This window comes from Streptomyces sp. DSM 110735, from assembly GCF_016482685.1.
Taxonomy (GTDB): Bacteria; Actinomycetota; Actinomycetes; order Streptomycetales; family Streptomycetaceae; genus Streptomyces.
The window spans coordinates 286,719-342,761 of record NZ_JACYHF010000002.1; the positions used below are offsets into that span (position 1 = coordinate 286,719).

A 56,043-nucleotide genomic window follows, 5' to 3' on the forward strand; every position below is an offset into this window, starting at 1 on the left:
CTTCAAGCAGGCGACCGCCGCCGCACGGGCCGCCGTTCGCTCCGGGGAGTTCACCCCGTACGCGAACGTGCTGCTCACGGCGGGCGTCGTGTACTGAGGAGCGCGGCATGAGGCTACGACTTCAGGACGTCACCAAGTCCTTCGGCGAGAACAGCGTGCTGCGCGGTGTCACCTTCGAGGTCGGTCCGGGCGAGGTCGTGGCCCTGGCCGGGGAGAACGGGGCGGGGAAGTCCACGCTCACCCGGGTCATCTCGGGCGCGCACCAGCCGGACGCCGGGCAGGTCGTCATCGACGGCGAGCCGGTGACCTTCAAGAACCCGCAAGGAGCGATGGCCCGGGGCATCGAGGTCATCTACCAGGAGTTCCGGCAGAACCTCTTCCCGCATCTGAGCGTCGCCGAGAACATCCATGTCCTCGACCGCGAGCGGCGGTTCGGGCGGCTGCTGGTGTCGCGGAAGCGGATGGCCGAGGAGGCGCGGTCGACGCTCGCCGCGCTCGGCATGGACGGCATCGACGTGCTCGCGCCGGTCGGCACGCTGGGGGTCGCCGAGCAGCAGATGGTCGAGATCGCCAAGGCGACCTCGCACGAGCTGCGGCTGCTCATCCTCGACGAGCCGACGGCGGCGCTCGACGAGCGCGAGTCCGAGCAACTCTTCGAGCAGGTACGGCGGTTGCGGGACGAGGGCGTGTCCATCGTCTACATCAGCCACCGCCTGGACGAGATCTTCGAGCTGGCGGACCGCATCGTCGTCCTGCGGGACGGTCTGGTCGCGCTGGACACGCCGATCGCGGAGACCGGTCCGGCGCAGGTCGTCGCGGCCATGGTCGGCAACGCGGTGGACGACTTCTACCCCAAGGAGCGCAATGCCCGCGAGGAGGTCGTCCTGCGGGTCCGGGGCGGCTCGGGCACCGTCTTCCAGGGGGTCGACCTCGACGTCCGTGCCGGTGAGGTCCTCGGCATCGGCGGTGTGGTCGGCTGCGGGCGCAGCAGTCTGCTGCGCGCGCTGTTCGGTCTGGAGCCGCTCGCCTCCGGCACGGTCGAGGTCGACGGCGCCCCGGTGCGGCTGCGGAACATCCGGGACGCCATCGCCGCCCGCATCGCCTATGTCACCCCCGACCGGCAGGCGGAGGGACTGTGCCCGGACCTGTCGGTGGAGGCCAACGTCTCGCTGGCCACCCTGCGCATGCACACCGGACCGGGCGACCTCGTCCGCCGGACCCGGGAGCGGGAGGCCACCGGCGAGGTCATGTCCCGGCTGCGGGTGCGGACCGCCTCCCCGGAGTCCGCGGTGACGTCGCTGTCCGGCGGCAACCAGCAGAAGGCGCTGTTCGCCAAGTGGGTCCTCACCGGCCCACGGGTCCTGCTCATGGACGAGCCCACCCGAGGGGTCGACGTCGGGGCGAAGACCGAGATCTACCGCATCATCAACCAGCTCACCGCGGACGGCGTCGCCGTCGTCCTGGTGAGTTCCGATCTCCCCGAGCTCGTCGCCATGTCGGACCGCGCGGTCGTCATGCGCCAGGGGCGGCTGGTGGCCGAGATGGCCGGCGACCAACTGAGCGAGCAGTCCGTCCTGGAACACGCATTGGTGGGTGCCGCATGACCTCCGTCCTGAAATCCGTTGCCCGCCAACTGCGGGCGGTATGGATGCTGTTGCTGGTGGGCGTGGTTCTGAGCATCGCCTCGCCGGTGTTCCTGACCAGCACCAACCTGCTGAACGTCGGGCTGGCCACCTCGGTGGTCGCGCTGCTGGCCATCGGTCAGACGTACGTCATCGTCCTGGCGGAGATCGACCTGTCGGTCGGCGCCGTCCTCGGCTTCTCCTCGGTGGTGACCGCCCTGGTCCTGCGCGACCACGGGCTGCTGCCCGCCCTGGCGGCGGGCGTCGGCGTGGGCGCGGCTGCCGGTCTGGTCAACGGGCTGCTGGTGACCCGGACCCGGATGCCGTCCTTCATCGCGACGCTGGCGATGATGTCCATCCTGTCCGGGCTGACGCTCCAGCTCACCGACGGCAACCCGGTCGGCGTCGACGACTACGGTTTCCAGGGCATCGGGCAGGACTACCTCGCCGGGATCCCGCTTCCCGTGTGGCTGATGGTCGCCGGGTACGTCGTCTTCGGCGTGCTGCTGGCCCGTACCGGCTTCGGCCGCTTCGTCTACGCGACCGGCGACAACCTGGAGGCGGCGCGCCTGTCGGGCATCCGCACCCAGCGGGTCAAGGTGCTCGCGTTCGTGATCAGCGGACTCCTCGCCGCGCTCGGCGGTTTCATCCTCACCGCCCGGCTGTCCACGGCCGAGCCGACCGCCGGTACGGGTCTGGAGCTGGAGTCGATCGCCGCTGTGATCATCGGCGGCACCAGCCTCGCCGGTGGCCGGGGCAAGCTGCTGGGCACGCTGATCGGCGCGCTGGTCCTCGGTGTCATCGACAACGGCATGAACCTGCTGGACGTGTCGCCGTTCCTGCAGAGCGTGGTCAAGGGCGTGGTCATCCTGCTGGCGGTCTTCCTGGACCGCAACGTGGACGGGCTGCGGGCGATGGTCGCCTGGCGCAAGCCGCCGCGCCCCTCGGAGCCCGCGGCGCCGGAGACCGTCCTCGCCCCGGCCACCTCCGTGCCGACCGCGCAGCACACGCCCTGAGCACCCCCCTACGCACCCCGAGCACCTCCTGAGCACCGCTGAATCTCCCCGCACGTCCCCTGAAGGAGCCGCACCATGTCCGTCACCCGCACCGTAAGAGCGGCCGCCGCGCTCGCCGCCGTCACCGCGCTCGCCCTGACCGGCTGCAGCCGGGGCTCGGCGACCGACCCCGCCTCCGGCAAGGCGGCGTCCGGCAAGAAGACCGCCACGCTGATCATGAGCACCCTGAACAACCCGTTCTTCGTCAGCGTGGGCAACGGCGCCAAGTCCCAGGCGGCCAAGTCCGGGGTCAAGCTCAGCGTGCAGAACGCCAACAACTCCGACTCCACGGCGCTGAACCTGGCCACCACCGCCGTCTCCAAGCAGGTCGGCGCCCTGATCATCGACCCGGTCAGCAGCACGTCGGCGACCGCGTCGGTCAAGCAGGCGAACGGCGCGGGCATCCCCGTCATGGCGTTCGACCGCAAGCCGGAGGGCGGCAAGCTGTCGTCCTTCATCGGCTACGACGCGATCCAGGCGGGCCGCAACGCCGCCGACGCGCTCGCCAAGTCCCTCGGGGAGAAGGGCACGATCGTCGAGATCCAGGGTCTGCTCGGCACCAACGTCGCCCAGGACCGCAGCAAGGGCTTCGAGGAGGAGATCGCCAAGTACCCGCACATCAAGACCGTCGCCAAGCAGGCAGCCGACTTCGACCGGGCCAAGGCGCTCGACGTCATGACCAACATCCTCCAGGCGCACCCCGACATCGACGGTGTCTACGCCGCCAACGACGAGATGGCGATGGGCGCCCTGGCCGCGCTCAAGTCCCGCCACCTCGCCGGGAAGGTCAAGCTGGTCGGCAACGACGGCATAGCCGACGCGCTCGCCGCGATCCAGGCGGGCACGATGTACGCGACCAACGCGGAGTCGCCGTACGCCCTCGGGCAGAAGGTCGTCAGCCTCACCGGCCAGGTCCTCGACGGCAAGAAGGTGTCGGCCACGGAGACCCTCCAGGGCAAGCTGGTCACCAAGTCCACGGTGCGGGAGTACGCCCAGTACCTGGTGAGCATCGGCGACTCGGCGGACGTACCCGCCTCGCTGCGCAAGTAGCGCCAGGGCGTCGCACGGTGGAGGTCCGCGAGCGGGCCTCCACCGGTGCGTTCACGCCCGTACGACCTGCGCGAACATCTCCTCCATGGACCGCTGGGCGGGGCGGTAGCGCACGCCGAGACCCCGGCGGCTCTTGGTGGTGTCCACGCGGAGGTCGTAGCCGATGTTGCGCCGCAGATAGGCGCGTTCGAGTCCGGCGGCCGGTCCCAGGGCGACCGCGAGCGCCTTGGGCAGCGGGCGGCGCGGCAGTGGGTGGTCGGCGCCGTAGCGGGGCAGGAGCCGCCGGGCGAGGTCGACGACGTCCGTGGACTCGGCCGCGAGGAGGTGGCGCCCCCGCGCGTCGGGCAGGAAGGCGGCGGCCAGATGCCCGTAGGCGACGTCCCGCACGTCCACGACGGTGAGCGCGATCCGCGGGGCGCCCCTCCGCATCCGCCCGCTCGCCATCTGCCGGGCGATGGTGAAACTCTCGCTGGTCGGGGTGGAGTTGAGGGCGGGTCCGATGACCAGTCCCGGGTTGACGGTGACCAGGCGCCAGTCGTCCCGCTCCTCCGCGATCCGCCACGCCTCCCGCTCCGCCAGCGTCTTGGAGTAGCTGTAGGGCTCGCGGGTCAGGGAGGAGGTGGTGTTCCAGCTCTCCTCGGTCACGGTGCGGTCCGGGAGCGCGAGGGTGTCCTCCGCGTCCCCGAACATCGCGGCGACCGAGCTGGTCAGCACCACCCGCTCGACGCCGCCGACCCCGTTCGCGGTGCGGAGCACGTTGCGGGTGCCCTGTACGGCCGGATCGACCAGGTCCCGCTGGGGGTCCCGTACGGAGCGGACGAACGGCGAGGCGGTGTGGATCACGATCCGGCACCCGCGCATGGCGTCCGCGTAGGAGCCGTCCCTGAGCAGGTCGGACGCGAACAGGCGCAGCGTGCCGGGCGCGCCGTCGGCGGCGTGCAGCAGGTGCCGGACCTTCTGCGTGTCGCCCGGGTCGCGGACGGCGGCGTGCACGGTGACCCCCGCGTCGAGCAGGGCTTTCACGATCCAGCCGGCGACGTAGCCGGTGGCCCCGGTGACCAGGACCGGCGCGCTCGTGTCGACGGGCAGGTCACCGAGGTCGACGTGGGAGTCCATGATCTTCTCCCCGATTACTCGTTCACCAGGAGGATCTTGCCGATGTGGCCGCCCTCCTCCATGAGCCGGTGCGCCTCGGCCGCCTGGGACATCGGCAGGCGCCGGTCGACGACGAGTTGCACGGCGCCGCTCTCGATCATCGGCCAGACCTGGTCCCGGACCTCGGCGACGATCTCTGCCTTCTGCTCCTTGGACCGCGTCCGCAGGGTCGTGCCGTGCACGGAGGCGCGCTTGAAGACCAGCTCCGCCAGGTTGAGGTTCGCTTCCAGACCGTCCTGGAGTCCGATGACGACCAGGCGTCCGTCGGGGGCGAGGGAGCGCACGTTGCGTTCGAGGTAGCTGCCGCCGACGACGTCCAGGACGACGTCGTAGGGACCGTGCTCGGTGAAGTCCTGGGTGCGGTAGTCGATCGTGACGTCGGCGCCCAACTCCCGTGCGCGTGCGGCCTTCTCGGGACCGCCGACGGTGGTGACGACACGTGCGCCGAGTGCCTTGGCGATCTGGATCGCCATGGTGCCGACGCCTCCGGCGCCACCATGGACGAGGAAGGTCTCGCCCTTCTTCAGCCCTGCGGTCATGACGATGTTGGACCACACGGTCGCGACGGCCTCGGACAGCCCCGCGGCGTCGACCAGGCTGATCCCCTCGGGCACGGGCAGCAGTTGCCCCGCGGGCACGGCGACCTTCTGCGCGTAGCCGCCTCCGGTGAGCAGCGCGCAGACCTCGTCGCCCACCTGCCATCGGGTCACACCCTCGCCGAGGGCGCTGATACGGCCGGAGACCTCGAGTCCCGGGTAGGGCGAGGTGCCGGGCGGGACGGGGTAGAGACCCCAGCGCTGCATCACGTCGGCGCGGTTCAGCGCGCTGGCGACCACGTCGACGACGACCTCACCGGCGGCGGGGGTCGGGTCTTCGACGTCAGTCCACTCCAGGACCTCGGGACCGCCGGGCTCCTTGATCGACACTGCCTTCATGACGCTCCGTTCATAGGGCTGAGGGCTCCCGCGCACGCATCGGCGCGCGTCCGGAAGCTCGATGTTTACAGCGCACACATTAGATTGCAGGTGTGTGCACTGTCAACATGGACCGCCCTACCGCGACATCGCCGCCGACGCGGCGAACAGCGCCCGGACAGCCCCACGGACCTGGGCGTCGACCTTTTCAGGGGTCGAGGCGTCGAGCTTTCCGTCCAGACACAGGAAGGCCAGCCCGTGGACGACAGCCCAGACCGTGGTCGCGAGCGCGTCCGGGTCGGCGGCGCCGGGGAAGGCGCCGCGCACGATGGAGCGGACGTACTCCGATATGGCGGCGGTCGCCGCGACCCGCTCCTCACTGGTCGGGTCGCACGGCTCCGCGAACATCACCCGGAACATCGCGGGGCGGTCGAGCGCGAAACGCACATACGCGACGGCGACGGCGGCGAGGTCGTCCGGGGTCGTGGGCGCGGGGTGCGCGGCCGCCAAGTTTCCGGCGAGTTCGCGGTACCCCTCGGCGGCGACGGCGGAGACCAGCGCATCGCGGTCCGCGTAGTGGCGGTAGGGAGCCGTCGCCGACACCCCCGCCCGCCGCGCCACCGCGCGCAGCGACAGACCGGCGCTGCCGTCCTCCTCCAGCAGCCCCAGCGCGGCACGCAGACAGGCGGCGCGCAGATCGCCGTGATGGTACGAGCCGGTCGCTTGCGGCATAGGTCACACTCCTTGAAGTTTACGGCGCTTACATCCCTGACCTAATGTGAACGCTGCACACATTGTAAGCGATACAGATCGAGAGGGAAAAGGATGACCAGCGAACTGTTCTCGCCGTTGTCCCTGCGCTCCGGCCAGGTACTGCGCAACCGGATCGCCAAGGCGGCCATGGAGGAGAACATGGCCGCCGACGGCCAGTTGCCGGGCCACGAGCTGTTCGGGCTCTACCGGCGCTGGGCCGAGGGCGGCACCGGACTGCTCATCACCGGCAACGTCATGGTCCACGCCGAGGCGCTGACCGGACCCGCCGGTGTCGTGCTCGACGAGGCGGCGCCGCTGGAGCCGTTCACCGAGTGGGCGAAGGCGGGCCAGTCGGGGGGCGGGAAGATCTGGATGCAGATCAACCACCCCGGGCGCCAGATCGCCTCCGACATGCCCGGCGTCGTCTGGGGTCCGTCCGCCGTCGGCGTCGACCTCGGCAAGCACAGCAGCCGCTTCGGGCGCCCGGTCGCCATGACCGCCGAGCAGATCGGCGAGACCGTGACGCGGTACGCGGTGACCGCCCAGCGCGCCGAGGAGGCGGGCTTCGACGGGGTCGAGATCCATGCCGCGCACGGCTATCTGCTCTCGCAGTTCCTGTCGCCCCTGGTCAACAAGCGCACCGACCAGTGGGGCGGCTCGCTGGAGAACCGGGCGCGGATGCTGCTGGACATCGTCCGCGCCGTACGGGCCGCGGTCTCGCCCTCCTTCGCGGTCGCGGTCAAGCTCAACTCCGCCGACTTCCAGCGCGGCGGCTTCGACGCCGACGACGCCCGTCAGGTGATCGCGATGCTCGCCCCGCTCGGCGTCGACCTGGTCGAGCTGTCCGGCGGCAGCTACGAGTCCCCGGCGATGTCCGGGCGCCCGGCGGACGCGCGCACCCAGGCTCGCGAGGCGTACTTCCTCGACCTGGCGAAGGACCTGGTCAGGACCAGCCCGCTGCCGCTCATGCTGACCGGTGGCATCACCCGGCGCGAGACCGCCGAGCGGGTCCTCGCGAGCGGAGTCGCCGTCATCGGCATGGGCACCGCCCTCGCCGTCACGCCCGACCTGCCCGAGCGCTGGCGCACGCGCCGCGAAGCCGAACGGCAGCTCCGCCCGGTGACCTGGTCCGACAAGGCGCTCGCCTCGGCGGCGGGCATGGCCCAGGTCCGCCACCAGATGCGCCGGATCGCCCGGGGCAGCCGCCCCACGCCCGGCACCCACCCGGCGGTCGCCCTCCTCGCGGAGCGGCGCAAGCAGCGGCGGGCGCTGCGCCGTTACCGCTCCTGGCTGGAGACGGTGCGGCGCGCCGCGTAGCGCGGACCCTTCCCGCACAGCGAGGCGGCGCGACTCCAACGGAGCCGCGCCGCCTCGGTGTTGGTTCAGCGGGAGCCGATCACCTTCAGCACCTTCAGCGCGCCGGTCAGCAGTGCCGCCCACGTCTCGGGCGGGATGCTCTTCGGCGGGGTGAACCCCTGGACGCGCTGGTGGGCAACGGTCTGCGCCTCGGTGTACTTGAGGATGCCCTCCGCGCCGTGACGGCGACCGAGCCCGGAGTCGCCCATGCCGCCCATCGGCGCGTCGACACTCCCCCATGCGGCGGCGAACGCCTCGTTGACGTTGACGGTGCCCGCGTGCAGCCGGGCGGCGACGGCGCGCCCCCGAGAGGAACTACGGGACCAGACACTGGCGTTGAGACCGTACGGCGTGGCGTTGGCGCGCGCGATCGCCTCGCTGTCGTCGCGGACGGGGTAGACCGACACGACGGGCCCGAAGGTCTCGTGCTCGTACAGCGTCATGTCGGGCGTGACACCGGCGAGGATGGTCGGCTCGTAGAACAGCGGTCCCAGGTCCGGGCGTGCCCTGCCGCCCGCGAGGACCTTCGCCCCCTTGGCCACGGCGTCGTCGACGTGCTCGGTGACGGTCTTGAGCTGGGCGGGCGTGGTGAGGCTGCCGACATCGCAACCGAAGTCGTACGCGCCACCGACCTTGAGCCGCTTCGCGCGCGCGACGAACGCGTCCACGAACTGGTCGTGGACCGACTCCGCGACGTACAAGCGCTCGACGGAGACGCAGAGCTGTCCCGCCGAGGGGAAGCACGCGGCGACGGCGCCGTCGGCTGCCTTCTCGATGTCCGCGTCATCCAGCACCAACATGGCGTTCTTGCCGCCGAGTTCGAGGGAGGCGCCGATGAGCCGCTCCCCCGCGTCCCGCGCGATCTTTCGGCCGCTGGCGGTGGAACCGGTGAACATCATGTAGTCGGCGCCCGCCATCAGCGCCCCGCCGATGGAGCTGCCCCGCCCGATCACCATCTGCCAGACACCGGACGGCAGTCCGGCCTCCCGCATCAGCTCCAGCGACCACAGCGCGGTGAGCGCGGTCTGCGTATCGGGCTTCTGGACGACGGCGTTGCCGGCCATCAGCGCCGCGATGGCGTCACTGGCGGCCATGCTCAGCGGGTAGTTCCAGGGCGAGACGACCGCGACGACGCCCTTGGGGTGGCGCAGTTCGGTGGTGTGGGTGAGCAGCGGGATCGCGCCCCGGCGGCGCTTGGGCGCCAGGTAACGGGCGCCGTTGCGGGCGTAGTAGCGGGACACGATGGCGATGTCCACGACTTCGAGGAACGCGTCCCGGCGGGTCTTGCCGTTCTCCGCCTGCATGAGGTCGAGCGCCTCTTCCCGGCGGGCGAGGACGAGGTCGTGGAAGCGCAGCAGGATCTGCTTGCGGCGGCTCAACGGGGTGGCGGCCCAGGCGCGTTGGGCGATGCGGGCCCGCGCGAAGGCGTCCTTCACGTCGGCGGGCACGGAGACCGGGAGGTCGGCCAGGGGTGCACCGGTGTAGGGGGCGGTGGTGGTCACGCGTACGGCGTCGGGGGCGGCGGTGACGCGTGCCGCGAGCCGCTCGATCCGCTCCGGCGTCAGGGACGCGGGCAGGGGGGCACGGGAGGCTCGGGCGGTGGAGGCTTGGGCGGTGGAGGCTTGGGCGGTGGTCATGGCGGGCTCCTCGCTTACCGGCTGCGGACCGAGGTCGGGACCGGCATGTGCAGGGCGAGCTGCCCCTCGGTCACGACGTCGAACTGGATGGTCCGCATCGGCTTGAGGGAGCGCAGGTCGTCGGCCATCCGCCCCTCCCCCACCGTGAACTGGAGATCGCGCGGGACGAGCGAGGTGCCCGCGGAGAGCACGTTGGTCTGGCTCAGGGTCGAGTGCCACGCGCCGTTGATCGAGGTGTACGAGGTGAGCGACGCGACGCGCTTGCCGCTCGGGAAGCTGTTCTGGGCCGGGGTGGGCGCCGAGAGCGCGAGGTCGATGCCGCCCGCGTCGTTCGCCACGCGCGCGGTCGTGCGGTGGGCGTCGATGTCGACGTCCAGACCGGTCACCCACTTGGGGAAACCGTAGCCGTCGTGTCCGCGCACCTGGGCGATCTCGGTGCTGACCGGCAGGGACAGCACATAGGAGTCGAGGTGCTCGTTCTTGAGCGCGGCGACGAGGTCGAAGAAGCCGAGCTTCCCGTGCCGGGCGGGCTTCACCGCGATGCCGACGGCGGCTTCGGTGTAGAAGTCGATGTCGCACACGTCGTACCGGAAGAACATCGCGGAGACCAGACCGAGCCCGGGCGCGACCTCCAGCGGGGCCAGCTCGCGGGGCAGCCGGGAGCGGATGGCGCGGGTGGGCGCGAGCATCGTGAGCCGGGCGGTGGAGATGCGGTAGTAGAAGTTCGGGGTGAGGGTCTCGCCGATGGGCGAGTCGACCTTGGTCTTCGGCAGCTTCCGGAAGAAGTCGACACCGCTGACGCGGGGGTCACGGGCGACCTCGTCGAGGTCGGTGTCCATCCGGTAGCGGTCGTAGAGACCGCCCTTGGGGACGGTGACCGCGCGACCGCCGAGGTCGGCCTTGACGGTGTCGGGCTGGGGCTGGGACGAGGGCATGGAGAGGCTCCCGGATCGCATGTTGACGGTGATTACATCAGCGTAGCCACCAATGTAAGCACCGTCAACACATGCGATCGCGCCCGCTGTCTCAGTCGTCCTGGTGCAGGGCGTTCCCCAGGAAGTCGATGGCGATCTTGCGGGCGATGTTGGCCGCCTTGGTGTCGCGCAGGCTGTCCAGGAGGAGGAAGTCGTGGACCATGCCCGCGACGCGGACCGAGGTGACGTCGTTGCCCGCCTCGCGGAGCTTGTTGGCGTACTTCTCGCCCTCGTCGCGCAGCACGTCCGCCTCGTCGGTGATGACCAGGGTGGGCGGCAGCCCCTGCAGCTCCTCCAGGCTGGCCCGGAGCGGGGAGGCGTAGATCTCGGCGCGCTGGGCGGGGTCGGTGGTGTAGGCGTCCCAGAACCACTTCATGGCGTCGCGGGTGAGGTAGTAGCCCTCGGCGAACTGGTGGTACGACGGCGTGTCGAAGTTGGCGTCGGTCACCGGGTACAGCAGGCACTGTGCCTTGAGGTCGATCCCGCCGCGGTCCTTGTTCATCAGCGCGAACACCGCCGACATGTCACCGCCGACCGACTCGCCGGTCACGGCGATGCGCGAGGTGTCCATGCCGTGCTCCGCGCCGTGCTTGAGGACCCACTGGCCCACGGCGTAGTTCTGCTCCACCTGGGTGGGGTACTTCGCCTCGGGCGCGCGGTCGTAGACCGGGAAGACGCCCGCGGCACCGGCGCCGACGGTGAGTTCGCGGAAGAGCCGGTCGTGGGTCTTGTCGTCACCGAAGACCCAGCCCGCGCCGTGGATGTAGAACAGCACGGGCAGCGGACCGGTCACGCCCTTGGGGCGGATGATGCGGGTGCGGACGGTCCCCCACTCACCGGCGTCGACGTCGACCCACTCCTCGTCGACCTCGGGGCGGGGCACGCTGGTGTCGCTCTGCAGGTCGGCGAGGATGGCGCGACCCTGCTCCGGCGGGACCTCGTAGATCCGGGGGTGCGGGTCGGTCGCCTCGGCCAGTTCCTTCGCGGCGGGTTCGAGGTACGGGGTGACGGGCGGCGGGATGTCGGTCATGGCCACTCCTTGGGACGGGCACACGAGTTGGTCGTCGCGCGGCTTCTCCAGCCGCTGGTGGTGACGGCTACCCCGAGGTGGAGATCACCCGCACGTGTGAGGTGGAGATCCCCTTGTCCATGTTTGGCGCCCGCGCCGTGGGGCGCAACCGGCCGCCCCGCGCGTTGCCCGGCTCGGGCACGAGGGCTGCCCGGCTCGTCTACGGGAGCTGCCCGGCTCGGGTACGAGCCCCCGCCGGGCTCAGGCGCCGGAGGGCTCGTGCGGGATGCGCACGAACCCGAAGACCTCACCGACGAGGTCCGCGAGAGACCGCCCCCCGGCGTCGTCGGCCCAGCGTTCGAGGGCGACGTCGAAGCAGGCCAGGGCGGTGTTGACCATGGTCCGCGCCTTCAGCTCGGCGACCGGACCCCCGCTGTCGATCCGGGCGGCGATCTCCGGTACGAGGGCGCCGGTCCAGGCCAGGTGCTTCTCCAGGTACCGGGCGCGCAGGGCGGGGGTGTGACAGATGACCCGGGTCGCCCGCTTCCAGCGCCCCGCGTCGGCGTCCATCTGCTCGGCCGCCACGACGAAGGTGTCGCGCAGGGCGTCCCAGGCAGGCTGCCCGTCGAGGTGGCGGCACAGCTCCTCGCGGACCTCCTCGGCACCGGGGACGCGGTCGCCGAAGACGACGTCCTCCTTGTTGCCGAAGTAGCGGAAGAAGCTGCGCTGGGAGATACCGGCCGCGCGCGCGATGTCGGCGACGGTCACCTGCTCGTAGCCGGAGGCGTCGAACAGCTCCAGAGCCGTGTCGGACAGTGCCTCCGTGACGAGCCGACGGGTTCTCAGGCGCAGCCCGGGCGCGGTGGTGGTCTCCCTCATACCGAGAGGCTATCAGTGCCGAACTTGGCACACTGTGCCAGAAGTGGCGTACGGTGTTGGGCGCGGGGTGTTCGCCGCCCTGGGAACCAGTCGTAGAACCCGCCGTACCGGCGCCTGCCACAGCTCTTCGCGGGTCGTCGTGGGTCGTCACCACAAGGGAGAAACAGCCATGACCAAGGTCCTCTTCGTCGTCTCCGCGGCCGACCACTGGACGCTGAACGACGGAACCGAGCACCCCTCGGGCTACTGGGGCGAGGAGCTGGCGATGCCCCACAAGATCTTCAGCGAGGCGGGCTGGGAGATCACGATCGCCACCCCGGGCGGCAAGCCCCCCACGCTGGACCGGCTGAGCATGTCCCGCACCGCGGGTCTGCCCGGCAAGCTGCGCGAGGTCGGCGAGTACCTGGACTCGATCCAGGCTCAACTGGACGCTCCGCGTCCGCTGGACGAGATCGACCCCGCCGCGTACGACCTGGTCTTCTACCCCGGCGGGCACGGTCCGATGGAGGACCTGGCGTACGACGAGGTGTCGGGCGCGGTGCTCACCCGGGTCCTGGACTCCGGCAAGCCGCTGGCCCTGCTGTGCCACGCCCCGGCGGCGACCCTGGCCGCCCGGAACGCGGACGGCTCGTGGCCGTTCGCCGGGTACCGGATGACGGGTCTGTCCAACACCGAGGAGAAGCTCAACAGCTTCGGCCGCAAGGCGCCCTGGCTGCTGGAGGACCGGCTGCGCGAGGAGGGCGCGGACTACGTCAAGGCGCGCCTGCCGCTGCTGCCGTTCGTGGTGGTGGACCGCAATCTGTACACGGGCCAGAACCCGACGTCCTCCGAGCGCCTGGCCAAGCGCCTGGTGTCGGACCTGAACGACCGCTGAACCGCGCCGTCCCGCACACCGAGGAGCACACCCCGATGAGCAGCCGCATCCTTCTCCTGGGCGCCACCGGCTACACCGGCGGCCTGGTCCTGAACGCCCTGCTGCGCCGAGGCGTCCGGCCGACCCTGGCAGGCCGCAACGCCACCGCCCTCGCGGCACTCGCCGAACGGTCCGGCGGACTCGACCACGTGGTGGTGGACGCCACGGACACCGCGGACCTGAAACGGCACCTGCGGCGCGGGGACGTACTGGTCACCACCGTCGGTCCCTTCGAACGCCTCGGCCACTCCGCCGCCGCGGCCGCGGCGGAGACCGGTGCCCACTACGTCGACTCCACCGGCGAGGTCGGCTTCGTCCGCACCGTGCGCGACCGGTACGGCGAGCGCGCCCGCGAGACCGGCGCGGTCATGCTCCCGGCGTTCGGCTACGACTACGTCCCCGGCATCCTCGCGGGCACGCTCGCCGCCCGTCAGGCGGGTGCCGCCGTACGCGCCCTGGACATCGGCTACTTCGCGACCGGACCGCTCTGGCGCGGCATCAGCAAGGGCACCCGTACGACCATGCGCGACGGTCTCACCCTGCCGTCACCGACCTGGCGCGGACACCGGCTGGCGGAGGAACGCACCGCGTCCCGCGTGCACGAGTTCGACGTCCAGGGCCGGCGCAAGTCCGCCTTCCTCGTCTCCGGCACGGAAGTCCTCTTCCTCCCGGGCGACTTCCCCGCCCTGAGCGACGTCACGGTCTTCAACGGCTGGTTCCCCGCCCTGAGCCGTCCCCTCACCCTGATCTCCGCCGTCGCCAACGCCCTGATCCGCCTCCCCGGCGGCCACCACCTCACCAGCCTCCTCACCCTCCCCCTCACCTTCGGCCCACCCGGCGGACCCGACACCACCGAACGCGCCCGCACCCGCTCCTACGTCGTCGCCGTCGCCTCGACGGGAACGCGTGGCACTCCGCCCCTCGCGGAAGTCCGCCTCGAAGGTCCGAGCGCGTACAGCCTCACCGGCGAGTTGATGGCCTGGGCGGCACAACGCCTCGCCGCGGGCGCCGGTGAGGTCGCGGGAGTGGTGGGACCGGTCGAGGCGTTCGGGCTGGAGGCGCTGCGGGAGGGGTGCGCGGAGATGGGGCTGGTGCCAGAGCCGTGAGGTCGCGCGTGGCCGTCGGCTCTGCGTCGCCGTACCGTGAGCCCGGACACCGCCGCCGCGCTCCTCCCTCATCCGCCGGGCACGACCGCGCTCTCGTCAGACGGTTCGCCGCTCTCGACATAGACCACCAGCGTCTGTTCCGGCTGTTCGGCCAGGTGGAAAGCCGTGTACGTGTAATCGGTCGTGCCCCGTCGCGGGTGCCGTAGCCGTTTGCGACCGCTGTGCCGCGCCTGCACGTCGTACCGCGGCCACCAGTCCCGCGCCTCCGGGCTGTTCTCGTTCAGCTCCTCGATCAGCCGGGTGTACCGGGGGTCGCCGGGATGGCGTGCCGCCAGCGTCCGGAGGCGGCCGAGCAGACCACGCGCTTCGGGTTCCCAGTCGACCACGATCTCCCGGGCCACCGGTTCGAGAAACACCCAGCGGACGAAGTTGGCGGGCCGCCCCGCATCGGTGATGAGCCCCGGGAACAAGTCGTCCGCCGCCTGGTTGTGGCTGAGGACGTCGTAGGTGCCGCCGATGATGTACGCCGGGGTCGGCTGGAGCAACAGGGGGACGGCGCCCACCGCGGCAGGAAGCGGCTCGCGTTCCTCGGCTTCGGGCGCGGGCGCGTGGCCGGCGAGCTGGAGAAGGTGAGCGCGCTCGTGCCGGTCGAGCCGCAGCGCCACGGCGAGGGCGTTGAGCACCTGGTCGGAGACGCGGATCTCTCGCCCCTGTTCCAGGTAGGTGTACCAGGTGGCGCTGATCCCGGCCAGGAGTGCCAGTTCCTCTCGGCGCAGTCCCGGAGTCCGGCGGCGGCCGGTCCGGGGCAGACCCACCTCGTCGGGAGTCAGGCGCTCCCTCCGGCTGCGCAGGAACTCACTGAGCTGACGACGTTGATCCGGCTGTGTGGACATGGCGTAGGGAACTCCCAGTTCCAGAATAAACACGCTCTGGATACCAGGCTAAGCCCGTCGGAGACTGAGGTGCGAGCACGGGCCGCGGCACGACCGACGGCCTCACACGGTTAATACCGGCGGGAAAGGCAGAGGGCGACTCATGTCCGGAATCAAGGGCAAAGTGGTGGCGATCACGGGAGCGAGCAGTGGTATCGGTGAGGCGACCGCGCTGCTGCTCGCCGAGCGCGGCGCGCGGCTCGTCCTCGGCGCGCGCAGGTCCGAACGCCTGGCGGAACTGGTGGACCGCATCGAGAAGGCAGGCGGTACGGCCGTGTGGATCCGCACCGACGTCACCCGGCGGGAGGACCTTCAGGCTTTGGTCGCGCTGGCCGGTGAGCGCTTCGGTCGGCTCGACGTACTCGTCAGCAATGCCGGAGTCGGCACCGTCTCGCCCCTCGACGATCTGCGCGTCGAGGAGTGGGACCACATGGTCGACGTCAACGTGAAGGGCGTACTGCACGGGATCGGCGCCGCGCTGCCGGTCTTCCGGGCGCAGGGAACCGGTCACTTCGTCACCACCGCCTCCACGGCGGCGTTTCGCATCGTGCCGACCATGGCCGTCTACGCGGGAACCAAGTTCGCGGTCCGGGCCATCTGCGAAGGACTGCGCCAGGAAGCGGGCGACTCCTTGCGGGTGACCACCGTCTCGCCGGGTGCGACCGCGACGGACTTCGCCGAGGCGTCGACCAACAGCCAGGTCAGAGCGGAGATCACGAAGATGCGGGACGACATCGCGATCCCGCCCGACGCGATCGCCCGGGCCATCGCCTTCGCGATCGAGCAGCCTGCCACAGTCGACGTGAACGACATCGTCGTCCGTCCCACCGCCCAGAGCTGACCGTGAGTCAGGGCTGAGGCTGCTCGACCGCTTCCTCGGCAGCCGCCGCCGTTTCGGCTGCCGCGATGTCGATGAAGCGACGTATCGCCTCGGGGGACATGTCGAGCCCCTGGGAGGCGGCGTGTTCGTCGCCGAAGACCTGGACGGCCTCGGCGACGGCCAGGGCGAGTTCGGCTTCCGCCTTGCGCAGCTTGACCTCGGCCTTGTCGACGGTGTCGACGACCGCGAGCTGGCGGCGCTGCTTCTCCTGGAGTCGCTGTTTGCGGGACGGCGTCTTGCCGACGTTCTGCACAGTCACACCAAGATCATAAACAGAGCCGTGGGCAGAGATGTAATCGACAACTCCGCGTCGGCACCAGGCTGTTCGCGTCCAGTCCGCCGAAGGCGTCTCAGGCCGACAGCTCCCGGGCGTACGGCGGTTCCGCGCCGGAGCGGGAACAGGTCAGGGCGGCGGCGCGCGCCGCGAAGCCGAGGACGTCGCGCCAGATCTCGGCGTCGAGACCCGCGACCGCCGCGTGGCTCAGCGCGTCGAGCTCCCGCAGCCGGTGCAGGAGCGCCGCGTTGACCGTGTCGCCCGCGCCGATCGTGTCGACCACCGCGACCTTCGTACCCGGCACACTCACCTGACCCGCGCCCCGGCTCCACACGCTCAGTCCGTCGCCGCCCCGGGTCAGGACGATCGCCGCCGGACCGTACTCCAGCCACTCGGTGAGCCGGGCGTCGAGGTCGCCGTCGGGTCCGAGGTCCGCGAGCCAGCGGGCGTCCTCGATCGAGAGCTTCAGCAGCGCGACGTACGGCAGCCAGGAGAGGAACCGCTTCCGGTAGGCGTCGGCGTCCGCGATCAGACCGGGGCGGATGTTGGGGTCGAGGGCGGTGAAGACGCCGTTGTCCGACTCCCTGCGCAGCAGCGCCTCGTACGCGCTCGCGCCCGGCTCCAGTACGAGCGAGCAGGTGCCGACCGACAGGGCGGTGACGCCCTCCGGCAGCGCGGCGGGGAGCGTGAAGAGGCGGTCGGCGGTGCCCTCGGTGTAGAAGCCGTAGCCCGCCGAGCCGTCGCTGCCCACGTCGGCGACGGCCAGCGTCGTCGGCTCGGAGCCGCGCTGGACCAGCTCCGTGCCGACACCCGCGTCCCGCAGCCCCGACAGCAGAGCCGCTCCGAAGGCGTCCGTGGACACGCGCGAGCAGAACGAGGTCGGGGAGCCGAGGCGACCGAGTGCGACGGCGACGTTGTACGGTCCGCCGCCCCGCTGCGGCAGAAGCTGCGGCAGCGGGGACGTCGGCTCGGAGGTGGTGGCGGGGGCGGGGGCGGGCACGAGGTCGATGAGCGCCTCGCCGGCGACGACGATCACTGTGCTGATTCCTTTCGGTGCGCCGTGGAGCGGCGGGGCGGGAAGGGTCGTAACTGACCAACGGGACAAGGGACTTGGGCGGGCTACGGCGACCCCACCGGGAAGCCGGTCGCCCCCGCGCCGAAGGCGGCAGCCCCCGGCGGGCAGCCGCAGGACATCCGGTGGACCACCGCGCACGGCAGCCGGACCGTCCGCGCGGCGCGCTCCGGCGCGTCCAGCCGCTCCAGGAGCAGCCGCAGCGCCGCCCGACCGACCTCGCGGCTCGGCTGGCGGACCGCCGTGAGGCTGGGCGAGAACAGGTCCGCCCACTCGAAGTCGTCGAAGCTGACGAGCGCGATGTCCTCGGGGATGCGCAGGTCGGCGTCGCGGAGCGCCTGGAGCGCGCCGATGGTCATCGCGTTGTTGGCGGCGATGAGGGCGGTGGGGCGGGCGGAGCCGGACAGCAGGCGTCCGGTCGCGAGGCGGGCGCCCTCGGAGGCGGAGCTGCCGTGCGCGAGCAGCTCGGGGTCGCAGGGGAGCCCGGCCGCGCGCAGCCCCTCCCGGTACCCCTCGACCCGCTCGGTCGTCGTACTCAGCCCGACGAGACCCGCCACCAGCGCGATCCGGCGGTGCCCGAGCGAGGCGAGGTGTTCCACGAGTTCCCGCACGGGCGCGGCGCCCTCGGCGCAGACCTGGTCGTACGCCGGTTCCGCGGACTCGTCGACGAGGCGGTCCAGGAAGACGGCGGGGACGGCGGCGCGGGCGAGGTAGTCGAGGAGGGCGGACGGCTGGGCGGAGGGGGCGATGATCACGCCGTCGACGCGGCGCTCGTGGAGCATCCGGACGACGCTCAGCTCGTGCGCGGGGTCGTCGTGCGGGTCGGCGATGAGCAGTCCGTACCCGGCGGCGAGCGCCTCGGCCTCGACGCCCTGGAGGATCTCGGTGAAGTAGGGGTTGCTGATCGCGGAGACGGCGAGGCCGACCGAGCGGGTGCGGGAGGTGACGAGGGAGCGGGCGAGGGAGTTGTGGATGTAGCCCAGCTCGTCGATGGCGCGGAGCACCGCGTCGCGGGTCGCGGGGCGTACCGGACGTGTGGCGTTCAGCACGTGGGAGACCGTGGCCACCGAGACACCCGCGTGCCTCGCCACGTCCGCCATCGTCCGCATCCCGTACTCCTTCGTGTGCCCCGTACCGCGTGGTTCCGCGTGTTCTCCCGCCCGCGGTGGAGCCGGACGGCGGCGGGCGCGGTGGGGGAAAGCGCGGGCCGTCCGTCCAGGAGACCTCGTCCGTCGGGAAGACAGACGCCGAAGACCTATGAAAAGTCACACGTAAGCGTTTGCGCAAGCGCTTACGTGGCGATTATGTTTCCCCGCGTCTTCGGACATCCGTCCGCACACCGCTGTGAGGAGGCGCCATGCGCGCTGTCGTGGTCACCCAGCCGGGAAGCGCCGAGCTGACCGTCATGCCCGATCCGAGTCCCGGTCCCTCGGAGGTGGTCGTCCGCGTCAGCTCCTGCGGCCTCTGCGGCACGGACATGCACATCCTGGGCGGCGAGCTGCCCTCCGTCAGCTACCCGCTGGTCCCCGGTCACGAGCTGACCGGCGTCGTGGTGGAGACCGGCCGGGACGTACGCTTCCCGCTCGTCGGCCAGCGCGTCGCCGTGGACCCCAACACCCCTTGCGGCGCGTGCCATTACTGCCGGATCGGCCGCGGCAACCTCTGTGAGCACTACACCGCCGTCGGCGTGACCCGCGACGGCGGTTTCGCCGAGTACGTCGCGGTCCCCGCGGGCCGCTGCCACGTCCTGCCCGAGGGTCTGTCCGAAGCCGCCGCCGGTCTGGTCGAGCCCCTGTCCTGCGCGGTCCACGGCCTGAGCCGACTCCCCCGCCGCCCCGGTGAGCACTACCTCGTCTACGGCGCCGGGACCATGGGCCTGATGATGGCGGCCCTGGTGGCGCACTCGGGTGCCGCCTCCGTGTCCGTCGTCGACCCCAACACCCGCCGCCTGGACCTCGCCAAGCGCATGGGCGCGGACACGACCGCCGCGAACGCCGACGAGCTGGGCCGCGACCACGGCTTCGAGGTCGTGATCGACGCGACCGGCGTCATCGCGGCGATCGAGGACGGCCTGGGGCGCGTCCGCAAGGGCGGCACGTTCCTGCAGTTCGGCGTGGCGGACCCGGCCAAGCGGGCGTCCTTCTCGCCGTTCCTCGTCTACAACCGCGAGATCGACATCATCGGTTCGATGGCGGTCCACAACGGCTTCCAGCCCGCGGTCGAGATCCTCGCCGGTGGACTGGACCTCGACCCGCTGGTCAGCGATGTGCTGCCGCTGGAGAGCTTCGACGAGGCGGTGGGGCTGTTCCGGGCGGGTGCGGGGCAGAAGATCCATCTGGCCCCGCAGTTGGGTGACCCTCGGGTGGCGGGGGCGGTTGAGGTGGCGGCTGCTGCGGCAGGTGCGGAGGTCGCGGCTACGGCACTGGCGACGGCCACGGCGGTCGAGGCGGCAGGGCGGCTGGCGACGGCTGCGGGTACGGTCACGTCCACGTCCACGTCTTCGGGCGCGGCCTCGTGAGCCGGGTGGCGGGGTCTGAGGCGGTGGAGTCCGGGGCGGCGGAGTCCGGGGCGGCGGAGCCGGAGACGGCGGAGCCGGAGACGGCGGGCCCCAAGACGGCGAGGCCCGACACTGCGGAGCCCGAGGCGGCGGCGAAGCGGCGCCCCCGACTGCGGAACGCCCTGATCTGGGTGTTCGGCGCCCTCGGCGGCATCCTGTGGGGCTACGACACGGGCGTGATCTCCGGCGCGATGCTGTTCATCCGCCAGGACATCACCTTGACCCCCCTGATGGAGGGTCTGGTCGTCTCCGGGCTCCTGGTGGGCGCGATGGCGGGCGCCGGGCTGGCCGGAAAGCTGTCCGACGCGTGGGGCAGGCGGCGGCTGATCCTGGGCGCGGCGCTCGTGTTCATCGCGGGCACGGTCGGCGCGGCACTGTCCTCCGAGGCGTCGCTCCTGATCGGCGCGCGGGTGCTGATCGGCGTCGGCGTGGGCATCGCGTCCGTCGTCGTCCCGCTCTACCTGACGGAACTGGCGCCGATGGAGGTGCGCGGCGGACTCGCCTCCCTGATGCAACTCCTGGTGACCGTGGGCATCTTCCTGGCCTACCTCACCGACTACGCGCTGGCCCCGGCGCACGCGTGGCGCTGGATGATCGGGCTCGGCGTCCTGCCCGCGGCGGTCCTCGCCCTCGGCATCCTGACCCAGCCGGAGAGTCCCCGCTGGCTGGCGGGACGGGGCCGCCGGGACGACGCCCGCGCCGCCCTGACCCTGCTGCGCGGCGACGACGAGACCGCCCGCACCGAGCTGCTCGACATCGAGAAGACGCTGGCGGAGGAGCGGGCGGCAACGCAGCGGCTGACGCTGCGCGACCTGTGGTCCCCGCGTCTGCGCCCCATGCTGGTCGTCGGCCTTCTTCTGGTGTTCTTCCAGAACTTCGGCGGCATCAACACGATCATCTACTACGCCCCGACGCTCCTCACGAGCATCGGCTTCGGCGACAACGGCGCCATCCTCGCGAACGTCGGCATCGGCCTGGTCAACATGCTGATGACCCTCCCCGCGATGCGCCTCATCGACCGCCGCGGTCGCCGTCCCCTCCTCCTGTGGGGCTCGGTCGGCATGTGCGCGGGCATGGCTGTCCTGGCCGCGGTCAACCTCACCCCCCTCCACCACGGCTCCCTCCTCGCCCCCCTCACCCTCTTCGGCGTCGCCCTCTACGTCGCCGCCTTCGCCGCCTCCTGGGGCCCGGTCCAGTGGGTGATGCTCCCCGAACTCTTCCCCACCCGCATCCGCGCCGGCGCGGTCGGCGTCTGCGTCGTCTTCAACTGGCTGTTCAACATGGCCGTTGCCCTCGTCTTCCCCTCCCTCCTCCACGCCTGGGGCGCGGGCGCGAACTTCGTCATCTTCGCGGTGACGACGTTCGCCTCCGGCGTCTTCGTGAAGCGGCTGCTGCCGGAGACGAAGGGGCGGTCGCTGGAGCAGATCGAGCGGGAGGTGTTGCGGCGGGGGGACGCGGCTCCTTCTCCGGACGAGGTGTCCGCTTCGACTGCGTCGGTGTCCTGATCCTGATTCCGATCGAGCGGGGTCGCGTCGCGTGATCCGTGATCCGTGAGCCGCGCCGGGAGTTGCCTTCCCGGCGCGGCTTTCGCATGCGCGCTCTCCGTCGGCTTGACCTCGTCAGTGGTGCTTGGTCGGCTGACGCGACGATTGCGGACTTCCGTGCGTACGGTAAGGAGATGCCTCTCGTGGCGGTGGTGCGTCTCGCCCGGATCGCTTCGAGAAGGGCTCAGGGTGTTGTGCCTCAGGTTGCAGAGGAGTTGACGGGGCGGATTTCGGAAGCAGGGGCACGCGGACGAAGCGCAGAACCTGTCGGCCGAAGCACCCGCCTCCAGTTGCTCCGGCACGGAGCGGTCTCTCCCCTAGGGTGCGCTACATGACTTACGAGGCCCCGGCCTGCTCCGAGTGCGGCCACCCCATGAACTCCGGCGGTCTCGTGTCTGTCACCCGTGAGGACAACGGCCAACGGATCTGCCGCACGCTGTGGCGATGCCCTCAGGGCCATGTCTGGTGGCGGTGGATGGACCGGCCCACGGAGCCGCTGCAGATGTGCCCGTTCTCCAATCTGTTCCGCTGACGTCCACCATCAACGTCACGTTCAGAGCCTTGTTCGCGCTTGCGGCTCTCAACGCACCAGGCGCTTTCTAGGCGCTTGGCCGCAGGTGCGAGTCCTGCCGGGGGGCGCGCACTGACAGACTCCGGAGTGGTCCGACCTCCACCGGGTTCCGGCGGGGGGACGTGTCGGGGTACGTGTCGCAGTCGTCGGCGTCGAGCATTCGTTCATAGCAAACCAGCGGTACCGGAGTGCGGCGCTGGCAGACTGCTGGTGTGTCGACTTCTGCTTCTGCGCAAGGTGTTACTCGGGCCCGGATCGTCACGGCGCTTCTGCGCGACGGGGGCAGGGTGTTGTTGTGTCACCGCTCTCCCCGGCGCCGCTGGTACCCCGATGTGTGGGACCTGCCCGGTGGACATGTGGAGCCTGGAGAGCTGCCCGGGGTGGCGCTTGTCAGGGAGTTGCGTGAGGAGTTGGGGATCGAGGTGGCGGTGCCTGTGGGGCCGCCCATGCGGCAGGTCCGTACTGATGCTTTCGACATGCAGATCTGGCTGATCGAGAGTTGGACGGGAACTCCGGTGAATGTCGCGTTGGACGAGCACGATGCCATCGGGTGGTTCCAGGGCGACGAACTCGGAGAACTGCGCCTCGCTCACGACAGCTACCTTGCGATGTTCACCGAGGCACTCGCCGTAGGCTGACTCTCCACGGCAGCAACGTCACCGACGAAGCTGGGACCCTGGTGCCGTGGACGACCTCACAGAGCAAGGACTTCGCTGCTCGATCGCTGAAGCCGACTCTCCGGCCTGGCGCGTCAGGGCTGCCGCAGGGCGACGGCTCGCGGCGGCGCCCCGGATCGAGAGCATCGCCGGTGTCCTGCGCCGTCTCCTCCTGGACGCTCAGGACACCGGAGTGACCTCCGAGACCGCTGCGGCTCTGTTGGCTCGGAGGGATCTGGCCGGTCTACGTGCCGTGCTCGCGGCTCGTGCAGCGGCGTCCGACGAGGGGACGGCTGATCAGCTCGCTGCGGAACTCGACTGTGACCCACGTTGGGCGACCGGAGAGGGCGGCGCCGAGCTGATCGCGCAGCTCCGGACTCTGGCGTCGGACACAGACCCAGAGGTCCGCGACGAGGCCCTACGGCGTCTTTCGCGCCTGCGCTGATCAGACAGGTGGGCCGTGGCCAACCACGCGCTGCGAGATCGTCTACGAGATCCCGATCAACCCTTCATAGCAGCTTGACGGGCCCGGGAGAGCAGATCTGCGGGTGGTGTGACTACCGGCGGCGGATATACCAACCAACCACCAGCACGATGAGAATGGCAACGACGAAGGCCCACACGGTCGTTGCGCCGTGGTACGAGCGGTAGGCGATCAGAGCCAGCATGTTCGGGCGGATACCCCGGGCAGGTGGCTTCAGCCGAGACGCGTCGGCTGCCCCTCTACTGAATGGTCCCAACGCCTCGGTAATGCCTGGCGCTTGGAGCCGAGCCCGCTACGAAGCAGCGGACGGCTGGCCTGTTCCGCAGTCGTCAGCGTGTATTCGGAACTCGGAGTACGGCCCTGGGACTATCCAGCCCTCCAACCAGCCCGTAAGCCAGCGGGCGAGGGTCAAGGTGGTCGGCACCAGGACGCAGCAGTCATTGGCATCCCAGTCCCAGACGCGGCCGTCGGCAGTGCTGAAGTCGATCAGGGTCCACATGCAGCAGCCGCGATCCATGAGCGGGACGATCCTTTGGAGGGTTGCGGCGTTGCTCGAGTCGCCCTCTGTCGAGAATTGGCGGTGCGCCTCGATCATGTCCCGTTCGTCGCTGAACCAATTGCCTGTGTCCGTCAGCGAAAGGCATTCCCAGACCCCGAAGCCGCCGTTGGCGACTTCGAGGTAGAGGCGCCGCAACAACTGCGGCATCGGATGGCCGACTGCGGCTTCGACCGCGGCGACGTCCTCCGGCGTTGCAGGCGGGGGCAGCTCACGGTCGGCGACACGGGCGCGGACAGCCTCGACAAGGTCGTCGTCAGTCATGGCCTCTCCCCCCGTCGGACTCGTTCGAGTAGGACTCGAACGAGTAGCGGGTGCCATGGTCCCACAGCAAGAATCAAGGGCAGTGCCATCGGCATCCGGAAGGCCGCGCGCTCGTCACGCACGGGCCGCCGACTGAACGGCGGCTTACAGTTGGTCCCCGATGGCCGCCTGCTTCGGGGGATGTGGGCCGCCACCGTCCTTGATGTCCTGTGCGCAGGTGCGGTCGTCGTGGGACTGGTCGTTGGGGATCAGGAGGACGGCGGTGACCTGATAAGGGTGCTCTACGGCGAGCCAGGCGTCGCCTGTGTGGTCGCCGTTCGGGCCGAACGCTTCGGACGAGTAGACCGTCTCACACAGCAGGGCCACGCGGTGCTTGTCGACCGCGCAGGCGTCCACCGCGGGGCCGGAATACTCGTCGGCGCCGTCGAAGCGGTAGTGGAAGTGGACCTGGTCGCCTCGGTCGGGGACCTGTGGGTGGGGCTCCAGGCGCCAGTCAACTACCTTGGCGGTGACGCCGAGTGGGCGCCCGGACGCGTCCTCGACCTGCACCCTCGCACTGGCCTTCCCGCGCTTCGCGGTCGTGTCGGTGCAGCCCCAGGAGGCAGAGCAGCCGGAGAGGGCGAGGAGGAGCAGGGCCAGCGGAGCACCGGCGAGTAGGCGGGCGGGAGGCATTCAGGTGACCTCCGGTTGGAGTGGGGTGGCCTTCTCGAAGCGGGCGAGCAGGTCGCGCCAGAAGGGGACCGTCGCTCGCGGGTTACCGCCCTCGTCGACCTCGTCCCGGGTCTCGTCGAACTCGCGGTGGATGTAGTCGACCAGGTTCTCGCCGTAGTAGATGGTGTCGGTCTGCCACATGGAGAGCACGGGGTGTCCGGAGGTTCCCCGACCGGCGGGCAGGTATCGGTGGGCGTACACGGGCACCAGTACCGGTGCCTTCGCCAGGTGCTGCCGCGCCCTTTCCAGCGCCAGCGCCGGGGAGATCGGGCGCTCACCCCAGCTCTCGTGCCAGAACCCGCTGTGCTCGACGTCGAGCAGGACCCCCTCGACCGGCCAGTCGAGCTGCTCACGCAAGCTGTCCAGGTCGCCGCCCCGCCATTCGGGCCAGGGCTTGGGCCAGGTCTGCCCTTCCTCGGGCGGGATATTGATCGGGAGCCCGGCTGCGAGAAACGCTCGGTGGTCGTCCGCGAACTCGAAGCCGTACTCGTGCTCGATGTGCTCGAACTCGGCGTCGGTGAGGCCCGGTTCACATTCGTAGAGACCCGTCTCCGCCAAACGGCGCGCGGCCTCCGCACCCACCAATGCCCCCTCGACCCTGATCACTTCGGCACGCTAGCGCCAAACGGGCTGTGTGGTCACCCGAGTTGTGCGTGGGCTCCGGCTGCCGTAGGGCGCGCTTTAATACCCGGGTGGTGAACTGGACGCAGATGCACGACTGCTACGGGGAGGTGGATCGCGTCCCCGCGCTTCTGGAACAGGTGGAGTTCGAGGACAACGCCGACGCATGGGAGGAACTGGGATACCGGCTGGTCCTCGAACACGACCTCGTGTTCCCGGCCAGTTTTGCCGCCCTGCCGCGCCTGATACGACTCGCCTCCCGGTCCACGCGCGCCCGCGCCTTGGCCGGAACGGTCCTGCGGCGCGCGGCAGGACACCACGGCTGTGACGCTCTGCTGGCGGACTGCGCCGACGCGATCGTGGAGTTCCGTGAGGTGTTGGACCGGCATCTGCGATCGCGACCGGACGACTACCTGCCGATCTTTCTCGACATGCTCGCAGCGAAGGAGGAGTACCACTGGAGTGCCGCGCTCGGGGACTTCGCGGACGACTTCTACCACCTGGCGTGCCCTCACTGCGCCGTGGAGGTGACGATCGCCATCGGTGACCATGGGCGTTATTCAGCGGTCCGGGACTGGCACTTGGGGGATGTGGACCGTCGCGGTCTGCGGTCGGCGTACTCCGAGGAACTCCGCGGCATCGGCCGCTGGATGCACGAGACCGCCGTCCGCGACGGGCAGCACGCACTCGCCGACGGAATCGCCCATCTCTTCGGCAACGCCGAATGCCCTTGCTGCGCCAGCGTGTTCAATGTCGCGGACGAGTACGCAGCCGCCAATCGCCCCGTCCTGCGATAGTCCGGAGCCGGGCGGGGCGGTAGACCGCGCCGAAGTAGGCGGGTCCGATTTCGGCGCCTGCAGTTCCGCGTGCTCGCGGGAGCGAGTGAAGTCAGCGGCGTGGCGGTGTCGTTGGGCGTGGGTCGGGCCGATGACGGTCCCGTACGTCACCCCCACCAAGGCGATCCGGGTGCCGACGCTTCCCAGGTCGACGTGGTCGACGTAGGCGTTCACGCCCGCCACGAGCCGAGTGTGCCCAGGGCGAAGACGGACACCGCCCAGCCGAGCCGCTGCCGTGCGGAGCCGCATCGGGGGACCACGGTGCGTGCCGGTATGGCTGCGACGAGCAGCGCGCACACGATCAGCGGGACGCCCAGGGCGAGGATCAGTCCCATCGCGCCCGCGCCGCCGCTCCGTCCCGAGGCGAACAGTACGAGGGCGAGTACCGGGACGGCGGCTGCCATCGTCGCCCAGACCAGCAAGAGGTGCAGGACCGTGAGGGCTCGTCTGTCGCTCGTCATGCCTTCGGATGCTGGTAGTTGGGGGCTGGGGGCGCAGGAGTACGCGTGCTCAACGGGCAGCTACTTCAGGAGGCGGAAGCCGGGTTGCCGGGCCCAGGCGCGGAGGAATTCCGCTGAGCCGTAGATCGCGGGCCACGGGTCGGTCGCCGTCGCGGCGATGCCGGGGAGGTCCGCCACCAACGGGGTTTGGTCGTCGCGGAGTTCGGCGTTGTCGACGCCGCCGAGTACGTCCATGACGGCGGCGGTCAGCAGGGCTGTGACGACGTGGTCGAGGGGGCTGCCGCAGTGGGCGATGATGTCGACCGCGTGGGTCGGGGTGAAGCCGATGAGCGTCATCTGGTCCGCCTCGTCGGCGTGTTCGGCCTCGAAGGTCTCTTCGTTGCCGATGCCGGGTCCCATGACGGGCGGGCCACCGTACTCCCCCTCGGTGGTCCGCCCGGTGTCACGAGCGGAGCGGATTCGTCAGCGCAGTGCTCGTCCGAAGCGCGCCGAAGTGGCAGGCGCGCCCACGGTCGTGGGGCCGAAGGCGGTCGCGCCGGTGGTGGTCAGGCCGGTGGAGGTGCCGTTGAGGGACCAGACGGCGCCTGCCGCGGCGTTCTCGTTGGAGGCGGAGACGGCGAGGTCGCGGTGGCCGTCGCCGTTGGTGTCGGCGAGGGCGCAGGCGTCGCCGAAGCGGTCGTTGGTCTCCGCGACGCCGGGAACGCCCGCGGTGTTCTGGTGCATGACCTGGCTGCCGGTGCCGGTGACGCCGGTGGACGTGCCGTGCAGCAGGGCGAAGGAACCGGCGTCGGTGAGACCGCTGAAGTCCTCGCCGCTGATGCCGAGCGCGACCTCCGCCTTGCCGTCGCCGTCCACGTCGGCCACGGCGACGCAGGAGCCCAGGTTGTCGCCCTCCTCCTGCGCGCCGTAGAAGCCGGGCAGGCTCTGGTCGAAGGTCTGGGTGCGCTTGGTCAGGTCGGCGTCGGGCGAGCCGAAGCCGATCGTCACGGAGGGGCGGTCCTCGCCGGAGCCGGACACCACGTCGTCGTAGCCGTCGCCGTCGACGTCGCCCACGCCGACCGCGCCGTCGTAGCCGGGGGCGCGGACGATCTTGAAGCCGGTCGGGGTGCTCAGGAGCACGCGGTTGCTCCAACTGCCGTCGCCGGTGTAGAGCCTGATCACGATGTCCTGGAGGTGGTCGCCGTTGACGTCGCCGGTGCCCAGGGCGACGACGGGACCGGAGATGGAGTGCGGACCGTTGACGCAGGTGTCCTTCGCGGCGCACGCGTCGGGACCGTCGTCACCGTCGTCGCCGTAGCCCCACCAAGTCGACTTGTCCATGAAGTCACGCGTCGCGGCGGGCTTGCCGGAACGGGAGATCGGACCCTTCCACAGCGCTGCGGGCTGGGCCACCGGGTCGTCGCCGAAGGCGTCCGGGTCACCGAAGAGGGCGAGGTCGGTCCTGCCGTCGCCGTCGAAGTCCCCGGCGATGGGGGTACGGCGGTACTTGCCGAGGTCGGTGCCGCCGGTCAGACCGGACGGGGAGCCCCACAGGACGACGGCGTCGGAGCCGTTCTTGCCCGCGCCGATGACGAGGTCGCCGTAACCGTCGCCGTCGAGGTCGCCCTTGGTGAAGGACTCCCCGAACCCCTCCTTCGCGACCGCCGCGCCGGGTACGCCGCTGGTGGAGCGGGAGATGATCGACTTGTGCGCGGGCGAGAGACCGGAGGCGGAGCCGTACATCACCGCGACGTAGCCCGCGCCCGCCTTGCCGGAGACGGTGCCGTTCGAGGCGCTGATCACGAGGTCCGCGTAGCCGTCGCCGTTGAAGTCGTCCGCCTTCGTCACCTGGGACGCGTGGCCGGTGGAGGCGTAGGCGGGGGTAGCGGTCAGGGTCAGGGCGCTCATCCCGGTTGCCGCGAGCAGGGCGGCGGCGAGCGGGGCGGTGACGCGGGCACGGGTCGCTCCGCCGGTCACGTGGTGCTCGGGGGCAACGGGGCGTCGTATGTGCGTCATCGCGGAGTCCTTCTGTCGTGGGTCTACGTTCACAAGACCCACCGGGGGGCGATTGGTTGCACGCGGCACGAGAATCGACGGGAGAATCACACATTGCTGGTTGGCGGGGTCCCGGCGAGGGGTTCAGTGCGTGTCGTCGTTCGTCGCAAGGCGTGCGCCTACCGATGCCGTCAACTCCGTCATGGTGCGGTGGAACGCCGCCTCCAGGTCCACGTCGTAGTGGTGGGCGAGGACGAGGACCGACCACAGGCAGTCCGCGAGTTCGTGCTCCAGCGCGCGGCGGCCGCCGGGCACGTCCCGTGCGCCTTCCTGGGCCATCACCAGCTTGGCGAGATCGCCCACATCCCCGACGACTCGCATCCAACTATCCCGGCCCTCCAGCCACGTCAACCCACATGGAGTCCGCTACGGCCGAAGGTCGACTTTCCCACGTCCTAGCCGGCTGCCCCCCAACCGAAGCGGAGCGGGTCGGTGAGCAACTGGCCCGGCCGACTATCAATTGACGGGCCAACCGCCCGCCCGATGAGTGACGCTGCCGGACGCTGATGGAGCTAACGTGGCCCGCGCGGCCCGCAGCAGACCTTTTATGTCACCCTCCCAAGATCGACGGCTGTCATCCCCGCCTTCCTCAGTAAACGGTTGCCCTTGCTGGAGTGTCGAGGTCGGTCCAGTACTGCTTGGCGCAGCCGACTACTGAGATGCCAATGCCGGTGCCGCAGGAGGACGGGCTAGCGGCTGCGGCCGCCTTGGGCAACTACGACGACAGCAGTGAGGAACTGACATAGAGGCTTAGAGCCGCTAGCCGAACGGATCACGGGAGTCTACTAACCGGGACAAGAATCCTGCAGCGCATCTAGCACACACTCTGCCAAGCCAGGGGGCTTCGCTCGTCTGCGTCACCTAAAACGACAAAACTGAACTTCGAGGGCCGCCGCCTGCCCTACGATGCTGCAAGCAGGACCATTCGGCAGCCCTCGGCGCACAGCCGATCGATGCCATATCACGCATCAGAGACCCACAAAACAGATGGTATAAATAATCTCCACGCCACTCATCAACTGTCGATCGCGAGGCTTTCCAAAACCTATCGACTCAGGCGCTAGCGTCGCGTTAAGTGTACTTACCAGGTATCAAATCCTGACTACCAGCGACGACCCGCACTCTGGTAAGTATTGCCGACAATCCGTCCACTAAACAGAGAGAAAACACGATGAGCAAGTTCCATGTCAGCCAGATCGAAACCCACATTCGCGCCCTTCATGAGACGAGCAACTGGAAATCCTCACTAGAAGAGGTAAATAACCTGTCGCGAATCTTGGCACTCCATTCCGTCCATCTCGTTCTGGGTCCCTCAGAGGGGCTTCAGCCGTTGATTGAAATAACGGATGGCGCTCAAGATCGGGGAATTGATGCAATTGGAGTCGACCCTACGGCAAAATTGGTCGTATTCGTTCAGTCAAAATGGCGCCAGGACGGGTCTGGATCCATGGCTCTGGGTGATGTTCTAAAATTCTTGCAAGGTGTCAGATCTTTGCTCGGGATGCGCGCTGATGACGACCTAGCTCACGCTTCCGAGAAGACGAAGACGGCAGTTCGTGATCTGCTCAAGACGCCGGGGGCTCGCATCCGATTGGTCACGGTTACAACGGCGGGAGATTCACTTACACCCGACGTCCAGGATCCCATCGTTGAGTTGCTTAATCAACTCAACGACCTGGAAGGAATTGAACCTCTCGCTACCCATACCCACTTCGCTCAGGCCGATCTATTTAATTCGATCTCGGAGCAGGCAAGACCTGCTGTTGATATCGAACTGCAGATGCTCGACTGGGGGCGAGCGTCTGAGCCTCAAAGGATGTACTACGGACGTGTCAGCGCAGCCGAGATTGCAGGTTGGTTTAGAGACTTCGGCGTCGACCTCTTTGCCGAGAATATCCGTGTCGTAATCCCTAGATCTGACATTAACGACGGGATCCTTCAAACGATCCGCGACGATCCGGAGCGCTTCGCGTACTACAACAACGGTATCACTGTGCTTGCAGAGGCGATCGAAATCGGTCCCGGCGGTGCACTCAACCGAGATGTCGGTTTCTTCAAGCTTTCCGGGGCGAGTATCGTCAATGGGGCACAGACTGTTTCAACCCTGGGCTCAGCGCTGGCAACAGAGCATGAGAAAAACCTGGGAAGTACCTTCGTTCTCGTGCGATGCATTGAGGTACCGAAAGACGAGGACGAACTGGGGCGCCGCATCACACGGTTTGCCAATACCCAGAACGAAGTTTCCAGTCAAGATTTCGCATTTCTGGACCAGGAGCAACACCGTCTCGTCCGCGAACTCCAAGTACTCGGGTACGAGTATCTTCTTCGCTCAGCGGAACAGCCAAAGTCGAAGGATCCCGAAAAGGTAATCGAGGTGAGACAGGCCGCAGTAGCCCTAGCATGCGCCTCAAAGAGTGTAAACCATTCGGTGATCGCCAAGCGGGAAGTTTCCCGACTGTTTTCCGAGCCATCCGTTTATCGCTCCCTCTTTAACTCCGGCACCGATCCCCTGAGGCTTACACGAGCCGTGCGCATCACGGCTTCCGTCGACCGGTGGCTAGATAAGATCGAAAGGGAGCGAGACGGGGCTGAGGCTGGTATCGCGGTGCACGGTAGAAGAGTCATCGCACATCTGGTCATGAGGAAGCTAGGGGATAATTTCCTGAAAGACCCGGAGAGCAATCTGGATGCCGTTATGGATGGATTGGAATCGGAAGTCAATGGATATATCGCCGACATGGTTCTGGCGTTTCCAGCCAACGCCTATCCGGGTAACGTATTCAAGAACCAGGCTAGGGTCGCGGCACTGATTCGAGACGCTAGACGGACGTGACTCGGAGGGCTTCGTCGGTCTCCTACGGCAGCGCGGTCTTCCAACACATGGACGCTGCCGTAGGGGCGTTTCAGCGAAACAGCTTATACAGTTGGCTGTGCGGTGCCACTCTAGGAATTGACTGTCTCGTGCACCTTGCGTTCCCGCGCGTCCCGAACTGGCCAATTAAGGTGTCTCAACACCACTCGATCGGCCGGAGTCGAAGCGGAAGAAGGAATCACAGAAACACAAGATTACGGTCCGGCCTATTACGCCGACGCCCCACCGCCCCCGCCCCGTTGACGCGCGTAGCACTCGTCCGGCACCGTCGTTGTTCCTTCACCTTCCTCCAGGAGGCGCGATGTTGAGACGTCATGTCCGGAGCCTGCTCGCGTTTGTCATGCTCGCATCATTGACGGTGCTCGGCGGAGTGGTCACCGCGGGTACCGCGCACGCCGACGGCTGTTACACCTGGAACCGGACGCTCAGCCAGGGCAGCAGCGGCGAGGACGTACGGCAGTTGCAGATCCGGGTCGCCGGGTACCCCGGCTACGGCTCGGTGCTCGCGATCGACGGGCAGTTCGGCGCGGCGACCAAGGCCGCGGTCACGCGGTTCCAGCAGGCGTACGGGCTGTCGGCGGACGGGGTCGCCGGCTCGCAGACGTACACCAAGCTGTACGCGCTCCAGGACGACGACTGCACCCCGGTCCACTTCACGTACGCCGAGATGAACCGCTGCAACTCCGACTGGTCCGGCGGCGCGGTCTCCGCCGCCACCGCGAAGTCCAACGCGCTCCAGCAGATGTGGAAGCTGGAGGCGCTACGGCACGCCCTCGGCGACCGCGCCCTCACCACGAGCAGCGGCTTCCGCTCCACCTCCTGCAACAACGCGGTCGGGGGCGCCGCGGGCAGCAACCATCTCTACGGCCGCGCCATCGACCTCACAGGCACCCCGTCCTTCTGCGAGATCGCCAAGGAAGCCCGCAACCACGGTTTCAACGAAATCCTCGGCCCCGGCTACCCGGACCACAACGACCACGCCCACCTCGGCACCCAGAACTCCCGCTTCTGGTCGGCGTCGTCCTGCGGGATCTGAGAGCCGGTACGGCAACGCGTCCTCATCGGACAGGGCGCGTACAACCCCGCGCAACAGCGTGACCGCATGGCACAGACAGCGCGTCCGCCCCTGGCCCTGGCCCGCTGGGCGGACGCGCTGTTCGCATGGTCAGCACGCCCGCTCGTACAGCGCCCGCAGCCACGGTTCCTCCGCCCCCGGCATGCGCGCGAGGGTTTTTCGGAAGGCGTACGGGGACGGTTCGAAGGGGTACGGCGGGTGGGGTGGTAGGGGGTCGTCCTGTTCGGTGCCGGGTGGGAGGCCGCCGACGACGGGGAGGCGGGTGCGGTGGGGTGGGAAGGCGAGTTCGGACCAGAGGGCGGCGTCCAGGGGGACCGGCACGGCGCCGGAGTGCGGCTGCCAGAGGGCACCTGTCTGGGGGTGGATCGGGACGAGGACCAGGTCGGCGGGTGGCTCGCCGTAACCGGGTCCGGCCAGGTCCAGCCGCTTCGCGGGTCTTCCGGTGGTCGGCAGCTTGGCAAGGGCGCGGCCGAGGAGGTCGGTGACCGGGCCGGGTGCCGTTTCGACGGGGGCGCCGTCGGCGGCTGCCACCGTGTGGGCGAGGGCGACGCCTGCCGGGATGTCGCGGAACCTGCTCAGCCGGTGCCACAGCGCGTCGGTGGCCAGCAGTTCCGGCCAGTCCATGACCGGGCGCTCCGGCGGGGCGGGCAGTCGTACCACGGCTTCGGGGACGAGCTGGACGACCTGCCAGCAGCCGCAGTCGTCCATCCTGGTGCCGACCGGCAGATCGCAGGTCAGGCAGGCGAGGTTCGGGCCGTCCCGCCCGTCGATCCCCCTGCAGTAGCCCGCGGCCCGCTCCAGGATCAGCCGGGTGCCGCGGGTGTCGCCGGGGGCGAGGAGGACGGCGTCCGACAGGGCGGGGGCGACGGCATAGGAGCCTGTCTCGAGCAGGGGCGGGTGCAGTGTCTCCCAGTGGGTGTCGATCACATGGACCGGCAGCGCCACCTTCGACACCGCCGCCGTCAGCACCGCGCCGCAGCCCGCGCACCCGAACACCGCCAAGCCGACCCCTCCCGCCGTCGAAACCCCCGCATCCCATCAACACGCGGACCTGGGAGCAAGGGGTTATCGGACGCCCCGCGCCTCTCGCCCTCCGGGTCCGTCAGCCCGAGTGCCAGCGGTTGCGGCCGTCGGAGGCGGGACCGCAGACCATCGAGGTGCCTGCCTGAGTGACGCCCCTCGCCCCTGCGGGGGCACAGTACGCGCCGGGGTGGACGACCGGTCCCCCGCCGCCGCCCCCTCCGGTGGAGGAGGAGCCGCCGCCGGAGGTCGAGGACGAGCCACCGCTCGTGGTCGAGCCTCCGCTCGCGGATGAGCCACCAACCGTGGACGAGCCCCCGCTCGCGGACGAACTTCCGCCGCCCGTGGCGGTGCCTCCCGAACCCCCGGCCGCTCCCCCGGTTCCGCCGCCCCCGGTCGTCGTACTCCGTACCCGGTCATCGCTGTGATCCCGGTAATCCGGAACCCCGTCATCGTCCTTGTCGCCCAGGTACGAACCCTCCCTCGCACACCCGGACTTCGGCGAGGCAAGCTCGAGTGTCACCTCGGCCGTGATGTCGTCGCCCTTCGCGGGGCTCTGGTCGCACACCTGCCAGGTGCCGTAATTCCCTTGGGGCAGCGTGTCGTTCAGGTAGTGCGACTCCGCCCGGATCGCGCCCTCGGACACCCCGAGGTCCGTCAACTCCCCTACGGCGGAACGCCATGTACGACCCGACAGATCCGGCATCACCGGCCAGGGAATCCTCGCGCCGTCCTTCTCCGGGCACCGTTCCCCGGACTTGACGGCGGCGAAGGTGATCGACTTCCGGTCACTCCCACCGGAAGCGCGCTGGAAGCACACCACCCAGCCCGACCGCACGACAATCGCGCGGTGGTCGGCGGAGGCGTCGTGGTGGGCGGTGGTGTAGCCCGCGGCGCGGGCCGCCGTCTCCGCCTTGTCGAGGGGCTTGCCGCGGTAACTCGGCGGCGGGGCAGGCGCGTTCGTGGGCTCGGCGCTCGGGTGGTGGGTCCGCGCCGCGGCTGGTTTGGCGTCCGTGCGGGCGGTGGTGTCGTCGAGCTGTCCGCCCGCGCCCGCGCCGATCGCCAGGAGGACGAACGCGCCGACGCTCGCCGTGAGTTTGGCGAACCAGCGCCAGGGCGGGAGGAACCAGAGCAGGGCGACGGCGGCGATCAGCGCGAGAAAGCCCAGCGGGAAGCTGAACGCGCCGATGAGGGCGACCGCCGCCAGGACGCCCAGTGCGGCGGGGGTGGTCTTCCACCAGGGGCGTGCCGGAGCGGTCCGTGGGGGTGCGGGGGTGTACGGGTTCACCGTGGAGGTTCCTCGTTCGCCGGATGCGGGGTGCGGGATGCGGGCGCGCTCCGGTTCGCGCAGGGTTTGCCCTTTTCACGGATGCGCCCAAGTCGCCCCACTTTAGCGGGATGTCACCCCTTGTGCGGCTCCTTCCGGTGCGCCTCGCGGACCTCCCTCACGGCAACCTGCCCCACCCCCCGCGCACCTCCCTCACAGCGACCTGTCCCCCACCCCCACACTCCCCCGCCCGCTCAGCCGGAACAGCAGCAGGATGGACGGGACGATCAGGACCGCCGCCACGCACGCCACGCCCACGACCACCGCGAGCGTCGCGTCGGGGGCGGCTGCTTCGGTCAAGGTGAGGTGGGTACCGAGGAGGTAGGGGTACTGGGCGACGCCCCAGCCCGCGACGACCAGGGCGACCGCCCCCGCGGCGATGGCACGGACGCCGAAGGTCCTGCGGGCGCGGAGCATGACCAGCCCGAGGATGCCGCCGACCGCGGCCAGGACGACCAACGGCAGGGCGCGGCCGGTGAGATGGGAGAAGAGGCGGGGCGCGTCCGCCTGGAGGACGAAGATGCCCGCGATGCTCACGGCGCCGGTGACCGCTCCGGCGGCGAGGGCACGGTCACGGAAGTAGCGGTAGAGGGTGGGCTCGTCGCGGCGCAGTGCCTCGACGGTGAGGTAGGTCGCGGCGAGGTAGCCGCAGGCGAGCACCGCGAGAACACCACCGAGGATGCTGGAGGGGTTGACCCAGCTCGATACGGCGTCACCGTTGCCGCCCGTCGGGACGCGCCCGGAGGCCAGCCCGCCCGCGATGGTGCCGAAGCAGTACGGCGTGAGGACGGAGGACAGCGCGAACGCGACGCCGTACACGCGTCGTTCGGGCGTGCTGATGGTCGCCTTGCGGAAGGCGAACCCGGCGCCGCGCAGGACGATGCCGAGCAGGGCGAGGACGAGCGGGATGTACAGCGTGGTGGTGATGGCGGCGAAGGCGGTGGGGAAGGCGCTCCACAGGACGACCAGGCAGTAGATGAGCCAGGTGTGGTTGGCTTCCCAGACGGGGGCGAGGGAGGAGTCGATGAGGTGGCGGGGCGCGTTGCCGCGCCGGGCGCCGCCCGCGAGCAGGTCCCAGAAGCCCGCGCCGAAGTCGGCTCCGCCGAGCACCGCGTAGGCGATGACGCCGATGAAGAGGAACACCGCGACCACGTCGGCCATTTACGACACCTTCCCCTCGGTGCGCTCGTGCGGGGCGTCGGGTCCGTACGGCACGTCGACCGTCCCGTCGCCCTGTTTCTGCCAGCGTCTCTTCATGGACAGCAGGACCCAGATGGCCGCGGAGCCGACGGCGGCGTAGAGGGCGAGCACGACGCCGAAGGTGATCCACAGGTTGCCCTGGGTGGCCACCGCGTCGCGGGTGCGCAGCAGTCCGACGACGATCCAGGGCTGGCGGCCGACCTCGGTGACCACCCAGCCGCTCTCCAGGCTGAGGATGGACAGCAGCCCGCAGACGGAGGCGGCGCGCAGGAACCAGCGGTCGGTCTCCAGGGTGCCCCGGCGCTTCCACCACACCCAGACGAACCAGGCGGCGACGGCCAGCATGACCATGGAGGTGCCGACCATGATGTCGAACGCCCAGTGGACGATGTTGACCTGCTCGGGGGTGGGTCTCACGGCCACGGGGACGGCGTCGAGTCCCTTGATGGTGGTGGAGGGTTTGAATCCGGCGAGGAGGGAGGCGACGCTCGGCACGGAGATGCCGTAGCGCACCTCGCCGTCGATGAGGAAGCCGCCCAGGGTCTCGGGGACGTGGTTGCCGGTGGTGGGGAGGAGTTCGATGGCGGCGAACTTGGCGGGTTCGTCGTCGAAGACCTCGCGGGCGATGGTGTCGCCGACGAAGATCTGCACGGGCAGGGCGGCTGCCGCGGTGACGAAGCTGATCAGGAAGCCGAGCCGCTGGTAGTGCCCGCGCCGTCCCCGGAGCATGCCGACCGTGTAGACGCCCGCCACGACGAATCCGGCGACGATGTAGGCGGCCAGGAGCATGTGCCAGAACTGCCACCAGAAGGCGCCGTTGAAGAAGACCTCCGCCGGGCGTACGGCGGTCACCCTGCCGTCGCGCATGGTGATGCCGCCGGGCTGGTTCATCCAACTGTTGGCGGCGATGACGGCGGCGGCTCCGCCGACGCTGGCCAGCGCCACGGGCACGCCCGCCCAGAAGTGCGCCCAGGGGCGCATCCGGTCCCAGCCGTAGATGTAGATGGCGACGAAGATGGCTTCCAGGAAGAAGAAGAGCCCCTCGATGGCGAACGGGAAGCCGAAGGCGGCGCCGTAGGTCTTCATCAGACCGGGCCAGAGGATGCCCAGCTCGAAGGAGAGGACGGTGCCGGTGATGGCGCCGACCGCGAAGAGCACGGCGGCGACCTTGGACCAGCGCCGGGCAAGGAGCAGGGCAGCCTCGTCGCCCTTGCGCAGTCCCCGGTAGTTGGCGATCAGCATGAGGGAGGTCAGCGCCACGCCGAAAGGGACCAGGATGATGTGGAAGCCCAGGGTGAAGGCCATCTGTTCGCGCGCAGGCAGCAACTGATCCGGGTCAGCGGCGGCCAGGATCGCGGTGACTCCGGCCGGGTCGACCGTGAACATGGACGGTTCCTCCTCGTGCTCGGGAGGGACTGCGGCCACTGGGGGACCTCGGCCGCCTTCCATGGATCTGTTTCACTTCGTACACCGGATTCGGATGCGTCACGATTCGTCCCGGTCTGAATGTGTACGTCCAGGTGTGGGCTAGAGGTGTACGGCGGGGGCGTCGGACAGGGTGGTCCGGGCGAGCAGTCCCCCGGGTACGGGGCGGGTGCGCAGCAGGTCGGCTACGGCTTCGGCGGCGAGCGTGTGCCAGGTGGGCAGGCGGCGCAGCATGGCGTGGTCGGTGTCGGCGAGGACGACCATCCCGGCGCGGGCTCCCTCGGCGCGCGCCCGCTGGACGAAGCTGCTGGAGTCCGCCGCCGAGGTGACGTGGTCGGCGTCCCCGTGGAGGACGAGCAGTCGGGCGCCGTCCAGGTGGGCGGTGGGTTCGCCGGGCGGCAGCCAGGGCGCGAGGGCGAGTACGCCGCGTACGGCGGGGTGGTCGGCCACGCGCAGCGCGGCGCGTCCGCCCATGGAGTGGCCGACGAGGACGACGGGGACGGAGCCGTGGCGGGCGGCGAGTTCGGCGAGGGCGCGGCGGACGTCGTCGGCGGCGGCGCCGTCGTTCCAGCCCCGGTGGCGGTAGCGGATCTCGCCCAGCAGGACGTGGTCGGCGGGCAGTCCCGCGCCGACCGCGCGCAGCAGGGGGCGCATCCGCATCGCGGCGAGGTGCCAGGGGCGGGAGAGGGTGTGGTCCTCGGCGCGACCGCCGTGCGCGGTGAGGACGGCGGCCCGTACGGTTTCCGGCGCGTGCCGTACGCGCAGGGCGCTTCTGGTCGCCGGGTGGTCCGTGGTCGTGCTGTCGGTCGTCATCCGCCGTGCTCCCCGCTGTCGTGATCGTCGGCCGCCGTGGGGAATCCGTAGCCGAGCGCCGCGCGGCTTGGCCCGGACCGGGAACCGGCGGGACCGGAGACCGCCGGAACCGGAGACCGGCGGAACCGGAGACCGCCGGGACGGGCGACCGGGAACCCGGCAGGTCTGAGCGCGCCGGTCCGGGGCACGTGTCATCAGGCAAGGAACGCACGCCTGTGAAGAGACCCGAGGTGAATCATGACGAAGGAGATCAAGGACCTGACCCCGAAGTACACCGTCCCCGGTATCGAGCGTGAGGCGGCGGGGCGGCTGATCGGGTTGCTGCGGCTTCGGCTGCACGCGCTGAACGATCTGCATCTGACGCTCAAGCACGTGCACTGGAACGTCGTCGGGCCGCACTTCGTCGCCGTGCACGAGATGATCGACCCGCAGGTGGACCGGGTGCGCGACATGGCCGACGACGTGGCGGAGCGCATCGCGGCGCTCGGCGGCGTCGCGCAGGGGACGCCGGGCAAGCTGGTGGCGGAGCGCACCTGGGACGACTACTCGATCGGCCGGGGTGACGCCATCGCCCATCTGGGTGCCCTGGACCTCGTCTACACCGGGGTGATCGAGGGCGTACGGGCGGCGATCAAGGAGGCGGGCGAGATCGACCCCGCCACGGAGGACCTGCTCATCGAGCAGTTGCGGGACCTGGAGCAGTTCCAGTGGTTCGTGCGGGCGCATCTGGAGAGCGCGGGCGGCACGCTCGCGACGGGTGGCGCGCACACCGAGGAGCAGGCGGCGGCCAAGGGTGCCGAGCTGAGCTGAGGGACGTACAGGAGCGGGGCGCGGCGTCACGGAGGTCCGGCGCCGCGCCCCCGCTGTGTGCGCAGCACCTCGTCCAGGTCGGTGAGCCGGTCCAGTCCCTGGACGGCGCGGGCGGTGCGGGGGTTGCCCGCGAGGACGGCGCGGTGGCGGTGGACGAAGGACCAGTAGCCGGTGGTGAAGGGGCAGGCGCGCTCGCCGGTGCGGTCGCCCGGTCGGTAGGCGCAGCCGTCGCACAGGTCGCTCATGCGGTGGATGTAGGCGCCGCCGGAGGTGTAGGGCTTGGTGGTCATACGACCGCCGTCGGCGTACTGGGACATGCCGACGACGTTGGGCAGCATCACCCAGTCGTAGCCGTCGACGAAGCTGCGGTGGAACCAGTCGGTCACCGCTGCCGGGTCCCAGCCCTGCTGGAGGGCGTGGCTGCCGAGCAGCATCAGGCGCGGGATGTGGTGGGTCCAGCCGGTGTCGCGGACCTGGGCGAGGGCGGTGGCCAGGCAGCGCGCGGTGACGGCGTCGGCGTCGAGGTCGGCGAACCAGTCGGGCAGCGGGGCATGGTGGCGCAGGGCGTTGCGGTGGCGGTAGTCCTCGCCGAAGTACCAGTAGAGGTGCCAGACGTACTCGCGCCAGCCCGCGATCTGCCGTACGAAGCCCTCGGCGCTGTGCACGGGCGCGTGCCCGGAGCGCCAGGCGTCCTCGGCGGCGTCGACGGTCTCGGCGGGGTCGAGCAGCCCGAGGTTGAGGGAGGACGAGAGCAGGCTGTGGCTCATGACCGGGTCGGCGGCGAGCATGGCGTCCTCGTGCGGACCGAATCCGGCGAGCCGGTGCCGGGTGAAGCGGCGCAGCGCGGCGAGCGCCTCGCGGCGGGAGGCGGGAAAGCGGCGGGTGCCGTCGCGGCCCACGAACCGGATGCCGTCGTGCTCTTCCCAGCGGTCGAGGTCGGCGCGGACCTCGGCGTCGATGTCGTCCTCGCGGGGGCGGTACGGGGCGGGGGCGCCGAGAGTGCTCGCGCCCTTGGGCGGGGGTTCGCGGTTGGCGTGGTCGTGGTTCCAGCGCCCGCCCGCCGGGGTGTCGCCGTCCATGAGGAGGGCGAGTTCGCGACGGACCCAGCGGTAGAAGTCCTCCTGACGCAGCCGTCGTCCGTCACGCCCGTCCGCCCAGGCGCGGAAGGCGTCGTGGGGCACCAGGAAGGCGGGGGTGGGCAGCACGCGGACCCGGTCGAGGGAGCGGACCAGGCGCAGGGCGGCGCGTGAGGTGGGGTGGTGGACGGTCACGGGGGCGTCGCCCACGGCTTCGCGCAGGCCCTCGCGGTAGGTCTCGGCGCGGACGTAGCGGACGCGGTCGCCCAGTTCGGCGGCGCGGTGGCGCATCGCGGAGAGGACCAGATGGGCCTTGGCGCGGTGGAAGCGGCGGCGCCGGAAGACCGAGCGTGCCTCGATCATGACGACGGGGGCGTCGCGGGCGGGGGCGTGGTCGCCGGTGAGGAAGTGGGGGCCGAGCTGGTCGCCGAAGAGCCAGTGCGGGTCGGTCATGCGCGCGCCTCGTCTCTCCGGCCGGTCTTCGCGGGGTGCCGTCAGTCCAGTTCGGGGGCGGGGCGCGCGGTGCCGTCAGTCCAGCTCGGGGGCGGTGCGCGGGGTGCGGCGGAAGAAGGTGGTGGCGCGTCTGATGCGGGAGGCGGTGTCGTTGGGGCGCCAGAGGTTGCCGAGGTAGGGGGCGTAGCGGCGGGCGCCGTGGTGGTAGAAGCCGGGCAGGTGTCCGGCCAGGGGCGGCTTGAGGTCGAGGGCGCGCAGGCGCGCGAAGGGCACGAACTCGGGGGTCATGCCCGATTCGCGGGCCACCGGGTTCTGGCCGTGGGCGGAGCCGTCGGCGGCGAAGACCAGGTCGACGGTGCGCTGCCGGTTGTCGGGGTCGACAGCCTCCAGGACGAAGGCGACCCGGGTCGGTTCGACCGCGAGGCCGGTCTCCTCGCGCATCTCGCGGCGGGCGCAGGCGGCCATGCTCTCGCCCATCCGGGGGGTGCCGCCGGGCAGCACCCAGTCGTCCAGGCCCTGGGCGGTGCGGTGGACGAGCAGCACGCACTCTCCTCGGAAGAGGATGGTGGAGCAGCGGAGCATCATGTCGTCCGGCATCGTCATGCCGACCTCCTCGCGAGTGACGTGCGGGTGTGCCGGCAGAGGCCATCGGCGGCGCGTTCGCGTCCGCGGTTACGGCGAGCCTCATCGCCGCGAGTGCTGGGTCCATTGTCGAACCGGTCACGGACACCGGCAAACGGTGGGCCCTACTGCGCACCCCCCGGCGGTCCGAGCCGGGCCAGGAGGAGGGCGGTGTCGTCCCCCGAGGACTGGTCGAGGGTGTCCAGGAGCATGTCGCAGATGTCCTGGAGCGAGCCGGTGGACGGGGCGGAACCGGTGGCGCCGGTGGCCCGTTCGAGCGCGCGGCACAGGGCTTCGATGCCGACGTCGATGGAGTCGTGCCGGGACTCCACGAGCCCGTCGGTGTAGAGGGCGAGCAGGGAGCCCTCGGGCAGCTTGGTCTCCAGCGTGCCGAAGGGAACGCCGCCCACGCCCAGCGGGGCGGCGGGGGGCAGGGTGAGGAGCCGGGCGCCCTGTCCGGGCTGGACCAGGACGGGCGGCAGGTGTCCGGCGCTGGAGAGGACGCAGGTGCCGCGCTTGGGGTCGCACACGGCGTAGACGCAGGTGGCGAAGGACTCGCTCAGCTCCGCGGCGGTCTCGTCGAGGTGGCCGAGGAGTTCGGCGGGCGGGAGGTCGAGGCGGGCCAGGGCGCGGGTGGTGGTGCGCAGTTGGCCCATGATCGCGGCGGCGCGTATGCCGCTGCCCATGACGTCGCCGACCACGAGTCCGACCCGGCCGTCGCCCAGCGCCAGGACGTCGTACCAGTCGCCGCCGACCTCGGTGCCGCTCCCGGCGGGCCGGTAGCCGACGGCGATCTCCAGACCGTCGGGCTGGTCGGGGGGCTGCTGGGGCAGCAGGCTGTGCTGGAGGGTGAGGGCGGTCTCGCGTTCGCGGCCGTAGAGCAGGGCGTTGTCGACGCTGACGGCGGCGCGGCCGACGAGTTCGCAGACGAGCTGGAGGTCGCGGCTGTCGAAGGGGCGGGTGTCGGCGGTGCGGTAGAGGGTGAGCACGCCGAGCACGGAGCCCCGGGCGAGCAGGGGCGCGGCCAGGACACTGCGGACCCCGGCGCCGCGCAGCGCCTCTGCTGCCTGCTCGTCCCGGGCCATCTCGTGCAGCGCGGCGTCGTCCACGCGCGGGATCAGGACCGGAGCGGCTTCGCGGACGCTGCGGCACAGCAGCGGGGAGGAGCCGGAGCCGGTGAGACCGTCCGGCAGCTCGTCGGTGCCGTCGCTGCCGTCGGGACGCGCGGCGGCGACGGCGAGGGTACGGAAGCCGCCGTGGCCCTCGCCGGAGTGCGGGGCCAGGGGCCGCTGCCCGACCACGGAGTCCAGTACGTCGACGGTGGCGAGGTCGGCGAACCGGGGGACGACGGCGGCGGCCAGCTCCCGCACCGTCTGCTGGAGGTCGAGCGTGCTGCCGATGCCCGAGCTGGCCTCGGTGAGGGTGGCCAGGTGCCGGTGCGCCGCCGCGATCTCGGTGGCGGCGAGATGCCGCTCGGTGACGTCCACGACGGACACCGCGACGCCGAGCGGGTGCCCGCGCTGGTCCTCGATGCGGTAGTACGACTCCGACCAGGCGTGGTCGTGGTCCGGGTCGAGCGGGGTACGGCCCACCGTGCGCTGGTCGAGGATCGGCTCGCCGGTACGCAGCACCTGCCGCATCGCGGACTCGATCGCGGTGGTGTCCAGCTCGGGGAGCGTGTCCTCAAGACGCCGCCCGCGCACCTCGTGCTCGGTGACCCCGTTGGCGGTCGTCAGGGCGGGGTTGATGCGCATCCAGCGCAGATCGGTGTCGAACACCGCGAGCCCGACCGGGGACTGGTCGATCAGCAGCTCCGAGAGGGCGAGGTCGCCCTCGACGCGCCGTACGGTGCCCTCGTCGGCGGCGAGCGCCAGGCCCAGCACCCTGCCGTCGGGGTCGTGCAGCCGGCCCTTGCGGTACTCGACCAGGCGGGTGGAACCGTCCTTGCACCGGGCGGGGAAAACACCCGCGAGGCTCTCACCGCTCTGTATCCGCCCGAACCTTTCGTGCGCGTTCTCCACGTCTTCGGGCGAGGCCAGCAACTCGTCCACGGAGGCGCCGAGCGCCTCCTCGGCGGCGTATCCGAAGAGATCCTCCGCCTCGGGGCTCCACAGGACGATACGGCCGCGCCCGTCCACCACCACGGCCGAGGCGTGCAGCAGATCCAGCAGCCCCCCGGGCGCCCCGGCGTCCCGGGCCCCGGCCGCACCGGGCCCGCGACCCCAGAGCTCCTTGCCACCCATACCCGCCGCCTCCCGTCACCCGGCCGCCCTGCACACCGCCCGGGTCGCACCTTTTGCGTAGCTGATACCACTATGCCGCTCGGGGGACGGTGGTGCGGGGGCGCTGCCGCGCGGGAGGAGGGTGGCCGCGAGGGGGCTGGGGTGGGAGGGAGTGGTCGCGGGGGCGCTGCCGGGCGGGAGGAAGTGGTCGCGAGGGGGGCTGCTGCCGGGCACAAGAGCGGGTGGTCCCGGGGTCGCTGCCGCGCGGGGGCGCTGCGAGGGGGCGGCTGCGTCGCGGGAGGGGCGTGGTCGCGAAGGGGCTGCGGGGTGGGAGGGGGTGGTTGCGAGGGGGGCGTTGCCGGGTGTGAGGGGGTTGTAGCGGAGGCGCTGCCGGGGTGGAGGGGGTGGCTGCGAGGGGGCGGCGCCGTCCGGGAGGGGGTGGCCGCAGGGGGCTGCGGTGAGAGCGAGTGGTCGCGGGGGCGCTGCCGGGCGGGAGGAGGTGGTCGCGAGGGGGGCGGCTGCCGGGCAAGAGCGGGTGATCCCGGGGTCGCTGCCACGCGGGGGCGCTGCGAGAGGGCGGCTGCGGCGCGGGAGGGGCGTGGTCGCGAGGGGGGCTGAGAGGTGTGAGGGATTTGGTCGCGGGGGGGGCTGCGGCGCGGGAAGGGGGTGACTGCGAGGGGGCGGCTGCCGCGCGGGAGGGGGGCGTCGCGAGGAGGGCTGTGGGTGGGAGGGGGTGATGGCGGGAGGCGCTGCGGGGTAGGAGGGGTGGTCTCGGGGGCGCTGCTACGCGGGGGCGCTCCGAGGGGGCGGCTGCCGTACGGGAGGGGGTGGTCTCGGGGGCGCTGCCGCGCGGGAGGAGGTGGCCGCGCCGAGGCGCTACCGGGTCAGAGGGGTTGGCTGCGAGGGGGTTGGCTGCGAGGAAGCGGCTGCCGTCCGCGAGGGGGTAGCCGCGCGGGGCGCTGCCGTCCGGGAGGAGGAGGTCGCGCGGGGCGTTGCCGCGCGGAAGGAGGTGGTCACGGTCGCACTGCCGCGTGGGAGAAGGGTGGCCGCGCCGGGGCGCTGCCGGGTCAGAGGGGGTGGCTGCGAGGGGGTTCGCTGCGAGGAAGCGGCTGCCGTCCGCGAGGGGGTAGCCGCGCGGGGCGCTGCCGTCCGGGAGGAGGTGGTCTCGGGGGCGCTGCCGTCCGGGAGGGGAGGTCGCGCGGGGCGTTGCCGGGCGGGAGGGGGTGGCCAGGAGAGGGCGTAGCCGTGCGGAGGAGGGATCGTGAGGGGGCTTGGCGCGGGGGCGCTGTCGATCGTGGTGGGATGATCGCGCGGTGAGTGAGGTGAGGGAGTTGGCCGCGGAGGCCGTTGAGGCGCATGTCCGGGGGTTCTTCGCGGGGCACTCCGTGGAGGTGGTCGACTGTGATCTCGGGTCGGGGCGGCGAGAGGTCGTGCCCGGGCTGCGGGTGCTCGTCGTGGGGCCCGGTCCTCAGGGCGACGGCTGGGCTTATGTGACCGCCGGATGCTGGGCGGCGATGGAGGAGGACGGTCACGGTCTCGAGTTCGTGATGACCGCCCACGTCCGCGACCAGCGGTTCGTCGAGCTGATGGCGATGATCGCCTTCTATCACTGCGGAGGGCACCGGCTCGACCTGGAGCACAGCATGCCGATCGGTGAGCCGTGGGTCCCGGGGTCGACCTGCGATCACCTGCTGATCAGCCTGCCGTATCTCCATGGACCGGACCTTGAGCACTGTCCCGTGCCCGGCGGACACGCCCGCATCCTGTGGACCCTGCCCGTGACGACGGCCGAGATCGAGTTCCGCAGGCGCCACGGGCACGAGGCGTTGGAGCGGCGCTTCGACGAGGCGGAGATCATCCCCACCGATCCCTTCAGGGCGTCGGTTGCTTGAAACCCCCCGAGTCGCACCCCTACAACGCGGGATCACCCTCGGTGCGCCGACTCCCCGTCTCAGACACCGCAGACACTCCAGGCACTACCCCACCCGCGCCCCGGCCGGAGGCCCACCGCACAGCCGGGCCCATCGCCAGACCCGCCGTCAGGAACAGCGCGCCCAGGAGGAGCCAGCCAAGGGTGCCGCCCGAGAGGACGAGGGTGGTCAGCAGGAGCGGACCGATCAGGCGGGCCACGGCGGTACCGGCGCCGTAGAAGCCTTGGTACTGGCCCTGTTTGTCGGGTGGGGCGAGGGCGAAGCCGATTTCCCAGGAGCCGGAGCCGAGGAGCATCTCACCGAGGACCTGGACGCAGGCGGCGGCGAGGAGGACGAGCCCGGCGGTCCAGGCGGTGGTGCCGGTGGCCGACAGGGCGAAGCAGGCGCAGGCGGCGAGGAGGACGACCCCGGCGTGCCGTATCGCGCGGGACGCGGACGGCAGGTCTCTGACGCGGCCGGCCATGCGCACCTGGAAAAGGACCACGCCGACTGTGTTGACGACCAGCAGCGCCGACACAGTCCAGCTCGGCGCCTCCGTACGCTCCACGATCCATAGCGGCAGCACCACGCTGAGCAGCGGCATGTAGAGCAGCATGATCATGTTGAGCAGGGACACCAGGGCGTACGGTCGGTCGCGGAGGACCGAGAGACTCGGACCGTCCTGTCCCGCAGCCGCAGCCGCAGGCACCCCGGTCGGCAGTCGCAGGCGCGTCAGCACCGCCGCCGCCACGAGGAAGCTCGCCCCGTCCGCCGCCAGCGCCGTCAGATACGACGCCTCCGTGTCGAGCCGCAGCGCGATACCGCCCAGCGCGGCGCCGAGGGCCAGCCCGGCGTTGACGGTGGACTGGAGGTACGCCCGGGTCTCGGTCCGCCGCGCCGGTTCGACCAGCCCGGCGAGCAGCGCCTGCCGTGCCGCCCCGAGCCCGCACTGGCAGCAGGTGTACGCGCACACGGCGACCAGGAACGCCGGGTACGAGCGGACGAAGAGGAACGATCCCACGGCAAGCCCCGTCGCCACGGACATGAGGATGGCGATGCCGCGCGGACCCCGCCGGTCCGCGAGATGACCGAGCGGCACCCCGGCGACGGCACCGAGCGCCCAGCCCAGGGTGAGCGCGGCGCCGATCCGGGTCGGACTCAGCCCGACGATCCGGCTGAAGTACAGCACCGAGCAGACGTAATACGCGCCGTCGCCGACGGAGTTCGTCAACTGGGCCAGCGCGAGCGTGCGCGCGGGCCCGCCGGGCGGGACGATCCGGATGAAGCGCACGTACGTTCCTCTCGGTCGGTGGCTCGCTGTCCGTGACTCGCTGTCCGTGGCTCGCTCGTCGGAGTGCCGGAGGGGTGACCGGCGGGGTCAACTCACCAACGTTTTCAGTCCAGTTCGTAGTCGAACCAGATCCGGTGGGTGCCGTCGATCTCGAGGCCGCCGGTGCCGGAGATGCCGGTGAGGTCGCCGGTACCGCTCGACGGGACGATGACGAAGAACCGCGCGGAGCGGTCGCTGCCCGTGGTGGTCGCGGAATGCGCGAAGTTGAACGCACCCTCGCGCCCGTTCAGCGAGCCTTCGAAGGACTCCATCGCCACATACGTGCCGACCCCCGTCGCCTGGTCGAACGCGGCGGTGAACAAGGTCGCCGCCCGCCCGACGACCTCGCCCTCGAAGTGCTTCTCCATCCGCGCGACCCCGACCGGGAGACCGGTGGTGACGACCGGGTCCACAGTCACCTCGGTCGGCACGAACGCCTTCACCGTGAACGTTCCCTCAGCTCTCATGGGCCGACCGTATCCCCCGGGTCTGACATCAGGGCCGACCACCGCCCTGACCTGCCACGTCTCCGCCGTGGTGCTCTGGCGCGGTGATCCGCGAGAGGCGGACGGGCGTCACCTCGTCGAATGGACCGTCGACGACGCCATCCGGTAGAGCCGGAACGCCCGACCGGCCGCTGCCGCCGAGCCCGAACTCCGGCAGGAGGGGTGCGGATCGACGTCGGATCGGAGAGCGTCGCCCTGTATCCCTACCGGACCTGAGCGCTCTGTCAGCCGCAGGTGCGGAAGTGCGAGGTCAGTCGCGCTCCGACGGCAGACGAAACCAAGTCGGCCGAGCTGTCGGCGCGTTCGGTCGGCAACTCGATGACGTGCACCGCGTACCCGGGCGGTGCCGTCCGGTCGATCACCTCGCCCCACTCCTCGCCCTCCGTCTCCCAGCCGAGCCGGAGGGTGGACGTGACACCGGGGCCGAGGGCGAGCGGACGGCCCGCGAAGGTCGTCACGCTGGCGGAGTGGGCGTGGCCGCCGAACACCGCGACGATCTGCGGGTGTTCGGAGAGCAGCGCGGCCAGCTCGTCGGCGTTGTCGAGCATGATGGAGTCGATCAGACCGCCTCCGAGCTCGACGGGCGGCTGGTGCAGGGCGAGGGCGACCGGTGTGCCCGGGGGCAGGGCGTCGCGGATCGTCGCCCGCACCCAGTCCGCCGTCTCGTCGGCAAGGTGCCCCTCGTCGCGACCGGGCACGATCACGTCGAGCATGAGGACGGCGAGGGGTCCGACCCGGTGGAGCCGGTTGACCGGCGCGTCGGAGGCGGGTTCTCCGAGGAGGACCTTGCGGTAGGGACCGCGCACGTCGTGATTGCCGGGCAGGCACAGCACGGGCGCGGGGAAGTCCGCCAACAGCCGTACGGCGGACTCGTATTCCGCCTCGGTGCCGTGGTCCGCGATGTCCCCGGTGACCAGCAGCGCGTCGAACGGGCCCGGCATGGACCGCAGTCGGTCGAGCACCCGAACGGCACGCTCCTCGGCGCGGGCGCCGCCGTCGAGGTGGAGGTCGCTGACGTGCGCGAGGGTCACGCGTGAACTCCCGCGTGCCACATACGCCTTGCTCGTGCCCCCCGTTGCCGTTTCCTGCGTCATGACGCCACCCCTCGTCTCGTTCTAACGGTAGGGTTGACCATAACCGTTAGGAGCCTCCATGGAAACCACGCCACCCGAGACCGCCGTCATGAACCTCTCACCGTTCGACCTGACGGGCACCCTCCACCACGACGGGCGCGGTGGCGTGACCGACGATCTCGCCACCCGCTCGGGGTTTCTGGCCTGGGCACCGCCCGGCACCCCCGAAGGGCTCCGGGACGAGGTCATCGACGTACGGCGAGCGGTCCGCGCCCTGTTCGCGTACGCCACCGGCCGCGAGGGCTCCCGAGCCGACCCGAGCCTCTCGCGGGCGGAGGCGGTCGCGCTGCTGAACCACTACGCGAGCCGGGAACGCGTGACGGTGCATCTGGACTGGCCGACCTCTGACGCGGCTCCGCTCCTGCGGCTCACGGGGACTACCGACCTGCCCGCCCAACTCGCCCGGTCAGCCGTCGAGTTCCTGGCCGGACCACTGCGCCAGCGACTGCGAGCCTGCCCCGCCCCTCGCTGCGTCCGCTACTTCGTCCAGGACCACGGCAGGCAGGCGTACTGCAAGGCGTCCTGCGCCAACAGGGCACGCGCGGCACGGCATTACGCGAGGAACCGTTAGGCGCGGCGGACACGGCAACGGCAGGGCCGGTACGGGGCGACCGACCCTGCCGTCAACTGCACCGGGATTACGACTACTTGCCCGCCGTCGCCTTGGCAGCCTTGAAGCCGAAGATGCTGACCGCCTGGTAGTAGGTCCAGGCGGTCGAGTTGCAGCTCGTCTTGGTGGCGCCGGAGTAGTTGTTGCAGACGCGCTTGAGGTCCTCGTAGAAGGCGGAGTCGAGGCGGGACTTGTTGGCGTCGAAGGCACCGGCGGCCTTGTAGTTGCGGTAGCCGAAGTCGTGGCGGGCGCAGGGGGTCTGGAACGGGAAGCCGAAGGGGTTGTCCGGCGAGGAGCTGCAGTAGTCCGTGGACCAGTCGAAGCCGTAGGCCGCCCACTGACCCTGGTTCGACCGGGCGGCGTACCAGGCGTTGTAACTGGCCGCGCTGGTCTGCGTCCAGGAGCTGAGCACCTGCATCTTGTCGGCGGGGGCGGCCGATGCCGAGGTGGCCGGGACGAGGACCGCGGGGAGCGCGAGAGCGGCGACGACGAGGGGAGCGGCAAGACGACGATGCATGAAGACCTCCGGTGTGTGGGGCCCGTGAGTGCTCGCGGGGTTCGCGAAGCGGGCTCAGCTTGGCCCAGGAGTGCCCCCATGAACAGTCCATGTCAAAAAATAAATGGCCCGAATTCCGCTGCCCGACATCGCCAAGTTCCGCAAAATTCGCCAAATCTACGCGAGTTGACAAGCCATCAGGCAGACGACACCGGCAGGACTGCCGGCCCGGCTCAGTCCGGCTTGCTCAGCAGCCGCGTCACGCTGTCGCCGACCTCCGCCGTGATCCGTCCCTCGCACTCCACCCCGACCGCCGTCGCCAAATCCCGCCCGTGCAAGTCCGCCAGCGCCTCCGCGAGTTCCGCGAAGGACGCGGCAGCGGTGCGGCCACGGGACAGTCCCGTCAGGGCGGTTGCCACGCCGATGAACGCGGCGGGCCACCACCAGATCGCCAGCAGGAGGTAGGCCACGCCCCAGGCGCTCAGCCGGGCCGCCGCGCTCAAGGCGCGGCGCGCGGTGCTCAGTTCCGTACGGGTGCTGTCGGGCGCGAGGAGCCACAGGTGTGGCCAGGCGGTGGTGAGGTCGAGGCGGTAGGCGCGCCAGACGCGCTGGTCCGGCGCCGTGACCCGGTCCCCCGTCCAGAAGGGGTGCCGGGGGCGGACCAGGGCGATCCGGTTGCGCTCGGCGTAGCGCGCCTCCGCCTCGCCGGTCAGGGCGTCGGCGCCGTCCCGGCCGCGCAGCCGGGCGCGTCCGGCGGCGACCAGCGCCGTGCGGTAGTCGGTGTCGGCGGTGCGCCAGCGGCGCAGTCGGCGTGCGGTCAGCAGGCGGGTCAGCGGACCTCGGGGCGCCATGAGCCAGGTCCGCTCGATCAGGGCGCCGAGCGCCTGCGCGGCGGTGCCGGTCAGCGCGGCCCCGGCCAGCACGGCGACCGCCGCGACCGCGAGGGCGCCCGGGCTGTGGGCGCCGGGCGCCTCCGCCAGGGAGTCCAGGCGGGTCCGCAGCCGCCCGGTGTCGTTCCAGTGGCTCTGGCCGAGGGTGACCGCCGTGGCCAGCGCCACCAGGTACACCAGGCCCGGGATGGCCAGCAGGGCGAGCCAGCGTTCGGCCAGCTTTCCGCTCAGCGCGCCGAGGAACGCGTTCACGGACGGTGCAGCCCGAACTCGCGCAGCGCCTCGCCGAAGATCCGGCAGGCCGGACGGTCCTCGTCCTCGGACGGCGGTGCCTCGACGCGGGCGCAGTGGCCGCGCGGGCAGGTGAGTACGTGCAGCGGCGGGTGTCCGGGTCCGCTGCCGGGGAAGCGCTGGTACGGCGGCGGGGTGTCCGTGCGGTAGGAGCCGAGTCCGGCGCTGAGTCCGGAGGCGAGGAGCAGGTCCTCCAACTCGTCGAAGTCGTCCTCCAGTTCCTCGGGGGCGCGACCGCCGCGCACCTCCGACGTGATGTGCTCGATCAGGAGGCGTACCGGCGGATCGAGGTCCGCCGTGCCCGGGGAGGCGGTGAGCCGATGGCACAGGGCGGCCAGCCGCTCGTGCCCGAATTCGTCCACCTCCGCACCGGAACCGCCCGTGCCGTCACCGAGTCCGCCCATCACCGCACCTCCAGGGATTCAGCCGGTGGCAAGCTCACCACAACGAGCGTGACAGCGGGGCTTCCCGGGTAAAATCGGGCTTCGGAGTTCCCGCCGCGCGCCAAGGTCGAGAGCCCGCAGTGAGCCGCACGGGGGCGGACGATGGCAGACGTCAATGGACCGGACAGGGAGACACTCGAACGGGTCGTCGCGCTGGTCGGACACTTCCAGCGCACGGGTGACCGCCGCCCGCTGGACAGCGGAGTCGAGATCTGCCGGGCGGTGCTGCGGACGGAGCCCGCCGCCGCCCACGTGCGGACCACCTGGGAGTCGACGCTGCGGCTGACCCTGGTGCTGCGCTGGACGGGCTTCCACGACCGCCGCGATCTGGACGAGTCGATCGAGCTGGGCCACCGGCTGATCGTGCGGAGCACCGTGCGCGAGCAGGATCTGCGTCTGCTGGGCCGCATGCTCGCCGACCGCTTCGAACTCGACGGCGACCGGGCCGACATGGAGACCGCGATCACGGTGTCACGGCGCGCCGCCGAGATGCCCGAGGACGGTACGAACCAGCCCTCCGCGACCTTCGACACCCTGTCCACCCTGCTGCTCGCACGCGCCAGGCTCACCGGCAGCCCGACCGATCTCGCCGAGGCGGAGCGGTTGCAGCGGCACGCACTGAGCCTGCTGACCGACGTTCCCGAGAACGCCGAGAGCATCGCGGCTCTCCGCAACAATCTGGCGTCCACGCTCAACCACGCCGTCAGAACCCACCGTTCGCCGGATGTCGCGCGTGAGGCCGTGGCACTGTCGCGGGCGGTCCTCGCGGCAACACCCATCGGACATCCCCGCCGGACGACGGCACTGCTCAATCTCGCCACGGCGTCCGTCGCCAGAGCCGAACTCACCGGCGCGGCCGCCGACATCGAGGACATGGTGGCGGACGCCCGGGCAGCGGTCGCCGTCACACCGCCGGGCCATCCCTCGCGCACCCGCGCCGCGGCCGAACTCGGCGTCGCCCTGCGCATCGCCTCCGAACACACCGAGGACACCGCGCTGCTGGGCGAGTCCGTCACGCTGCTGCGCGAGGCGGTCGAGGGCACCGACCCGGACAGCACGCTGCTCCCCCAGCGGCTGAACAGCCTCGGCAACGCCCTGCACCGTCTCGGTGGACGCACCGGCGACGCGGTACTGCTGGACCAGTCGGTGGAGATCCTGCGCGCCGCCGTCGCGGAACCGTCCCCCGAACTCCCCGACCACTTCGGCCGCTTGACCAACCTGGCCGTGGCGCTGCGCGAGCGCTATCACCAGACCGGCGATCTCGACGCCCTGCGCGAGGCGGCCGAACTGGCCAGGTCCGCCCGGCGATTCCCGCACTCCCCGCAGCAGTCCGCCCTGCACCTGGCCAACCTCGGTGTCGTCCTCCAGACCTGGTACGACCGTACGGCGGACCCGAGCGCCGCCCTCGAAGCCGTCGAGACGGCCCGGCAGGTCATCGCCCTCGCCCCAGGGGACTCCGCCGAGCGCGCCTCCCATCTGAACCACCTCGGCAACGCCCTCCACGAGCGGTTCCTGAGCCATGGCGACCCGGCAGACCTCGACGAGTCCGCCGAGATGCTGAACCTCGCGGTGGAGGGCACGGCGTACGGCAGCCCGGAGCACGCGAGTTACCTGCACAACCTGGGTCTCACCCAGCTCACCGCGGCCCGTTTCGCGGAGGACCCGGCGCTCCTGGACCGTGCGGTGTCCACGCTCGGCCGGGCGGTGTGGGCTTCCGCCACCGGCGCGGCGCACACCGCCCTGTATCTCCAGTCGTACGCCTCAGCGTTGCGCACCCTGCATCTCGTGGACGAGGACCCCGCGGTCCTGCGCGCGGCCGAGGACGCCTACCGGCAGGTCGCCCGGATCGAGGCGCTGCCCGCCGCGCGACGCGTCCTGGCCGCGTACGACTGGGGCGCGGCGGCGGCCGACGGGGGTCGGTGGGAGGAGGCACTCGAAGGGTTTGAACTGGCCCTCGCGCTGCTGCCGTTCAGCATCACGCGGCGGCTCGCGCGCGACGACCAGGAGCACGAGCTGATCAGCGTGCAGGGGCTCGCCGCCGACGCCGCCGCGTGCGCCGTGCAGCTCGGCAAGCCCAAGCACGCCGTTCTGCTTCTGGAGCAGGGGCGCGGGGTGCTGCTCGGGCAGGCGATCGCCGAGCGGTCCGAGTGGGAGCGGCTGCGCGCCGAACATCCGCTGACCGCCGAGCGGTTCACGCATCTGCGGCGGCTCATCGAGCTGACCGACTCCGACACGCCCGCCGAGGGCGCGGACACGGCGGGCATCGCGGATCTGCGGCACACCCTCGCGGCACGGTGGGAGCAACTGGTCACCGCGATCCGCGCGTTGCCCGGCTTCGGGAACTTCCTCGGCGCGCCGACCTACGCCGAGGTGCTGGCCTGCGCCGGGGACGGCCCCGTCGCGGTGGTGTACTCCAGCGTCTACCGGAGCGATGCCCTGATCGTGCGGCCGGACGGTGTGACGCCGGTGCCCCTGCCCGGGGCGACTCCCGAGGCACTGGACGGACAAGTGACGCGGCTGAACAGCGCGTTGGAGACCGCCGCCGTGCCCGGACGGGAGCGGGAGGCACAGGGCGCCATCGGTGAGGTGCTGGGCTGGACGTGGGATCACGTCACGGAGCCGGTGCTCCGCGAGCTGGGGCTGCTCGACCGGCCCGCCGACGGCGCCTGGTCCCGGCTGTGGTGGTCACCGGGCGGTGCGCTCGCTGCGCTGCCGCTGCACGCGGCGGGCCACCACGAGGAGCCGCCGGAGCCGGAAACTGTTCCGCAGCCGCAGACCGACCTTCGCCCCCGGACCGACCTACGCCCCGAGACCGACCCTGAACCCCACACCGACCCCCGACCCGAGACCGACCCCCGCCCGCAGACCGTGCTCGACCTGGTCGTCTCGTCCTACACCCCGACCGTCCGTGCCCTGGCCTACGCCCGCTCCCGCGCGTCCGGTCCCCAGCCGCCGGGCGGACTGCTCGCGGTGGTCGTGCCCGACGCGCCCGGCACCCGGCCCCTCGGCGGCGTCCGCCGGGAGGTGCGGGAGCTGCGCGCCCTGTTCCCGACCCCCGGCGTGCTCGCGGGACCGCGCGCGACACGCGACAACGTGCTGAACGTCCTGCCCGCCCACCCGTATGTGCACTTCGCCTGTCATGGGGTGAGCGACCCGGAGAATCCGTCCCGGGCGCGACTGCTCGTGCACGACCACCTGGAACAGCCGCTGACGGTGCGTCACATCTCGCGCCTCGAACTGGCCAACGCCCGGCTCGCGGTGCTGTCGGCGTGCGACACGGCACGGGGTTCCGGGCTGCTGGCGGACGAGGCGATCCACATCACCTCGGCGTTCCAGATCGCCGGATACCCGCACACGATCGGCACGTTGTGGCCCGTGCACGACGCGGTGGCGGTCCGCGTGACCAGAAGCCTCTACCGAGGGCTGCGAACCGGGATACCGGCCGCGGCGCTCGCCCTCGACACGGACCGGGCGGCGCTCGCGCTGCACCACGCCGTACGACAGTGCCGTACCGCCTTCCGGAACAGCCCCAGCCTGTGGGCGGCCCATGTGCACTCGGGAGCCTGATCTGCCGGAAGACACGAAGAGGAAGCCGACGAAAAGGAGTTGGTCGCGACATGGCCCCCTTGTGGCGCAGGAAGCGCGACGACGAACCACCGCAGCGGCCACCGGCGACCCCCGCCGATCCCGAGGAACCTCGCGCGGCCGATCTGGTGGTGACGCTGCTGAACGACGACGGCGGGGAGGAGGAGATCGTCCGGGTCGGCATCCCGCCGCACGAGTTCTACGGCATGAAGGCGAACGCCGCCTACGAACGGCTCGGTCCCGACCACCCCGAGACCCTGCTGGCGTTCCGCGACTACGCCCGTGCGCTGGCGCGGATGGAGGGGCGTCAGCAGGAGGCGCTCGAACGCCTCATGGACCTGGTACGCCTCCAGTCGGAGCTGCTCGGCTACGTCCACGTGGACACCCTGACGACCGCCGCCGACATCGCCGACCTCCTGGAGAGCACGGGTGATCCCGGCAAGGCGGAGGAGGTGTGGCGCAGCGTGTGGACCAGCCGGGCGGAGCTGCTCGGCCGCGATCACCCGGACACCCTGGACAGTGCGACCCGTCTGGCCCAGACCCTGGAGGACCTCCGCCGTGAGCCCGAGGCGTTGGGGCTCCGCCGGGACGTGCTGGAACGCCGCAGGCGGCAGCTCGGGCCCGACCACCCCCTGGTGCTGTCGGACACCGGGCGGCACGCCGCCGCACTGGTCAAATGCGGTCGCTGGGCCGAGGCGGAGCCGGAACTTCGCTCCCTCGTCGCCCAGTTGGAGCGGCGCGGCGAACGCGACGGCGAGGTCGGTCTCGCCGCCCAGGCGAACCTGGGGGCAGCGCTCTGCCGCCTGGAGCGGCTCGACGAGGCCGAGGCGGTGATGCGTACCGTCCTCGCCACCCAGCAGCGGGTCAAGGGCGCCGCGGACCCGGCGGCGCAGGGCACCCGCAACAACCTCGCGGCGGTCCTGCACGCCCGGGAGCGGTACGGCGAGGCTGCCGTGCTCCTGCGCGAGGTGCTCTCCGAGGTCATCCGGAGGAAGGGTGACCGTCATCCCGACACCTTCCACGCTCGCGACAACCTGGCCAACGTCCTGATCGACGCGG

The 56,043-nt window shown here is 70.8% G+C and carries 51 protein-coding genes, 1 pseudogene and 1 riboswitch (2 of these 53 running past the window's edge); of the genes and pseudogenes, 20 read left to right on the forward strand and 32 right to left on the reverse strand.

All coding sequences use genetic code 11. The features are described 5' to 3' along the window. The 4 genes from rbsD to IF655_RS04090 form a co-directional block, all read left to right on the forward strand. Nucleotides 1-97, forward strand: partial view of a D-ribose pyranase gene (gene rbsD / locus IF655_RS04075; RefSeq protein ID WP_199582101.1) — the 3' end only. Its footprint begins 308 nt before the window's first position; 97 of the gene's 405 nt are visible here — the last part of the coding sequence; its start codon lies off the left edge, out of view; its stop codon occupies nucleotides 95-97. 10 nt (nucleotides 98-107) lie between these two features. Next, the gene (locus IF655_RS04080) at nucleotides 108-1,604 is read left to right on the forward strand and encodes a sugar ABC transporter ATP-binding protein (RefSeq protein WP_199582102.1); all 1,497 of its coding nucleotides are present in this window, start codon (nucleotides 108-110) and stop codon (nucleotides 1,602-1,604) included. Next, a complete protein-coding gene (locus tag IF655_RS04085; RefSeq protein WP_199582103.1) occupies nucleotides 1,601-2,638 on the forward strand; it encodes an ABC transporter permease in 1,038 nt (345 codons plus the stop codon). The genes IF655_RS04080 and IF655_RS04085 overlap by 4 nt, the downstream gene beginning before the upstream one ends. 75 nt (nucleotides 2,639-2,713) lie before the next feature. Then, nucleotides 2,714-3,727 carry a substrate-binding domain-containing protein gene (locus IF655_RS04090; protein WP_199582104.1) on the forward strand — a complete coding sequence of 338 codons (1,014 nt, stop codon included), beginning with the start codon at nucleotides 2,714-2,716 and terminating at the stop codon, nucleotides 3,725-3,727. 51 nt (nucleotides 3,728-3,778) lie between these two features. On the opposite strand, the gene IF655_RS04095 is transcribed toward IF655_RS04090, so the two are convergent. From IF655_RS04095 to IF655_RS04105, 3 genes are all read right to left on the reverse strand, one after another. Next, nucleotides 3,779-4,843: an NAD-dependent epimerase/dehydratase family protein gene (locus IF655_RS04095; protein WP_199582105.1), complete on the reverse strand. Its 1,065-nt coding sequence runs from the start codon at nucleotides 4,841-4,843 to the stop codon at nucleotides 3,779-3,781. A 14-nt stretch (nucleotides 4,844-4,857) separates the two neighbouring features. Next, entirely contained in the window at nucleotides 4,858-5,817 is a 960-nt protein-coding gene (locus IF655_RS04100) for an NAD(P)H-quinone oxidoreductase (RefSeq protein ID WP_199582106.1), read from the reverse strand. A gap of 117 nt (nucleotides 5,818-5,934) precedes the next feature. Beyond that, the gene (locus IF655_RS04105; protein WP_199582107.1) at nucleotides 5,935-6,528 is read right to left on the reverse strand and encodes a TetR/AcrR family transcriptional regulator; all 594 of its coding nucleotides are present in this window, start codon (nucleotides 6,526-6,528) and stop codon (nucleotides 5,935-5,937) included. Between the two features lie 93 nt (nucleotides 6,529-6,621). On the opposite strand from IF655_RS04105, the gene IF655_RS04110 reads away from it, so the two are divergent. Next, a complete protein-coding gene (locus tag IF655_RS04110) occupies nucleotides 6,622-7,866 on the forward strand; it encodes an NADH:flavin oxidoreductase/NADH oxidase family protein (protein ID WP_199582108.1) in 1,245 nt (414 codons plus the stop codon). Nucleotides 7,867-7,931: 65 nt separating this feature from the next. On the opposite strand, the gene IF655_RS04115 is transcribed toward IF655_RS04110, so the two are convergent. From IF655_RS04115 to IF655_RS04130, 4 genes are all read right to left on the reverse strand, one after another. After that, entirely contained in the window at nucleotides 7,932-9,542 is a 1,611-nt protein-coding gene (locus IF655_RS04115) for a succinic semialdehyde dehydrogenase (RefSeq protein WP_199582109.1), read from the reverse strand. Nucleotides 9,543-9,556: 14 nt separating this feature from the next. Next, the gene (locus IF655_RS04120) at nucleotides 9,557-10,477 is read right to left on the reverse strand and encodes an acetoacetate decarboxylase family protein (protein ID WP_199582110.1); all 921 of its coding nucleotides are present in this window, start codon (nucleotides 10,475-10,477) and stop codon (nucleotides 9,557-9,559) included. Nucleotides 10,478-10,568: 91 nt separating this feature from the next. After that, nucleotides 10,569-11,546 carry an alpha/beta hydrolase gene (locus IF655_RS04125; RefSeq protein WP_199582111.1) on the reverse strand — a complete coding sequence of 326 codons (978 nt, stop codon included), beginning with the start codon at nucleotides 11,544-11,546 and terminating at the stop codon, nucleotides 10,569-10,571. A 240-nt stretch (nucleotides 11,547-11,786) separates the two neighbouring features. Beyond that, nucleotides 11,787-12,404, reverse strand: a complete 618-nt coding sequence (locus IF655_RS04130) for a TetR/AcrR family transcriptional regulator (RefSeq protein ID WP_199582112.1) — start codon at nucleotides 12,402-12,404, stop codon at nucleotides 11,787-11,789. Nucleotides 12,405-12,573: 169 nt separating this feature from the next. Between IF655_RS04130 and IF655_RS04135 the strand changes: the two genes are divergently transcribed. Together IF655_RS04135 and IF655_RS31420 are read left to right on the forward strand one after the other, a co-directional pair. Further along, entirely contained in the window at nucleotides 12,574-13,278 is a 705-nt protein-coding gene (locus tag IF655_RS04135; protein WP_199582113.1) for a type 1 glutamine amidotransferase domain-containing protein, read from the forward strand. A gap of 35 nt (nucleotides 13,279-13,313) precedes the next feature. Then, a complete protein-coding gene (locus IF655_RS31420; protein WP_199582114.1) occupies nucleotides 13,314-14,423 on the forward strand; it encodes a trans-acting enoyl reductase family protein in 1,110 nt (369 codons plus the stop codon). A gap of 68 nt (nucleotides 14,424-14,491) precedes the next feature. On the opposite strand, the gene IF655_RS04145 is transcribed toward IF655_RS31420, so the two are convergent. Further along, nucleotides 14,492-15,316, reverse strand: a complete 825-nt coding sequence (locus IF655_RS04145) for a helix-turn-helix transcriptional regulator (RefSeq protein WP_199582115.1) — start codon at nucleotides 15,314-15,316, stop codon at nucleotides 14,492-14,494. Nucleotides 15,317-15,458: 142 nt separating this feature from the next. Between IF655_RS04145 and IF655_RS04150 the strand changes: the two genes are divergently transcribed. Next, nucleotides 15,459-16,196, forward strand: a complete 738-nt coding sequence (locus tag IF655_RS04150) for an SDR family oxidoreductase (protein WP_199582116.1) — start codon at nucleotides 15,459-15,461, stop codon at nucleotides 16,194-16,196. 7 nt (nucleotides 16,197-16,203) lie between these two features. On the opposite strand, the gene IF655_RS04155 is transcribed toward IF655_RS04150, so the two are convergent. The 3 genes from IF655_RS04155 to IF655_RS04165 all read right to left on the reverse strand — a co-directional run bounded on the left by IF655_RS04155 (nucleotide 16,204) and on the right by IF655_RS04165 (nucleotide 18,690). Beyond that, complete coding sequence (locus IF655_RS04155) at nucleotides 16,204-16,494, reverse strand: hypothetical protein (RefSeq protein ID WP_242488530.1); 291 nt, start codon at nucleotides 16,492-16,494, stop codon at nucleotides 16,204-16,206. Nucleotides 16,495-16,585: 91 nt separating this feature from the next. Beyond that, nucleotides 16,586-17,545, reverse strand: coding sequence for a carbohydrate kinase (locus tag IF655_RS04160; RefSeq protein WP_199582117.1), 960 nt, complete (start codon nucleotides 17,543-17,545; stop codon nucleotides 16,586-16,588). Nucleotides 17,546-17,628: 83 nt separating this feature from the next. Continuing rightward, the gene (locus IF655_RS04165) at nucleotides 17,629-18,690 is read right to left on the reverse strand and encodes a LacI family DNA-binding transcriptional regulator (RefSeq protein ID WP_199582118.1); all 1,062 of its coding nucleotides are present in this window, start codon (nucleotides 18,688-18,690) and stop codon (nucleotides 17,629-17,631) included. Between the two features lie 248 nt (nucleotides 18,691-18,938). On the opposite strand from IF655_RS04165, the pseudogene IF655_RS04170 reads away from it, so the two are divergent. The 3 genes and pseudogenes from IF655_RS04170 to IF655_RS04180 all read left to right on the forward strand — a co-directional run. Beyond that, nucleotides 18,939-19,928: pseudogene (locus tag IF655_RS04170) on the forward strand (zinc-dependent alcohol dehydrogenase family protein); the annotation flags it as partial. 176 nt (nucleotides 19,929-20,104) lie between these two features. Continuing rightward, entirely contained in the window at nucleotides 20,105-21,643 is a 1,539-nt protein-coding gene (locus tag IF655_RS04175) for a sugar porter family MFS transporter (protein ID WP_307814853.1), read from the forward strand. An 822-nt stretch (nucleotides 21,644-22,465) separates the two neighbouring features. Then, nucleotides 22,466-22,891, forward strand: coding sequence for an NUDIX hydrolase (locus IF655_RS04180; protein WP_307814854.1), 426 nt, complete (start codon nucleotides 22,466-22,468; stop codon nucleotides 22,889-22,891). Nucleotides 22,892-23,685: 794 nt separating this feature from the next. On the opposite strand, the gene IF655_RS04185 is transcribed toward IF655_RS04180, so the two are convergent. From IF655_RS04185 to IF655_RS04195, 3 genes are all read right to left on the reverse strand, one after another. After that, nucleotides 23,686-24,213, reverse strand: a complete 528-nt coding sequence (locus tag IF655_RS04185; protein WP_199582120.1) for an SMI1/KNR4 family protein — start codon at nucleotides 24,211-24,213, stop codon at nucleotides 23,686-23,688. Between the two features lie 144 nt (nucleotides 24,214-24,357). Next, nucleotides 24,358-24,885: a hypothetical protein gene (locus IF655_RS04190; protein WP_199582121.1), complete on the reverse strand. Its 528-nt coding sequence runs from the start codon at nucleotides 24,883-24,885 to the stop codon at nucleotides 24,358-24,360. Then, on the reverse strand, nucleotides 24,886-25,530 hold the full coding sequence (locus tag IF655_RS04195) for a hypothetical protein (RefSeq protein WP_199582122.1): 645 nt from the start codon (nucleotides 25,528-25,530) through the stop codon (nucleotides 24,886-24,888). Nucleotides 25,531-25,616: 86 nt separating this feature from the next. On the opposite strand from IF655_RS04195, the gene IF655_RS04200 reads away from it, so the two are divergent. Beyond that, on the forward strand, nucleotides 25,617-26,342 hold the full coding sequence (locus IF655_RS04200) for a hypothetical protein (RefSeq protein WP_199582123.1): 726 nt from the start codon (nucleotides 25,617-25,619) through the stop codon (nucleotides 26,340-26,342). Nucleotides 26,343-26,551: 209 nt separating this feature from the next. On the opposite strand, the gene IF655_RS04205 is transcribed toward IF655_RS04200, so the two are convergent. The 4 genes from IF655_RS04205 to IF655_RS04220 all read right to left on the reverse strand — a co-directional run bounded on the left by IF655_RS04205 (nucleotide 26,552) and on the right by IF655_RS04220 (nucleotide 29,197). Further along, nucleotides 26,552-26,842 (reverse strand): hypothetical protein, encoded by a 291-nt coding sequence (locus IF655_RS04205; protein WP_199582124.1) that lies wholly within the window; start codon nucleotides 26,840-26,842, stop codon nucleotides 26,552-26,554. Nucleotides 26,843-26,902: 60 nt separating this feature from the next. Continuing rightward, nucleotides 26,903-27,241, reverse strand: coding sequence for a DUF6368 family protein (locus IF655_RS04210; protein WP_199582125.1), 339 nt, complete (start codon nucleotides 27,239-27,241; stop codon nucleotides 26,903-26,905). Between the two features lie 63 nt (nucleotides 27,242-27,304). Further along, nucleotides 27,305-28,837, reverse strand: coding sequence for an FG-GAP repeat protein (locus tag IF655_RS04215; protein ID WP_199582126.1), 1,533 nt, complete (start codon nucleotides 28,835-28,837; stop codon nucleotides 27,305-27,307). A 123-nt stretch (nucleotides 28,838-28,960) separates the two neighbouring features. Beyond that, nucleotides 28,961-29,197 (reverse strand): MazG nucleotide pyrophosphohydrolase domain-containing protein, encoded by a 237-nt coding sequence (locus tag IF655_RS04220; RefSeq protein WP_199582127.1) that lies wholly within the window; start codon nucleotides 29,195-29,197, stop codon nucleotides 28,961-28,963. Nucleotides 29,198-30,047: 850 nt separating this feature from the next. Here IF655_RS04220 and IF655_RS04225 point away from each other — a divergent pair. Together IF655_RS04225 and IF655_RS04230 are read left to right on the forward strand one after the other, a co-directional pair. Continuing rightward, nucleotides 30,048-31,709 (forward strand): AIPR family protein, encoded by a 1,662-nt coding sequence (locus IF655_RS04225; RefSeq protein ID WP_199582128.1) that lies wholly within the window; start codon nucleotides 30,048-30,050, stop codon nucleotides 31,707-31,709. Nucleotides 31,710-32,049: 340 nt separating this feature from the next. Beyond that, entirely contained in the window at nucleotides 32,050-32,784 is a 735-nt protein-coding gene (locus IF655_RS04230; protein WP_199582129.1) for a D-Ala-D-Ala carboxypeptidase family metallohydrolase, read from the forward strand. A gap of 129 nt (nucleotides 32,785-32,913) precedes the next feature. Here IF655_RS04230 and IF655_RS04235 read toward each other — a convergent pair whose 3' ends face one another. The 5 genes from IF655_RS04235 to IF655_RS04255 form a co-directional block, all read right to left on the reverse strand. Then, a complete protein-coding gene (locus IF655_RS04235; protein WP_307814863.1) occupies nucleotides 32,914-33,819 on the reverse strand; it encodes a hypothetical protein in 906 nt (301 codons plus the stop codon). Nucleotides 33,820-33,925: 106 nt separating this feature from the next. Then, nucleotides 33,926-35,131, reverse strand: a complete 1,206-nt coding sequence (locus tag IF655_RS04240) for a PASTA domain-containing protein (protein WP_199582130.1) — start codon at nucleotides 35,129-35,131, stop codon at nucleotides 33,926-33,928. 192 nt (nucleotides 35,132-35,323) lie between these two features. Beyond that, the gene (locus IF655_RS04245) at nucleotides 35,324-36,331 is read right to left on the reverse strand and encodes a cytochrome d ubiquinol oxidase subunit II (RefSeq protein ID WP_199582131.1); all 1,008 of its coding nucleotides are present in this window, start codon (nucleotides 36,329-36,331) and stop codon (nucleotides 35,324-35,326) included. Beyond that, complete coding sequence (locus IF655_RS04250; protein WP_199582361.1) at nucleotides 36,332-37,756, reverse strand: cytochrome ubiquinol oxidase subunit I; 1,425 nt, start codon at nucleotides 37,754-37,756, stop codon at nucleotides 36,332-36,334. It lies immediately after the preceding gene. A 141-nt stretch (nucleotides 37,757-37,897) separates the two neighbouring features. Beyond that, a complete protein-coding gene (locus tag IF655_RS04255; protein ID WP_199582132.1) occupies nucleotides 37,898-38,608 on the reverse strand; it encodes a dienelactone hydrolase family protein in 711 nt (236 codons plus the stop codon). A gap of 237 nt (nucleotides 38,609-38,845) precedes the next feature. Here IF655_RS04255 and IF655_RS04260 point away from each other — a divergent pair, with 237 nt between their 5' ends. Continuing rightward, nucleotides 38,846-39,418 carry a Dps family protein gene (locus IF655_RS04260; protein WP_199582133.1) on the forward strand — a complete coding sequence of 191 codons (573 nt, stop codon included), beginning with the start codon at nucleotides 38,846-38,848 and terminating at the stop codon, nucleotides 39,416-39,418. A gap of 26 nt (nucleotides 39,419-39,444) precedes the next feature. Here the strand turns inward: IF655_RS04260 and IF655_RS04265 are convergent, their stop codons facing one another. The 3 genes from IF655_RS04265 to IF655_RS04275 all read right to left on the reverse strand — a co-directional run bounded on the left by IF655_RS04265 (nucleotide 39,445) and on the right by IF655_RS04275 (nucleotide 43,811). After that, a complete protein-coding gene (locus IF655_RS04265; protein ID WP_199582134.1) occupies nucleotides 39,445-40,947 on the reverse strand; it encodes a cryptochrome/photolyase family protein in 1,503 nt (500 codons plus the stop codon). A 75-nt stretch (nucleotides 40,948-41,022) separates the two neighbouring features. After that, nucleotides 41,023-41,550, reverse strand: coding sequence for an NUDIX hydrolase (locus IF655_RS04270; RefSeq protein ID WP_199582135.1), 528 nt, complete (start codon nucleotides 41,548-41,550; stop codon nucleotides 41,023-41,025). Between the two features lie 29 nt (nucleotides 41,551-41,579). Then, nucleotides 41,580-41,648, reverse strand: a riboswitch (Fluoride riboswitch). A gap of 45 nt (nucleotides 41,649-41,693) precedes the next feature. After that, entirely contained in the window at nucleotides 41,694-43,811 is a 2,118-nt protein-coding gene (locus IF655_RS04275) for a SpoIIE family protein phosphatase (protein ID WP_199582136.1), read from the reverse strand. Nucleotides 43,812-45,103: 1,292 nt separating this feature from the next. Here IF655_RS04275 and IF655_RS04280 point away from each other — a divergent pair. Continuing rightward, nucleotides 45,104-45,682, forward strand: coding sequence for a suppressor of fused domain protein (locus IF655_RS04280; protein WP_199582137.1), 579 nt, complete (start codon nucleotides 45,104-45,106; stop codon nucleotides 45,680-45,682). A 19-nt stretch (nucleotides 45,683-45,701) separates the two neighbouring features. On the opposite strand, the gene IF655_RS04285 is transcribed toward IF655_RS04280, so the two are convergent. Both IF655_RS04285 and IF655_RS04290 read right to left on the reverse strand, forming a co-directional pair. Further along, complete coding sequence (locus tag IF655_RS04285; RefSeq protein ID WP_199582138.1) at nucleotides 45,702-46,991, reverse strand: MFS transporter; 1,290 nt, start codon at nucleotides 46,989-46,991, stop codon at nucleotides 45,702-45,704. A 104-nt stretch (nucleotides 46,992-47,095) separates the two neighbouring features. Next, nucleotides 47,096-47,497, reverse strand: coding sequence for a DUF3224 domain-containing protein (locus tag IF655_RS04290; RefSeq protein ID WP_199582139.1), 402 nt, complete (start codon nucleotides 47,495-47,497; stop codon nucleotides 47,096-47,098). Between IF655_RS04290 and IF655_RS04295 the strand changes: the two genes are divergently transcribed. Further along, nucleotides 47,496-47,645 carry a hypothetical protein gene (locus IF655_RS04295; RefSeq protein ID WP_199582140.1) on the forward strand — a complete coding sequence of 50 codons (150 nt, stop codon included), beginning with the start codon at nucleotides 47,496-47,498 and terminating at the stop codon, nucleotides 47,643-47,645. The genes IF655_RS04290 and IF655_RS04295 overlap by 2 nt on opposite strands. Before the next feature lie 115 nt (nucleotides 47,646-47,760). Here IF655_RS04295 and IF655_RS04300 read toward each other — a convergent pair whose 3' ends face one another. Then, a complete protein-coding gene (locus IF655_RS04300) occupies nucleotides 47,761-48,567 on the reverse strand; it encodes a metallophosphoesterase (RefSeq protein WP_307814864.1) in 807 nt (268 codons plus the stop codon). A gap of 121 nt (nucleotides 48,568-48,688) precedes the next feature. On the opposite strand from IF655_RS04300, the gene IF655_RS04305 reads away from it, so the two are divergent. Further along, nucleotides 48,689-49,240, forward strand: a complete 552-nt coding sequence (locus IF655_RS04305; RefSeq protein WP_242488531.1) for an ABATE domain-containing protein — start codon at nucleotides 48,689-48,691, stop codon at nucleotides 49,238-49,240. A 73-nt stretch (nucleotides 49,241-49,313) separates the two neighbouring features. On the opposite strand, the gene IF655_RS04310 is transcribed toward IF655_RS04305, so the two are convergent. The 3 genes from IF655_RS04310 to IF655_RS04320 all read right to left on the reverse strand — a co-directional run bounded on the left by IF655_RS04310 (nucleotide 49,314) and on the right by IF655_RS04320 (nucleotide 51,360). Continuing rightward, entirely contained in the window at nucleotides 49,314-49,796 is a 483-nt protein-coding gene (locus IF655_RS04310; protein WP_199582142.1) for a phospholipase, read from the reverse strand. Between the two features lie 212 nt (nucleotides 49,797-50,008). Beyond that, on the reverse strand, nucleotides 50,009-50,917 hold the full coding sequence (locus IF655_RS04315; protein WP_199582143.1) for a hypothetical protein: 909 nt from the start codon (nucleotides 50,915-50,917) through the stop codon (nucleotides 50,009-50,011). Next, entirely contained in the window at nucleotides 50,914-51,360 is a 447-nt protein-coding gene (locus IF655_RS04320; protein ID WP_242488532.1) for a hypothetical protein, read from the reverse strand. The genes IF655_RS04315 and IF655_RS04320 overlap by 4 nt, the downstream gene beginning before the upstream one ends. A gap of 141 nt (nucleotides 51,361-51,501) precedes the next feature. Here IF655_RS04320 and IF655_RS04325 point away from each other — a divergent pair, with 141 nt between their 5' ends. After that, on the forward strand, nucleotides 51,502-54,966 hold the full coding sequence (locus IF655_RS04325; protein WP_199582144.1) for a CHAT domain-containing protein: 3,465 nt from the start codon (nucleotides 51,502-51,504) through the stop codon (nucleotides 54,964-54,966). A 50-nt stretch (nucleotides 54,967-55,016) separates the two neighbouring features. Beyond that, a protein-coding gene (locus IF655_RS04330) for a tetratricopeptide repeat protein (RefSeq protein ID WP_199582145.1) crosses the window boundary here: on the forward strand, nucleotides 55,017-56,043 show its 5' portion. It continues 131 nt past the right edge of the window; 1,027 of the gene's 1,158 nt are visible here — the first part of the coding sequence; the start codon lies at nucleotides 55,017-55,019; its stop codon lies off the right edge, out of view.

Bases quoted from the DNA above. Each gene is read 5' to 3' on its own strand.
- IF655_RS04080 (WP_199582102.1), top strand. From the start codon at position 108: ATGAGGCTACGACTTCAGGACGTCACCAAGTCCTTCGGCGAGAACAGC.
- IF655_RS04085 (WP_199582103.1), top strand. From the start codon at position 1,601: ATGACCTCCGTCCTGAAATCCGTTGCCCGCCAACTGCGGGCGGTATGG.
- IF655_RS04090 (WP_199582104.1), top strand. From the start codon at position 2,714: ATGTCCGTCACCCGCACCGTAAGAGCGGCCGCCGCGCTCGCCGCCGTC.
- IF655_RS04095 (WP_199582105.1), bottom strand. From the start codon at position 4,843: ATGGACTCCCACGTCGACCTCGGTGACCTGCCCGTCGACACGAGCGCG.
- IF655_RS04100 (WP_199582106.1), bottom strand. From the start codon at position 5,817: ATGAAGGCAGTGTCGATCAAGGAGCCCGGCGGTCCCGAGGTCCTGGAG.
- IF655_RS04105 (WP_199582107.1), bottom strand. From the start codon at position 6,528: ATGCCGCAAGCGACCGGCTCGTACCATCACGGCGATCTGCGCGCCGCC.
- IF655_RS04110 (WP_199582108.1), top strand. From the start codon at position 6,622: ATGACCAGCGAACTGTTCTCGCCGTTGTCCCTGCGCTCCGGCCAGGTA.
- IF655_RS04115 (WP_199582109.1), bottom strand. From the start codon at position 9,542: ATGACCACCGCCCAAGCCTCCACCGCCCAAGCCTCCACCGCCCGAGCC.
- IF655_RS04120 (WP_199582110.1), bottom strand. From the start codon at position 10,477: ATGCCCTCGTCCCAGCCCCAGCCCGACACCGTCAAGGCCGACCTCGGC.
- IF655_RS04125 (WP_199582111.1), bottom strand. From the start codon at position 11,546: ATGACCGACATCCCGCCGCCCGTCACCCCGTACCTCGAACCCGCCGCG.
- IF655_RS04130 (WP_199582112.1), bottom strand. From the start codon at position 12,404: ATGAGGGAGACCACCACCGCGCCCGGGCTGCGCCTGAGAACCCGTCGG.
- IF655_RS04135 (WP_199582113.1), top strand. From the start codon at position 12,574: ATGACCAAGGTCCTCTTCGTCGTCTCCGCGGCCGACCACTGGACGCTG.
- IF655_RS31420 (WP_199582114.1), top strand. From the start codon at position 13,314: ATGAGCAGCCGCATCCTTCTCCTGGGCGCCACCGGCTACACCGGCGGC.
- IF655_RS04145 (WP_199582115.1), bottom strand. From the start codon at position 15,316: ATGTCCACACAGCCGGATCAACGTCGTCAGCTCAGTGAGTTCCTGCGC.
- IF655_RS04150 (WP_199582116.1), top strand. From the start codon at position 15,459: ATGTCCGGAATCAAGGGCAAAGTGGTGGCGATCACGGGAGCGAGCAGT.
- IF655_RS04165 (WP_199582118.1), bottom strand. From the start codon at position 18,690: ATGCGGACGATGGCGGACGTGGCGAGGCACGCGGGTGTCTCGGTGGCC.
- IF655_RS04185 (WP_199582120.1), bottom strand. From the start codon at position 24,213: ATGACTGACGACGACCTTGTCGAGGCTGTCCGCGCCCGTGTCGCCGAC.
- IF655_RS04190 (WP_199582121.1), bottom strand. From the start codon at position 24,885: ATGCCTCCCGCCCGCCTACTCGCCGGTGCTCCGCTGGCCCTGCTCCTC.
- IF655_RS04205 (WP_199582124.1), bottom strand. From the start codon at position 26,842: ATGACGAGCGACAGACGAGCCCTCACGGTCCTGCACCTCTTGCTGGTC.
- IF655_RS04210 (WP_199582125.1), bottom strand. From the start codon at position 27,241: ATGGGACCCGGCATCGGCAACGAAGAGACCTTCGAGGCCGAACACGCC.
- IF655_RS04215 (WP_199582126.1), bottom strand. From the start codon at position 28,837: ATGACGCACATACGACGCCCCGTTGCCCCCGAGCACCACGTGACCGGC.
- IF655_RS04220 (WP_199582127.1), bottom strand. From the start codon at position 29,197: ATGCGAGTCGTCGGGGATGTGGGCGATCTCGCCAAGCTGGTGATGGCC.
- IF655_RS04225 (WP_199582128.1), top strand. From the start codon at position 30,048: ATGAGCAAGTTCCATGTCAGCCAGATCGAAACCCACATTCGCGCCCTT.
- IF655_RS04230 (WP_199582129.1), top strand. From the start codon at position 32,050: ATGTTGAGACGTCATGTCCGGAGCCTGCTCGCGTTTGTCATGCTCGCA.
- IF655_RS04245 (WP_199582131.1), bottom strand. From the start codon at position 36,331: ATGGCCGACGTGGTCGCGGTGTTCCTCTTCATCGGCGTCATCGCCTAC.
- IF655_RS04250 (WP_199582361.1), bottom strand. From the start codon at position 37,756: ATGTTCACGGTCGACCCGGCCGGAGTCACCGCGATCCTGGCCGCCGCT.
- IF655_RS04255 (WP_199582132.1), bottom strand. From the start codon at position 38,608: ATGACGACCGACAGCACGACCACGGACCACCCGGCGACCAGAAGCGCC.
- IF655_RS04260 (WP_199582133.1), top strand. From the start codon at position 38,846: ATGACGAAGGAGATCAAGGACCTGACCCCGAAGTACACCGTCCCCGGT.
- IF655_RS04265 (WP_199582134.1), bottom strand. From the start codon at position 40,947: ATGACCGACCCGCACTGGCTCTTCGGCGACCAGCTCGGCCCCCACTTC.
- IF655_RS04270 (WP_199582135.1), bottom strand. From the start codon at position 41,550: ATGACGATGCCGGACGACATGATGCTCCGCTGCTCCACCATCCTCTTC.
- IF655_RS04275 (WP_199582136.1), bottom strand. From the start codon at position 43,811: ATGGGTGGCAAGGAGCTCTGGGGTCGCGGGCCCGGTGCGGCCGGGGCC.
- IF655_RS04295 (WP_199582140.1), top strand. From the start codon at position 47,496: ATGGGCCGACCGTATCCCCCGGGTCTGACATCAGGGCCGACCACCGCC.
- IF655_RS04290 (WP_199582139.1), bottom strand. From the start codon at position 47,497: ATGAGAGCTGAGGGAACGTTCACGGTGAAGGCGTTCGTGCCGACCGAG.
- IF655_RS04305 (WP_242488531.1), top strand. From the start codon at position 48,689: ATGGAAACCACGCCACCCGAGACCGCCGTCATGAACCTCTCACCGTTC.
- IF655_RS04310 (WP_199582142.1), bottom strand. From the start codon at position 49,796: ATGCATCGTCGTCTTGCCGCTCCCCTCGTCGTCGCCGCTCTCGCGCTC.
- IF655_RS04320 (WP_242488532.1), bottom strand. From the start codon at position 51,360: ATGGGCGGACTCGGTGACGGCACGGGCGGTTCCGGTGCGGAGGTGGAC.
- IF655_RS04325 (WP_199582144.1), top strand. From the start codon at position 51,502: ATGGCAGACGTCAATGGACCGGACAGGGAGACACTCGAACGGGTCGTC.